Here is a 57041-nt window from a genome sequence, read left to right as displayed (position 1 = left end):
TGTCCCTGATCACGTCCGAACCGGGCGGCGCGATCGGCCGCATGGCGGCCCGCCGCTCCCTGCGCGTACAGGTGAGGGGTGCGGGCCGGATCGGCTGCGTGCTGGCCGCCCTGCTGTCCGGCGCGGGCGTCGGTGAGGTGGAGGTGCGCGACGTCGGCCGGGTCGAGCCGTGGGACGTCGCGCCGGGCGGGCTGCCCCCGGAGTCGGTCGGCGAGCGCAGGAACGAGGCGGCGCGCCAGGCGGTCCGCCAGGCGGCACCCGACCGCCCACCCCGCCGAAGCCGCCCCACACCGCCCGCCGCCGACGACCCCGGCTTCTCCTTGGTGATCCTCGCCCCCAGGGACGACGTTTCCGTCCACACACCCGACCCGTCCTCCGCCGAGGCGCTCATGACCACCGGAACCCCCCATCTCTACGCGGGGGTCGTGGAGGGCACCGGCATCGTCGGGCCCTTCGTCCTGCCGGGCGGGACCGGCTGCGCCGGCTGCCTGCAACAGGACCGCACGGACCGGGATCCGGCCTGGCCCCGGCTGGTCGCGCAGTGGCGTTCCGGCAGGGCACGCCGGGTGGGCGCGTGCGATCTGACGCTGGCGACGACCGTCGCCGGACTCGCCGCCGCCCACGCGCTCGCCTTCCTGGACGGGGAGTCGCCGTCGAGCGCGGGCGCCCGATGGGAGGTCTCCCTGCCGGCTCTCCACTGGCATGCGCGACCGGTCTGGCCGCACCCGGCATGCCCGTGCGGAGCCGCCGATAGAGGTATGGGGGAACACACCTCAACGAATGGGGAAGGGCACGAGACAATGGCGGGACAACGGCCGTCGGCGGAGCGACCGCACAAGGCAGACGCCGTGCGGCCGGCTGGGACTTGGAGGGCGCATGTCTGATCTTCCCCGGAAGGCGGTCACCCGGACCGCCAAGCTCGCCGCGCTCCCGCTCGGCTTCGCCGGCCGGGCGACCTGGGGCCTGGGCAAGCGGATCGTGGGCGAGTCCGCGGAGATCGTCGGCCGCGAGTTGCAACAACGCACGGCGGAGCAGCTGTTCAAGGTCCTCGGGGAGCTGAAGGGCGGTGCGATGAAGTTCGGGCAGGCCATGTCCGTCTTCGAGTCGGCGCTGCCCGAGGAGATCGCCGGCCCCTACCGCGCCGCGCTGACGAAGCTCCAGGACGCGGCGCCGCCGATGCCCACCCGCACCGTGCACTCCGTGCTCGCGGAACGGCTGGGGGCGGACTGGCGGGATCTGTTCCTGGAGTTCGAGGACAAACCGTCCGCAGCGGCATCGATCGGACAGGTACACCGGGGTGTGTGGCACGACGGCCGCGAGGTGGCGGTCAAGGTGCAGTACCCCGGAGCGGGCGAGGCCCTTCTCTCCGACCTGACCCAACTGAGCCGGTTCGCCCGCCTGTTGGGCCCGCTCATCCCCGGCATGGACATCAAGCCGCTGATCGCCGAGCTCCGGGACCGCGTCTCGGAGGAGCTCGACTACGGCCTGGAGGCCCAGGCCCAGCAGGTGCACGCGGAGGAGTTCCAGGACGACCCCGACGTGCTGGTCCCCGCGGTGGTCCACCAGTGCGACCAGATCCTGGTCACCGAGTGGATCGACGGGATCCCCCTCTCGGAGGTGATCGCGGACGGCACGACGGAACAACGCGACCGCGCCGGCCAGCTCCTGGCCCGCTTCCTCTTCTCGGGCCCGGCCCGCACCGGTCTGCTGCACGCCGATCCGCACCCGGGCAACTTCCGCCTGCTCCCCGGCGGCCCGGACGGCGAGGACGACTGGCGTCTGGGCGTCCTCGACTTCGGCACCGTCGACCGCCTCCCCGGAGGCCTGCCGACACCGATCGGCGACTCCCTGCGCATGACCCTGGACGGCGAGGCCGAGGCGGTCTACGAGCTGCTGTGCGGCGAGGGGTTCGTCAAGTCGTCCATAGAGCTGGACCCGGACGCGGTCCTCGACTACCTCCTGCCGATCATCGAGCCGGCCCTGGTGGACGAGTTCACCTTCACCCGCACCTGGATGCGCAGCCAGGCGGCCCGCATCGCCGACCCCCGCTCCCCCGCCTACCAACTGGGCAAACAGCTCAACCTGCCCCCCTCGTACCTCCTGATACACCGGGTGACCCTGAGTACCATCGGCGTGCTGTGCCAGCTGGGTGCGACGGTCCAGCTGCGCCAGGAACTGGAGGAGTGGCTGCCGGGGTTCGTGCCGGGTGAGGTGGACGACTCGGCGGCGGGGGCCTGAGAGCCGTCACCACCAGGCCGAGTCCAGCCGGCCCTCGATCGCCCTGAGGTTGTCGCGGGCGCAGGCGTCGCAGAAGTAGTGACGCACGCCGTTCTCCACGGAGCAGATCCAGGTGGGCTGCGGTTCCTCGGCCCGGGTGCCGCAGTGGGCACACACCAGGAAGTGGGGCTCCGCGGGGGAGCCGCCGTGGTCACTGTCTCCGGGACGACTCGTCACCCGGTGACGATAACTCCGGGACCGGACATTGTGCGCGTAAACGCACCGCGGGGGCCGGTCCGTTCGGACGGACCGGCCCCCGCGGGGAGCTATCGCCTCCCGTTGCCGGGAGGCCACCGCTTCAGGTGTGGGTGGGTTACTGCATGACGGCCATGGCGAGCGCACGGCGGGCGCGCATCGAGGCGCGCTCGGCCCGGCGCTGCATCCGGCGGGCAGTCGCCAGGCGCAGCGCCCGGCGTTCCCTCTCGGCCTCATGCAGCCGGTCGTGCATATGCGCACGAGCCAGGGCTTCTGGGATGAGTTGCATCTCTCGGGTCCTGTTCTGACGCGAGTCGGTCGCGCCATTGGTGGTGAAGTCTGGGGTTGCGGAGCCTGCGGGCTCGCTGGTGGACGGCTTCATCGGGGCCTGCTTCTTGGGGTCGTGCGTGAGGGGGCGGTCGATCGTTCCTGCGGTGTTCATGCCGTGACCGGGTTCTTGCGCGGGCGACCACGCGGCCGCTTCCGGGCGACGACGACACCCTGGACGAACAGCTCGCCACCCCAGACGCCCCAGGGCTCACGCCGCTCCTTGGCGCCGGCGAGGCAGGCCTCGATCAGCGGGCAGGTACGGCAGAGGGACTTGGCGTACTCGACGTCGGCCGGCGACTCGGCGAAGAAGACCTCCGGGTCGTAGGACCGGCAGGGAACGGGTACGCCGAGGTTCTCGATGGCGTCGTCGAGCGCGGTGAGCGCAGTGAGCGGGATCAAGGTGGAGTCCTCCGTGAGGCCGGGCGGGGGGATCGTTTCGGAAGGCGGTACGGACGGGGCGTGCGCTTCGAGTTGCACGGTTCGTCTTCCTCGTCTGGTCGTTCCGGTCCGGTTGGACCGGGTGGCGGCTGGTACCGGGTTCTTTTCTTGTCCCGAGGCTCCTTCGCTCCGTCGTCCCCGTTCGGGGCAAACAGAAGGGCCGCGGATCCCGGATGGGGTTCCGCGGCCCTGAAGGCGCCGGCCTGATTCGATCAGGCTGGATCACTCCAGGGTTCTGGCCCACGGAAGGCCCACATCAGGTGGTGCTGCTTCGTCTGCTTCCGGAATCCGGCACCAGCCGCCGTAAAGGCATAGGCATGGGCCTGTGCCACTACTGCTTCCAGTGCCTTGGTCGGTCGCTCGCTGCGCTCACGGACAGGAAGTTCCGCGAGAGAAACGGAGGCGGACGCCGGACGCACGGCACGAATGCCGGACAGACCGGTGCCCGGGTTCGAGGCGCCGAGCATGCACAGGGAGACGGCCGGGCGATCGGTCATTTTGACCGTGCTGACAGAGCTGGTGTTGATGCTGATCACTGGACTCGCCTCCTCTCGGCGTCTCTGGGACTGGGGTGAGCCAGTCCGTTCGGATATGCAAGTACAACACGGAATCAGGGCCTCCGAGAAGGCCGCGGCTTCCGTGCCTAGAACCTATGGGGATTGCTGGGGCATGCGCAAACTATTTTTTCGACGAGTTCGTATCAGTCGCGCTCGTCGTCGCCCATGACTTCCCGGCCTGCGCAGATGGCCAGAACTTCGGCTCCGTAGCGGTTGAGTTTGCGGACTCCGACGCCAGGGATGCGGGCCAGTTCGCCGTCGTCGTCGGGGACGGCCTCGGCGATGGCCATCAGCGTCTTGTCGGTGAAGACGCAGAAGGCGGGCTGCCCGCTGCGTCGGGCCTGGTCCGCGCGCCACTCGCGCAGTCGCTCGTAGATCCCCTCGTCCATGTCGGAGGGGCAGTCCTCGCAGCGCATCAGTTTCATCTCGCCCGCGTCCGTGAGCGTCCGGCCGCAGACTCGGCAGCGGGCGGGGGTGCGCTGGGTGCGCCGGGGAGCCGCCACGGTGCCGCTCATGGAGCCGCGTTCGACGCCTCCGGCAGTGCCGGCGACCGAGCGGCCCATGGTGACGGCGGAGCCGGGGCGCAGTCCGTCGAGGAAGCGGCTGGGGCGGCGGCTCGGACGGCCGCCGGGTGCGCGCGCCAGAGCCCAGGAGACATGGAGCCGTTCTCTGGCGCGGGTCACGCCGACGTAGAGGAGCCGGCGTTCCTCCTCGATCTGCTCGTCGGTCTTTGCGTAGGTGATCGGCATCATGCCCTCGGCGATACCGACCAGGAAGACGACGTCCCACTCCAGGCCCTTGGCGGAGTGCAATGAGGCCAGGGTGACGCCCTGGACGGTGGGGGCGTGCTGGGCGCCCGCGCGCTCGTCGAGCTCGGCGACGAAGTCGCTCAGGGTGGCGCCGGGCCGGGCGGCCGCGAAGTCGTGGGCGAGGTTGACCAGGGCGGCCAGCGACTCCCAGCGTTCCCGCACGGCCCCGGAGCCGGCCGGCGGCTCGGTGGTCCAGCCCTCGCCCGACAGGACGGCGCGCACCTGGGAGGGCAGGGTCACCACGTCGTCCAGCAGGGAGTCGTTGCCGCCGAAGCGGGCGGCTCCTCGCAGCGCGACGCCGGCCTTGCGTACCTCGGGGCGGTCGAAGAACCGCTCGGCGCCGCGCAGCTGGTAGGGGACTCCGGCGTCGGCGAGGGCCTGCTCGTAGGTCTCGGACTGGGAGTTCGTGCGGAACAGGATGGCGATCTCGGCGGCCGGCACGCCGGCGTCGATGAGCTCGCGGATCCGGCGGGCGGCGCCTTCGGCCTCGGCGGGCTCGTCCGGGTATTCACTGAAGACGGGGTCGGGGCCCGGGGCGCGCTGGGAGACCAGTTCGAGACGGTGGTCGGCGGCCCGACCGTGGGCCTGGGCGAGCAGACCGTTGGCGAGGCGGACGACCTGGGGCGTGGAGCGGTAGTCGCGGACGAGCTTGACGACGGTGGCGCCGGGGTGGCGGGCGCGGAAGTCGATCAGGTGGTCGGGGGTTGCTCCCGTGAACGAGTAGATCGTCTGGCTGGCGTCGCCGACGACGCACAGGCTGTCCCGGTCGCCGAGCCACAGCTCCAGCAGGCGCTGCTGGAGGGGGCTGACGTCCTGGTACTCGTCGACCACGAAGTGCTGGTACTGGGAGCGGACCTGGTCGGCGATGTCGTGCCGGTCCTGCAGGACGGCGACGGTCAGCAGCAGGACGTCCTCGAAGTCGATGACGGCGCGGTCACGCTTGAGGTCCTCGTAGACCGCGTAGAGCTGGGCGATCTCGGCCGGGTCGCGCGGGGCGTCGCGGCCGGCCTTCACGGCGGCGAGCGGATAGTCGGCGGGGACGGTCTGGGTGACCTTGGACCATTCGATCTCGGCGGTGACGTCGCGCAGCTCGCCGCGGTCGAGGCGGATCCGGCAGGCGGCGGCCGCGTCCGCGACGAGCTGGATCTTGCGGTCGACGAGCCGGGGCAGGGATCCACCGATCGCTTTCGGCCAGAAGTACTGCAGCTGGCGCAGCGCGGCGGAGTGGAACGTGCGGGCCTGGACACCCTGCGCGCCGAGCTGGCGCAGGCGGCCGCGCATCTCGCCCGCGGCGCGGGTGGTGAAGGTGACGGCGAGCACGCTGGAGGGCTGGAGAACACCGGCGCGCACGCCATAGGCGATGCGGTGGGTGATCGCCCGCGTCTTGCCCGTGCCGGCGCCCGCCAGCACGCACACCGGACCGTGCAGGGCGGTGGCCACCTCGCGCTGCTCGGGGTCGAGCCCTTCGAGCACCGCGTCGGCCGTGTCCGGTACCGGCGGGAAGAGGGTGGAGTGCGTTGCTGCTGTCACATGGCCATGCTGCCAGGTCGCCGGAGACGGCTGTGCCGGTTGTCCACAGGGAGACCCCTGCAGTCGTACTAATGCGGCAGGCGTCACGTGCGGCGCATACCCCCGGCGGGAATGGCGGCCGGGTCGCGTACGTTCCTGTGCAGGACGACCTTCCCCGAGCTGCCAGAGGAGCGCGAGCGAGATGCAGGGCACTGTGACGATGTACAGCACCACGTGGTGCGGCTACTGCCGCCGGCTGAAGAGCCAGCTGGACCGCGAGGGCATCGCGTACACCGAGATCAACATCGAGCAGGACCCGGAGTCCGCGTCGTTCGTGGAGAAGGCGAATGGCGGAAACCAGACGGTCCCGACGGTGCGCTTCGCGGACGGCTCGACGCTGACGAACCCCTCGCTCGCGCAGGTGAAGCAGAAGATCGGCGTGTGACGGCTGCACGGCCGAGGCTGTTGCAAGTAGGCGGCTCCCGAGATGTCTCGGGAGCCGCCTTTTTCGTGGATCTCGTCAGAAGGAGTTCCGCATCGGCAGCGGCTTGCCGTACCAGAGCTCGATCAGGCGGGCTGCGATCGAGATGCCGAACGGGGGCAGCACCTCGCCCGACTCGAACGCGGCGTGCAGTTCCTCGCGGGAGAACCAGCGGGCCTCGTGGATCTCGTCGCCGTCGACGTTGACTTCGGTCGAGGTGGCGCGGGCCAGGAAGCCGAGCATGAGGCTGGACGGGAACGGCCAGGGCTGGCTGGCGACGTACTCGACCCCGCCGACGGTGATGCCTGCCTCCTCGAAGACCTCCCGGCGCACCGCCTGCTCGATGGACTCGCCGGGTTCGACGAAGCCAGCGAGCGTCGAGAAGCGGCCCTCGGGCCAGTGGACCTGCCGGCCGAGCAGAATGCGGTCGTCCTCGTCGGTGACGGCCATGATCACGGCGGGGTCGGTGCGCGGGTAGTGCTCGGCGCCGCAGGCCGGGCAGCGGCGGATGTGGCCGGCCGCGGCGATGACGGTGCGCTCGCCGCAGCGGGAGCAGAAGCGGTGGGTGCGCTGCCAGTTCTCCAGGCCGACCGCGTGCACCATGAGGCCCGCGTCCCGCGGCGACAGCAGCAGACCGGCCTCGCGCAGACCCGCCGGGCGGGCGGACTGGTCGATGCGGCCGGGCAGGGAGTCCTTCTGGAGCGCGAAGTAGCTGATGCCGTCCTCGTCGGTGCCCAGGAAGTAGCGGTGCGCCTCGGTGAGCGGGGCCTCGAAGGACGGGGTCATCATGAGTTCGGTCCGGCCGTCCACCGTCTCGTCGATGAGGACCTGGCCGCCGGAGACCACGAAGCAGCGGGTCGTGGGGTGGCTCCACGCCGCCGCGAGCCAGGCCTCGTCGAGCCGGTGGTGGGCGGCGCGGTCGATGCCGCTCGGGGCGGTGAGCGAGATGGGTCGGTCGGCGGTGTGGTCGGTCCAGGTGGTCACGGGTGCTTCCAACTCCCCCAGTGGAACGGTTTGGTTCGGCGGGCGGTTCAGCGGGACGAAGGACATGAGGGGACCGGGCCGGTTGCGGGCGGGACGTGCGGGGCGGTTCCTCCAGTGTGCCCCGCGCGCGGTACCGCTCCGTGCGGCGCGGGCCGGTCAGGGCGCATGGCGCCAGTTCTCGGCGAGGTCGCCCCACAGATACGCGGAGGTCTCGACGCCCTTGAGGAGGAGGTCGAGCTCGACCTTCTCGTTCGGGGCGTGCCAGCCGTCGGAGGGGACGGAGATGCCCAGGAACAGGACGGGCGTGCCGAGGACCTCCTGCAGGTCGGCGGCGGGCCCGGAGCCGCCCTCGCGGGTGAAGCGGACCGGCCCCTCGAAGGCGCGGCCCATGGCACGGGCCACCGACCGCAGGGCGGGGTGGTCGAGCGGGGTCAGGCACGGGCGCGTGGCCGAGCCGAAGACGATTTCGAGGCGGATCCCGGCGGGCACCTGATCGGCGGCCCAGTCGCGGACGGCCTTCTCGATGTGGTCGGGGTCCTGCCCAGCGACCAGCCGGAAGGACAGCTTCACCATGGCCGAGGACGGGATGATCGTCTTGCTGCCGGGGCCCTGGTAGCCGCCGCCGATGCCGTTGACCTCGGCGGTGGGGCGGGCCCAGATGCGTTCCAGGGTGGTGTGTCCGGCCTCGCCGTGGGTGGCGTGGGACTTGGCGGTGCGCAGCCACTGCCGCTCGTCGAAGGGCAGCTCGGCGAAGAGCGCGCGCTCGCGGTCGGTGAGCTCGACGATGCCGTCGTAGAAACCGGGGACCGCCACGCGCGCGTGCTCGTCGTGCAGGGCCGCGACGAGGCGGGCGGCCGCGGTCGCGGGGTTGGGCACGGCACCGCCGAAGGAGCCCGAGTGGATGTCCTGCTCGGGGCCGTACAGCCGGAGCTCGCACTCGGCGAGGCCGCGCATGCCGGTGCACACCGTCGGGGTGTCCTCGGACCACATGCCCGTGTCGGAGACGATCACGGCGTCGGCGGCGAGCCGGGCGGCGTGCTCCTCGACGAGGGCCCGGAAGTGCGGGGAGCCGGATTCCTCCTCGCCCTCGATCAGGAGCTTCAGGTTGACGGCCGGGGCGGTACGGCCGGTGGCCGCGAGGTGGGCGCGGACGCCGAGTGTGTGAAAGAACACCTGGCCCTTGTCGTCGGCCGCCCCGCGCGCGTAGAGACGGTTCCCGCGGACCAGGGGATCGAAGGGCTCGCTGTCCCAGCCGTCCTCGCGGGCGGCGGGCTGCACGTCGTGGTGGCCGTAGACGAGGACCGTCGGGGCCCCCGGGTCGCCTGCGGGCCACTCGGCGAAGACGGCCGGGGCGCCCGGCGTCTCCCAGACCTCGGCGACGGGGAAGCCGGTCTCCTTGAGCTTGGCGGCGAGCCAGTCGGCGCTGCGCCGGACTTCGGGAGCGTGGTCGGGCTGGGCCGACACGGAGGGGATGCGCAGCCATGCGGCGAGGTCGTCGAGGAAGGCGGCGCGGTGCTGCTCGATGTACGTACGGACGGCGCTGTCCGGGGTCTGGCTCATGTCCACGAGCCTATCGGCCCGTGCGGACATACTGATCGGGCTGTTCGTCACACTTGGGGTTGGCCCGAGTGCCACTCCGGCTCCCCCAGGAGCAGCCGCTCCAGGGCGGCCCGGTCCGGCAGGTCGGGCGGCCGTACGGCCTCTCCGCTGCGGACGTACACAAAGGTGGCCGTGACCGATTCCAGTGGTACGCCCTGCTGCTCGGCCCATGCGAGCCGGTAGACGGCGAGCTGCAGCGGGTCCGCGGCGCGGCCGCGGCTGGTCTTCCAGTCGACGATCTCGTACGTCACTCCGTCCCCGTCGCCGTTCTTGTAGACGGCGTCGATACGGCCCCGTACGACGCGGCCCGCGAGGGCGAGCTGGAAGGGGGTCTCGACGCGGTGGGGCGTGCGGTGGGCGTACTCGCTGCGTTCGAAGGCGTCCTTGAGCGCTTCGAGGTCCCGTTCGTCGGCGATCTCGGCCTCGCTGCCCGGCAGGTCTTCGGGCTCCAGCATGGGCAGCGTCAATTCTTCGAACCGGGCCTCCACCCAGGCGTGGAATCGGGTGCCTCGACGCGCGGCGGGTTGCGGGGGGCGCGGCATGGGGCGCGCGAGTTCCTGCGCGAGACCGTCCGGGTCCTCGGCCAGGCGCAGCAGCTGGGTCGCGGTCAGTGTGGTCGGCAGGACGACGTCCGTGACGCTGCGGCGGGCGCGCAGGAGCTCTCCGGTGAGCGCGTCGAGGTCGCGGTCCCATGAGGCGATGGCTCGGGCCTCCTCAGGAGTGAAGGACGTGCGCTCCGGGGCACGCTCCCGCCGCGGCTCCGGCTCCGGCTCCGGCTCCGGCTCCGGCTCCGGCTCCGGGAGGCGAACGGCCGGCCGCTCGCTCGGTCCGGCCTGGTGCGGGACGGCGGGGCGGTCCGTGGTCCAGGACTCCCAGTCGTCGGCGTCCTCCTCGAAGAACGGGTCCTCGTAGGGCACCTCTTCGTCCGGTGGCGGGGGCCAGTCCGGGTCGTCGTAGGTGTCGGGGTCGTGGGTGGCCGCCGGGTGGGCGTCCTGGTGGGTGGCGAGGTCTTCCAGGTGGGCGAGTACGGTCTCGGCGGCCGCGCGGCGGCGGGCCAGTGCGGCGGCGTCCAGGGGCAGCGGCCAGGCCTGGTCGGCCATCGCCCGGTGCAGGGCCGGGTTCTCCTCGTCCTCCGTGGGCTCGTCCGCCCAGGCCTCGATCTCGCCGTAGCCGGCGGCGCAGTGGTCGTGCAGGGCGAGCAGGAAGTCGGAGGGTCCGCGGGGCTTCTTCTGGGCGGGGCCCCACCAGTGGCCGGAGCCGAGGAGCAGAGAACGGGGGCGGGTGAAGGTGACGTAGCCGAGGCGGAGCTCCTCGGTGTGCTGGTGTTCCTTCATCGCCTCGTGGAAGGCCTTCATCCCCCGGGAGTTCCAGGCCTCGATATCGGGCAGCGTGTCGGCGTCTCCGCGCAGCCGGTGCGGCAGCACCTTGGCCTGGGAGGTCCACTTCTCGCGGCCCTGTGTGCTGGGGAACGTGCCGGTGACGAGGCCGGGCACGGCGACGACGTCCCACTCCAGGCCCTTGGACTTGTGCGCGGTGAGCACCTTGACGGTGTTCTCCCCGCCGGGGAGGGCGTTGTCGAGGCCCTTCTCGTACTGGGCGGCGGTGCGCAGGAAGCCGAGGAAGGCCAGGAGGGTGGCCTCGCCGTCGTTCGCGGCGAAGGACGCGGCGATGTCCAGGAAGTTCGACAGGGTCTCTCGGCGGCGGGCGGCGAGCGCGTGCGGTGACGCCGACAGCTCCACCTCAAGGCCGGTGACGGCGAGGACGCGGTGCAGGACGTCCATCAGCGGGTCGGCCAGCGAGCGGCGCAGTTCGCGCAGCTCGGTGGCCAGGCGGGCGAAGCGCACGCGCGCGTCCGGGGAGAACGGCAGCCCGTCGTCGTCCCCCTCGGCGTCGGCACCGTTCAGGGGTGTCTCCAGGAATGTCTCGAGGGCGTCCGCGAGCGATATCACCTCGGACGGGTCGACCCCCTCGACGGCCTCGGCGAGCCGGCGGTCCGGGTCGTCTTCGGCGCCCACGCGCGCGTGGGCCACGAGAAGTCGGGCGCGCCGCCCGAGGAGAGCGAGGTCGCGGGGGCCGATGCGCCAGCGCGGGCCGGTCAGCAGACGGACCAGGGAGGCATTGGCGCCGGGGTCCTGGAGCACCTCGCAGACGGCGACCAGGTCGGCGACCTCGGGCAGGTGCAGCAGCCCGGAGAGGCCGACGACCTCGACGGGGATGTCGCGGGCGACGAGCGCGCCCTGGATCTCGGCGAAGTCGGTTGCCGTACGGCACAGGACGGCGATCTCGCCGGGCGCCTTGCCGGTCTGCACGAGATGGGCGATGGAGTCGGCGATCCAGCCAATCTCCTCGGCATGGGTGGGCAGCAGGGCGCAGCGGACCGTGCCGTCGCGCTCGGCGCCGGGGGCCGGGCGGAGCGCTTCCACGCCCGCGTGCATGGCGCGCAGCGGCTCGGCGAGGCCGTTGGCGAGGTCGAGGAGGCGGCCGCCGCTACGGCGGTTCTCGCTGAGTGCCTGGCGGGTGGCGGGCCGGCCCTCGGCGTCGGCGAAGTGCTCGGGAAAGTCGTCGAGGTTGGCCACGGAGGCGCCGCGCCAGCCGTAGATGGCCTGGCAGGGGTCGCCGACGGCGGTCACCGGATGGCCCGTGCCCTCGCCGAAGAGGCCCGCCAGCAGGACACGCTGGGCCACCGAAGTGTCCTGGTACTCGTCAAGGAGCACCACGCGGAACTCGTCGCGCAGCACGCGGCCCACCTCGGGGATCCGGGCGAGGGCTGCGGAGAGGGCGATCTGGTCGCCGAAGTCGAGCAGGTCGCGCTCGCGCTTGGCGGCCCGGTAGCGCACGACGAGTTCGGCGAGTTCGCGGCGGGCGGCGGCCGTCTCCGGGACCTTGCGCAGGTCGGCGTTGGTGAGCCTGGCGTCTTCCAGGCTCACCAGCAGGTCGGCGTCCCACGCACGCAGGTTCTCGGGGCGTACGAGGTGTTCGGCGAGTTCGGAGTCGAGGGTGAGCAGGTCGCTGACCAGGTCGGCGAAGGAGCGGGTCAGCGCCGGGTAGGGGCCGGGAGCCTCGCGCAGTACGCGCGCGGCGAGCTGGTAGCGGGTGGCGTCGGCGAGCAGCCGTGATGTCGGCTCCAGTCCGATGCGCAGGCCGTGGTCGGTCAGGAGGCGGCCGGCGAAGGCGTGGTACGTGGAGATCACCGGCTCGCCGGGCGGGTTGTCCGGGTCGATGACGTCGGGGTCGGTGACGCCGGCCTTGACCAGTGCCTTGCGGACACGTTCGGCGAGTTCACCGGCGGCCTTGTTGGTGAAGGTCAGGCCGAGGACCTGCTCGGGGGCGACCTGTCCGGTGCCGACCAGCCACACCACCCGTGCCGCCATCACCGTGGTCTTGCCCGATCCGGCTCCGGCCACGATCACCTGCGGGGCGGGCGGCGCGGTGATGCAGGCCGTCTGCTCCGGGGTGAACGGGATGCCGAGGAGCTCCTTGAGCTGCTCGGGGTCGGTGATACGGGCGGCCATGTCCCAGAGGCTAGCGGCGGGCACTGACAACGGTTGCCGGCCCCCCGTCCGCCCGCTACTCGACCACGTGCCGTCCCTCCGGCCGCGCGCTGCACGACGCCCGGAACGCACAGTGCGTGCAGTGCTGGCCGGTGCTCGGCGTGAACCGCTCGTCGAGGACCTTTCCGGCGGCGGTGGCCAGCAGGTCACCGACCCACTCCCCCTCCAGCGGCTCCTGGGCCTGCACCTTGGGCAGGGTCTCGCCGCCGTCGCGCTTGGCCGCGCCCTGGCGCAGCTGCACGAGTTCGGCGCCGCCCGGTTCGGGGCGTACGCCGTCGAAGGCGTCGTCCACGGCTCCCGCGCCGACGGCCAGCTGGTAGACGGCGAGCTGCGGATGGCGGGCCACCTCGGCCGCGCTGACCGGCTGCTTGCCGGTCTTGAAGTCCACGACGTACGCGCGTCCCTCGCCGTCCGTCTCGACGCGGTCCATCTGGCCGCGGATGCGCACCTCGTAGTCGCCCGCTTCGAGGGTGACGTCGAAGTCGTGCTCGCTCGCCACGGGTGTGCGCCCGGTGCGGTCCAGCACATGCCACTTCAGGAAGCGTTCGAGCGCCACACGCGCGTGCTCCATCTCCTGCGCCGACTTCCAAGGCGCGTCGAAGGCGAGCGCGTTCCACACCGACTCCAGGCGCTCCATGAGGACGGCGAGGTCTGCGGGGGTGCGTCCGGACGCGACCTCGTCGGCGAGGACGTGCACCACGTTGCCGAAGCCCTGGGCAGTGGTGGCGGGCGCGTCGGCCTTCACCTCGCGGCCCAGGAACCACTGGAGGGCGCACGTGTTGGCGAGCTGGTCGAGGGCGCTGCCGGACAGGACCACGGGCTGGTCGCGGTTGCGCAGCGGCATCTTGCTCTCGGTCGGCTCGAACATGCCCCACCAGCGGTAGGGGTGGGCCGAGGGGACCAGTGGGCGGCCGTCCTCGTCGGCGAGCGCCGCGAGCCGGGCGAGCCGGCGGGCGGCGGCCTCGCGGAGGGTGGCAGAAGCGCGCGGGTCGACGGTCGTGGCGCGCAGCTCGGCGACGAGCGCGGCCACGGACAGCGGGCGGCGGGGGCGGCCGGTGACGTCCCGCGGTTCGACGCCGAGCTCCGTGAGGAAACGGGAGGGCTGGTCACCGTCGTCCGCGGGCGCCTGCACCGCGGTGACGACGAGGCGTTCACGCGCGCGTGTGGCGGCGACGTAGAAGAGGCGGCGCTCCTCGGCGAGCAGAGCGCCGGGGGTGAGCGGTTCGGCGAGCCCGTCGCGGCCGATGCGGTCGGCCTCCAGGAGGGAGCCGCGGCGGCGCAGGTCCGGCCAGAGGCCCTCCTGGACGCCGGCGACCACGACCAGGCGCCACTCCAGGCCCTTGGAGCGGTGCGCGGTCATCAGACGGACGGCGTCCGGCCGTACGGCACGCCGGGTGAGCGTGTCGGCGGCGATGTCCTCGGCCTCGATCTCCGCCAGGAAGTTCAGGGCGCCTCGGCCGCCGGTGCGCTCCTCCGCGCGCGCGGCGGTCGCGAACAGGGCGCACACGGCGTCCAGGTCACGGTCGGCGTTGCGGCCGGCCGCGCCGCCGCGCCGGGCGGCCCGTTCCAGACGGGTGGGCCATGGGGTGCCCTGCCACAGCTCCCACAGCGCCTCCTCGGCCGTGCCGCCGCCCGCGAGGCACTCCCGTGCCTTCCTGAGCAGCGCGCCGAGCCGCTGGGCCCCGCGGGCGTACACCGGGTCGTGCGCGACCAGGCGTTCGGGTTCGGCGAGTGCCTGAGCGAGCAGTTCGTCCGAGGGCGGCGGCAGCGGGTTGCCCGCCACGCGCTCCTCCTCGCGCAGGGCCCGGCCGAGACGGCGCAGGTCGGCCGCGTCCATGCCGGCGAGGGGGGAGGTGAGCAGGGTCAGGGCGGTCTCGGTGGTGAGCCAGGAGGTGTCCGGAGCCGGGTCCTCGGCGGATCGACCGGCGGTCTGCTCGGCGGTCTCCGCGAGCTGCTCCCCGGCGTCGCCCCGTGGCGCGGCTGCCTCGCCGTCGCCCCGTACGCCCCGTGCCGCCTCCGCCGTCGCCACCGCCCTGAGCGCCGTCAGCAGCGGTGCCACCGCCGGCTCGTGGCGCAGGGGCAGGTCGTCGCCGTCGATGTCCAGGGGGACGCCGGCGGCCGTGAGGGCGCGGCGGACCGTCGGGATGGTGCGCGATCCGGCGCGCACCAGGACGGCCATCTCGCCCCAGGGAACGCCGTCCTCCAGGTGTGCCCGGCGGAGGATGTCGGCGATGTTGTCCAGCTCCGTACCGGCCGTGGGGTACGTGTACGCCTCGACCCGGCCTCCGTCCCGGGCCGGGACGAGCTCACGATGGGCTCGTACCTTGTCGGCGGGCAGGCGGGTCAGCGGCATGCGCTGGGTCACCAGACGGGTGGCGGCCAGCAGGGCGGCGCCGGAGCGGCGGGAGGTCCGCAGGACCTCGACGGGAGCCGGACGGCCGTCCGCGCGCGGGAAGGCCGCCGGGAAGTCCAGGATGCCGTTCACGTCCGCGCCCCGGAACGCGTAGATCGACTGGTCGGGGTCGCCGAAGGCGACCAGGGTGTGGCCGCCGTCGGCCAGGGCGTGCAGCAGGCGAACCTGGGCCGGGTCGGTGTCCTGGTACTCGTCGACGTACACGGCGTCGTACTGCGCGGCGAGCCGGGCCGCGGCCTCGGGGCGACGGGCCAGCAGCACCGCGCGGTGGACGAGTTCCGCGTAGTCGAGCACGCCCTGCATGTCGAGCACGTCGAGGTACTCGGCGAGGAACGCGGCGGCGGCCCGCCAGTCGGGGCGGCCGATCCGGCGGGCGAAGGCGTCCAGGGCGTCGGGGCCCAAGCCCAGTTCCCGGCTGCGGGCGAGCACCGCGCGGACCTCGTCGGCGAAGCCGCGGGTGGTCAGGCAGGCGCGCAGTTCGTCCGGCCAGCGCACATGGGTGAGGCCGAGGCGTTCCAGGTCGGGCTCGCCCGCGAGCAGTTCGCGGACGGTGACGTCCTGCTCGGGGCCGGAGAGCAGTCGCAGCGGCTCCACGAACAGGTCGCTGTCCTGGTGGGCACGGACCAGGGCGTAGCAGTACGAGTGGAACGTGGTCGCCCGGGGTGCCCGGGCCGCCCCCATGCGCAGGGCCATGCGGTCGCGGAGTTCGACGGCCGCCTTGCGGCTGAACGTCAGCACGAGGATCCGCGCGGGGTCCCCGCCGCGGGCGATCCGCGCGGCCACGGACTCCACCAGCGTGGTGGTCTTGCCGGTGCCGGGACCTGCGAGAACGAGCAGCGGACCGGACCTGTGGTCAACCACCGCGCGCTGAGCGGCGTCAAGAAGAGGGGGATCCTGTTCGGTCGGCGGGGTACGCACCAGTCGGTAAGCGCCACGGTCCCCCTGCCGCACCTGAGGGTGCGGCAGGCGCCTGGTGGAGGAAGAGGAGCTCACGTGGTTCGCCGGTCCTGGTGGTCGTACTGGTTGTCGGGCCGCCGTGCGTGCAGAGCGGTGGCCGCGGGGTGAGGGGGACGCGTTCCGTCGACGCTACGCCGCCGGACGGGACGGAAGTGAGGCTTCCGCTTCTTCCCTCCCGGCTCTTGCGACACGCGCGTCCCACGCCTCACGAACGTACGGCATGCCACGGACGTCCCTCGTGTCCCCCGTACGGGCCACGGGTTCCCCTCGGAGGGGTCCGATGGCGGAAGCTGTCAGGTGTGACCCCCCGCGCCCTCGTCGCCGTCCCACCGCGCACGTCTCATGTCGAGCCGCGGCAGGTGGCCCTCGGCGGCCCTGCTCGCCTCCTTCAAAGGGGTGCCCTCCGCGCGATAGTGGTCGAGGGCCCGCAGTTCGTGGCCCGGAAGCAGCACCCCGTCGGCGCGCACGACGCGCCACCACGGCACGGCTCCCCCATAGAGGGCCATCACGCGGCCGACCTGGCGCGGACCGCCCTCCTCCAGCCACTCTGCGACGTCCCCGTACGTCATGACACGACCGGGCGGAATCCGCTCGGCCACGTCGAGAACCCGCTCGGCGTACTCCGGCAGCGCCTCCGTGCCTCCCGCCCGGGCGCCCTCAGGAAGGTTCTCCTCGCTCATTCGCCCCATCCTGCCCCACCCCACCGACAACGTGACGCACTCGTCACCGGACGCATCCCTCGCCCTGGAGCGGCGCTTCCGGCAGACTGTGCGCCCCCGCATTTGCACCCTGATGCCCCCGTGTGCCGGTGGGGCATGCCACCATCGTGCGGGCGGTGACCGGTGATACGAGACCAAGAAGAGACGATGAAGCAGCAGGGCGTGCACGCCGAAGGCGCGGAGGGCGGCTCTGCCGTCCCTTCGCGTCCGGACACCGCCGACGTGCACGAGAAGAGCCCTGAAGAGACCGCACGCACGACGTCTCCGCCGAACCGGGCCGACGGCCCGGACGACGCTCACGTCGACGAGGTCGAGGGCGACGAACCCCTGCTCCCCGCGCGCGTGCACCGTCCGTCCGACCTGATGCGGCTCCTGGTGGGCGTGCTCGCCATCGTCGTCCTGCTCGCGATCGCCGCGTTCGCACACGGAACGACCTCGGGGCTCGAACAGGACATCAACAAGGGCACCGGCCAGGCACCCGATCTGCTGATCAAGATCGCCGGACTGGCGTCGAGCATCGCGATCCTCCTGGTGCCGGTCGCGTTCGCCATCGAACGGCTGATCAAGCGGGACGGGCTGCGCATCGCCGACGGCGTGCTCGCGGCGGTCCTCGCACACGGAGTGACCCTCGCCACCGACCTGTGGGTCGCCAGAGCCGCCCCCGCCTCGATCCAGGAGGCGCTCACCCAGCCCTCCCCCGGTGACATCCACGCCCTGACCGACCCGGTGCACGGCTATCTGGCACCCGTCATCGCGTACATGACGGCCGTCGGCATGTCCCGGCGGCCCCGCTGGCGTGCCGTGCTGTGGATCGTGCTGATGCTCGACGCGTTCTCGATGCTGGTCACCGGCTACACGACGCCGTTCTCGATCATCCTGACGGTACTGATCGGCTGGACCGTGGCCTACGGGACGCTGTACGCGGTCGGCTCCCCCAATGTCCGTCCCACGGGACAGACGCTGATGGCCGGCCTGCGGCACGTGGGGTTCCACCCCGTCTCGGCGGCCCGCGAGGAGGCCGCGGACACGGAGAACGGCGACCGCGGCCGACGCTACTTCGTCACCCTGGAGGACGGCCCGCCGCTCGACGTCACGGTGGTCGACCGGGAGCAGCAGGCGCAGGGCTTCTTCTACCGCGCGTGGCGCAATCTGACCCTGCGCGGCTTCGCCACCCGCAGCAGCCTGCAGTCGCTGCGCCAGGCGCTGGAGCAGGAGGCGCTGCTCGCCTACGCGGCCATCGCGGCCGGCGCCAACGCGCCCAAGCTGATCGCGACCTCCGAGCTGGGCCCCGACGCCGTCATGCTCATCTACGAGCACACCGGCGGGCGCACCCTGGACGCGCTGGCGGACGACGAGATCACCGACGAACTGCTGCGCAACACCTGGCACCAGGTGCAGGCACTGCAGTCGCGGCGCATCGCGCACCGCAGGCTGGCGGGTGACGCGATTGTGGTGGATCGTTCCGGCACGGTGATCCTCACCGATCTGCGCGGTGGCGAGATCGCGGCCGGCGATCTGCTGCTGCGCATGGACGTCGCCCAGCTGGTCACCACGCTCGGCCTGCGGGTGGGCGCCGAGCGGGCCGTGGCCTCCGCCGTTCGCGTGCTCGGTCCGGACGTCGTCGCCGACTGCCTGCCGATGCTCCAGCCGATCGCGCTGACCCGCTCCACGCGCGCGACGCTGCGAAAACTGGCCCGCGAGCGGGCGCAGCGGGAGCGCGAGGCGGTCCTTGAGACATCACGGCAGGACAAGCAGGCCCGCCTGGAGGAGGGCTCGGACGACAGCGAACCCGTACTCGAGAAGCCCGACAAGAAGACGGTGCGCGCGGAACAGCGGGCCGAGAAGCGGGCCATCGACGAGGCTGTGGAGGAGGCTCGTGAAGAGGATCTGCTGACACAGATCCGGCACGAGGTGCTGCGGATCAGGCCGCAGGCGCCCGTGGAGCCGGCCCGCCTGGAGCGGGTGCGGCCGCGCACGCTGATCAGCTTCATCGCGGGTGCCATCGGCGCGTACTACCTGCTGACCCAGCTCACGCACATCGAGTTCGGCACCCTCTTCGCCCAGGCCCAGTGGGGCTGGGTGATCGCGGCGGTGCTGTTCTCGGCGCTCAGCTATGTCGCCGCCGCCATGGCACTGCTGGGGTTCGTGCCCGAGCGGGTGCCGTTCCCGCGGACCGTGGCGGCGCAGGTCGCCGGGTCCTTCGTGAAGATCGTGGCACCGGCCGCGGTCGGCGGTGTCGCACTCAACACGCGTTTCCTGCAGCGCGCGGGAGTACGGCCCGGGCTCGCGGTGGCGAGCGTCGGCGCGTCGCAGCTGTTCGGGCTCGGCTGCCACATCCTGATGCTGCTGTCCTTCGGCTATCTGACCGGCACCGAGAAGACCCCGTCGCTGTCGCCGTCCCGGACGGTCATCGCCGGCCTGCTCACCGTGGCGGTGCTCGTGCTCGTGGTGACCTCGGTGCCGTTCCTGCGGAAATTCGTCGTCACGCGCGTGAGGTCGCTGTTCGCGGGTGTGGTCCCTCGCATGCTGGACGTGCTGCAGCGGCCGCAGAAGCTGGTCACCGGCATCGGCGGCATGCTCCTGCTCACCGCCTGCTTCGTGATGTGCCTGGACGCGTCGATCCGGGCGTTCGGCGACAACTCCACCTCGCTCAGCATCGCCAGCGTCGCCGTCGTCTTCCTCGCCGGAAACGCGCTCGGGTCCGCGGCGCCGACCCCGGGCGGTGTGGGCGCGGTGGAGGCGACCCTGACGGTCGGCCTCATCGCCGTCGGCCTCCCCAAGGAGGTCGCCGCACCGGCCGTCCTGCTGTTCCGGCTCCTGACCCTGTGGCTGCCGGTGCTGCCGGGCTGGCTGGCCTTCAACCACCTGACGCGCAAGGGCGCCCTGTAGCCGCACGCCGGCGGAAGTACCTCGTACGGCCCGCGCCCCGAGCGCCGCACCGTGCGCCGCCCCAGGATGGAAGCATGCCGAAGCCCTTCCGGATCCGCGCCGCCGTGACCGTCGCCGTACTGCTGTCCTCCCTGGTGGCGGGCTGTAGCAGCGGCTCCGGCGACGGGGACCTGACCACGCAGAAACTGGACTGGAAGGACTGCCCGGCGCCGTCCCCGGCGGAGGGCGGCGGCGGCCCCCCGTCGCCGCTGCCGAACGGCGGCACCTGGCAGTGCGCCACCATGAAGGCGCCCCTCAATTGGGACAACCCCAAGGGCGCCACCATCGGCCTCGCGCTGATCCGGGCGAAGGCGAGCGGTGACCCGAGCAAGCGGATCGGCTCGCTGATCTTCAACTTCGGCGGCCCCGGCGGTTCCGGCGTCACTACGCTGCCCGCCTTCGGCGAGGACTACGCCAAGCTGCGCACCCGCTACGACCTGGTGAGCTTCGACCCGCGCGGGGTCGGTCGCAGTGACCCGGTCGAGTGCGAGAGCGACGCGCAGCTGGACGAGTTCTTCCAGCAGGACGCGACGCCCGACGACGCGGCCGAGCGCGCCCAGCTCCTGAACCGCACCAAGCAGTTCAACGGGGCCTGCGAGAAGAACTCCAAGAGGGTCCTCCCCCATGTGCGCACCGCGGACGCCGCCCGCGACATGGACCTCATGCGCCAGGTCCTCGGCGATGAAAAGCTGCACTACTTCGGCATCTCCTACGGCACCGAACTCGGGGGCGTCTATGCCCACTTGTTCCCCAAGAACGTGGGCCGGGCCGTGTTCGACGGGGTCGTCGACCCCACGCAGAACCCGGAACAGAGCGCGCTCGGGCAGGCCCGGGGCTTCCAGCTCGCGCTCGACAACTTCGCCGAGGACTGCACGTCGAAGACCACCGAGTGCCCGATCGGCGACACCCCGCAGGACGTCAAGGACCGCATCGCCAAGCTGCTCAGTGACCTGGACAAGAAGCCGATCCCGGGCATCTTCCCGCGCCAGCTGACCCAGACCGCCGCGACCAACGGCATCGCTCAGTCCCTGTACTCCAAGGACTTCTGGGAGTACCTCACGGAGGGGCTTGAGCAGGCCTACGCCGGCGACGGCAAGATCCTCATGCTGCTGTCCGACTCGATGAACGGCCGCAGCGAGAACGGCGAGTACAGCAACATCACCGCGGCGAACACCGCCATCAACTGCGCCGACGACAAACCGCGGTACACGGCCGACTTCGTCGAGCAGAGGCTGCCGCAGTTCCGCTCCGCCTCCCCGCTGTTCGGGGACTTCCTGGCCTGGGGCATGCTCAGCTGCACCAACTGGGCGGTACCGGGTGCCGCCGATCATCCCGACGTGAGTGCGCCCGGGGCGGCGCCGATCCTCGTCGTGGGCAACACCGGCGACCCCGCGACCCCGTACGAGGGCGCGCGGAAGATGGTGGACGCGCTCGGCAAGGGCGTCGGCGTCCAGCTGACGTACAAGGGGCAGGGGCACGGCGCGTACGACAGCAAGAACAAGTGCGTGCAGGACACGGTGAACGGCTATCTGCTGGACGGGAAGGTGCCGCCGGCCGGGACCGTCTGCTCCTGAACTCACTCGGGTTACTGAGAGAAGTCGCAGGTCAGAGAGTTATCCACAGGCCGGCACAGGCTCGGCTTGATCCGCCTACTATGGCCTGACTGCTCCCCGCGGCTCAGGGCGGAGGGCTCGTGAGGGGGGTGCGCATGTCGCGTTTCGCACGATGGACGGCCACGGTCGCAGCAGTTGTGCTGGTGGCCGGATGCAGCGGCGGATCGTCCGGCGGAAGCGGGGACGAGGGCAAGGGCCGGTCAGATACGCCGTCGGGATCGCCGACCGCCACGTCCGCCGCCCTGCCCGCCTCGCTCACGGCGCAGAAGCTCGCCTGGGGCGGCTGCAAGGCCACGAAAGACGCCCCGGCGCCGAGCGCCGACTGGCAGTGCGCCACGCTCAAGGTGCCTCTGGACTGGGCGAAACCGGACGGCGAGACGATCGGCCTGGCACTGATCCGCGCCAAGGCCACCGGAGGCGACCACATCGGCTCGCTGCTGTTCAACTTCGGCGGTCCGGGCGGCTCGGGCGTGTCCATGATGCCGTACTACGCGGCCACGGTCTCCAAGCTGCGCCAGCGGTACGACCTGGTGAGCTGGGACCCGCGCGGGGTCGGGGCGAGCGAGGGCATCCGCTGCCGCGGCGACCGGGAGATCCAGTCCGCCGAGACGGTGGACGCCACCCCGGACACACCGGCCGAGGAACAGGCCTACTTCCAGGACGCCGCCGACTTCGGCAAGGGCTGTGAGAAGGCCGCCGGGAAGCTGATGGCGCATGTGTCGACGACCGACACGGCACGCGACATGGATCTGATGCGCCAGGTCCTCGGCGACACGAAGATGCACTACTTCGGCATCTCCTACGGCACCGAACTGGGCGGTGTGTACGCCCACTTGTTCCCCAGGAACGTGGGGCGGCTGATCCTGGACGCGGTGGTCGACCCGAGCGCCGACTCGGTGGGCCACGCCGAGAACCAGGCCCGGGGCTTCCAGCGGGCCCTGGACGACTATCTGAAGTCCACGGGGCAGGACCCGAAGCAGGGCTCGCAGAAGATCGCGAACCTGCTGGACGGGATCGACGCCAAGCCGCTCCCGACGTCGTCCGGGCGCAAGCTGACACAGACGCTCGCGGTCACCGGAATCGTCCTGCCGCTGTACAGCGAGGCCAGCTGGCCGACGCTCACCAGTGCCCTGAAGGCCGCCGAGCAGGGTGACGGCTCGAAGTTGTTGTCGCTCGCCGACAACTACAACGAGCGCGACTCCGCGGGGCACTACGGCACGACCACGCATGCACAACGGGTCATATCGTGCCTGGACGACAAGCAGCGGCCCACGCTGACGGAGACGAAGAAGCTGCTGCCGGAGTTCGAGAAGATCTCACCGGTGTTCGGGGACTTCCTGGGCTGGGACACGGCCGGCTGGTGCCACGACTGGCCGGTGCCCGGGCAGTACGACACCCCGGAGGTCAGTGCGCCGGGTGCGGCACCGATCCTGCTGGTCGGCAACACCGGGGACCCGGCGACGCCGTACGAGGGCGCCCGCAGGATGGCGGACGAACTGGGCAAGGGTGTCGGTGTGGAGCTCACCTGGAAGGGCGAGGGACACGGGGCGTACGGCAACGGGAGCGACTGCGTCGACTCGACGGTGAACGCGTATCTGCTCGACGGGACGGTACCCGAGGACGGCAAGGTCTGCTCGTAGCGCCGCCGTCGGGCCAAGGGCCCCGGGCAGCGGAAAGGGGCCCGGCACTCGTGGTGCCGAGCCCCTCCGGGACCGGGGCAGGCGTGGGCCTAGTAGACGGGCTTGTCCGGCTCGATCTGGTGGACCCAGCCGATCACACCGCCGCCGACGTGCACGGCGTCCGCGAAGCCCGCGGACTTCAGCACGGCGAGGACTTCCGCACTGCGGACACCCGTCTTGCAGTGCAGGACGATCTTCTTGTCCTGCGGGAGGGCCTCCAGGGCGGTGCCCATCAGGAACTCGTTCTTCGGGATCAGCCGGGCGCCCGGGATGGAGACGATCTCGTACTCGTTCGGCTCGCGGACATCGATGATGTCGATGTTCTCGCCGTCGTCGATCCACTCCTTGAGCTGCTTGGGAGTGATCGTCGAACCGGCGGCCGCCTCCTGGGCCTCCTCGGACACGACGCCACAGAAGGCCTCGTAGTCGATGAGCTCGGTGACGGTCGGGTTCTCGCCGCAGACCGCGCAGTTCGGGTCCTTGCGGACCTTCACCTGGCGGTACTGCATCTCCAGGGCGTCGTAGATCATCAGCCGGCCGACCAGCGGCTCACCGATGCCGGCGAGCAGCTTGATGGCCTCGTTGACCTGGATGGAGCCGATGGACGCGCACAGCACACCGAGGACACCGCCCTCGGCGCAGGAGGGAACCATGCCGGGGGGCGGGGGCTCCGGGTACAGGCAGCGGTAGCAGGGGCCGTGCTCCGACCAGAAGACGGACGCCTGGCCGTCGAAGCGGTAGATCGAGCCCCACACGTACGGCTTGTTCAGCAGCACGCAGGCGTCGTTGACCAGGTAGCGGGTCGCGAAGTTGTCCGTGCCGTCGACGATCAGGTCGTACTGGCTGAAGATGTCCATCACGTTGTCGGCCTCGAGCCGCTCCTCGTGAAGGATCACGTTCACGTACGGGTTGATGCCCTTGACGGTGTCCCGAGCGGACTCGGCCTTGGAGCGGCCGATGTCGGACTGGCTGTGGATGATCTGACGCTGCAGGTTCGACTCGTCGACCTCGTCGAACTCCACGATGCCGAGCGTGCCCACGCCGGCCGCGGCCATGTACATCAGCGCCGGCGAACCCAGGCCGCCGGCACCCACACAGAGCACCTTGGCGTTCTTCAGCCGCTTCTGCCCGTCCATCCCGACATCGGGGATGATCAGGTGGCGGGAGTACCTGCGGACCTCGTCTACGGTGAGCTCAGAGGCTGGCTCGACCAGGGGTGGCAACGACACGGGGACTCCGTTGGTCGGTCAATCACTACAGTTGTTCTCCCTGTAACACTGCCATGGCCTTCTTCATTCCGAGACACCCGTTCCGATCCGCGAGACGATTTCGTCCCAGTAGCCGGGCATGGTCTCCCAGGGGTCGGCCCGGCCGCCGCGATCGGTGCGGTCGGTGAAGTAGATCGTCGCCGCGCCCTGCCAGCGGGCGACGCGCAGCGCCTCGTCGAGATGGCCGCGGGGCACGCCGTGCACGAAGTGGCAGAAGCGGTCGGGCGGGTAGTCGGCGGTCCACTCGGCCACCTGCGACCAGCGGTAGTCGGCCCAGGAGCCGGAGAAGGTCACCAACTGGTCGGCGGTCGCGGCGTAGCCCGGGTGCGGGTGGGTGCCGTGGCCGAGGACGACATGGGCGTCGGCGCGGATCGCGCGCAGCGCGTCGACGGTGCGGCGGACCTCGGGGAGCGCGGTGCGCTCGCCGGGGCAGCGGTCGAGGAGGAAGCCGCCGACCCGGTACCAGTCGAGGTAGCGGTGGGCGTCGGAGAGCAGGTCCGCGTAGGTGCGGGCGCCGTAGATGGTGTCGAGGTGACCAAGGACACGGACACCCGCGTTGCGCAGCCGGCCGGCCGCCTCCAGGCAGTGCGGGTCGGGGCGCGTGCCGGGGCCGCCGCCCGACACGTTGAGGACGACCCAGTGCAGGGGCGTGCCCGGGCGGGTGAGTTCGCCCCACTCCATCGGGGCGACCAGGGGATGCGCAAAGCCGGGGATGCCGAAACCGGTGCGGGCGACGGTGCCCGCGGTGCCACGTTTGGTGCTGGTCAGATGCGGCATGCCGCCTCCATCCAGATGTCGGCGAGGGACTCTTCGAGGTTGATGCGGGGCCGCCAGCCGAGCCGGTCGCGTGCGGTGCGCACGTCGGCCTGCTGCCAGCTGCCGCAGCCGTCGGGGTACGGAAACGCGACCGGGGCGTGGTCGGAGTCGGGGCGCGGGTGGCCGATGGATGCCCTCAGGGGTCCGGGCGGCCCGTCGAGTTCATGCAGCGCGCCGCCGTATCCGGCGACGCGGGCGAGAACGGCGGCGGCGTCGCGCAGGCGGACGGCGCGGCCCGAGCCGATGTTGATGACGCCCTGCGCGGCGGAGAGCGAGGCGGCGTGCACGGCGCGGGCCACGTCGCGGACGTCGACGAAGTCGCGCTGGACGCCCAGGCCGCCGAGCTTGAGCTCGCCGTCGCCGGACTGCATGGCACGGCGCATCGCCTCGGCGAGGCGGCCGAGCGGGGAGCCGGCCGGTGTGCCGGGTCCGGCGGGCGAGAACACGCGGAGGACCACGGCGTCCAGACCCGAGCCCAGGACGAGTTCGGTGGCGGCGAGTTTGCTGACGCCGTACGGGCCGCCGGGGCGGGGGACGGCGTCCTCGGCCGTGGAGGAGCCGGGCTGGCTGGGGCCGTACTCGGCGCTGCAGCCGATCTGCACGAGGCGGGCGCCGCAGCCGCTGCGGCGCAGGGCCTCGCAGACGGTGGCGACGGCGACGGTGTTGTGCCGGGTGAGTTCGCGGGCGCCGCCGCGGGTGGCTCCGGCGCAGTTGACGACGACGCCGGGGTGCACCGCGTCGAGGAAGCGGGTGAGTGCGCCGGGGCTGCCGGACGCGAGGTCGAAGCGGACGTCGGCGTCGTCGCCGCGGCCGAGCGCGGTGAGCTGGACGGCCGGGTCGGCGAGCAGGCGGTCGGCGACGAAGCGGCCGAGATAGCCGTTGGCTCCGATCAGCAGGACCCTCATCGTGCGGCTCCCGGGGTCTGCGTTCCGGCTGCTCCGGTGGCTCCGGGCGCTCCGGGTCGGGAGGTGGTCATCTGGTGTTCTCCTTCGAAGGGACGATGCGGTTGCCTCCGGCGGCTGAGCAGGGCGCCTGCGGCTGGAAAAGGTCTGGGTTCCGGTGGGCGGCTCCGGCGCGAAGGGAGCGGTGGTGTGCCGGTCATCGCTGCTCTCCCGCCGGCGTGTGCGCCGAGGCGCGGGTGAGGGTGCGGGCCGCGTGGAGCAGCAGGGCAAGGGCGGCCGTTCCGCAGGCGAGTGCGGGGACGCTGCCCTCGCCCCAGGTGTCCACGAGGGTGTCGACGGGGGTCGCCAGGAAGGCGCACCCGGGGAGCCGCCCGCCGAGGGCCAGGGCCAGGGCCGTCGCCTCGACCGAGGCCGCGGCGGTGAGGGCGCGGGCCGGGGCGTGCGCATGGTGGTGCACGGTGAGGAGGCGGGCGAGCAGGAGGAGGGCGCCGAGGGTGAGGACCTGTGGGAGGGCGGCGGGCTCGTGCAGGGCCGTGCCGGACAGGGCGGCCAGGCCCGTGAGGGCGCTCAGGAAGAGGGCGACCGTGCCGAGCAGCAGCGGTCGTGCGGCGGCGGTGAACTCCTCCAGGCCGCGGCTGCCCGTGAGCCTGCGGTGGACGCGTGCGGCGAAGAGATGGGCGGTCCAGGCCGCCGGGGCGCAGCCCAGGGTGAGGGCCAGGACGGGTGCGGTGGCCAGGGGCCAGGGGCCGCCCGCGGCGCCGGTGGGCAGGCCGCCGGGGCCGCCGTGCAGGACGGCGTGGAGCAGGCCGTCGCCGAGGAGGGCGTAGGCGAGGAGCCAGTGGGCGGACGCGCGCGTGCCGAGCGGCGTGTGCCACATGTGGCCGTCGGGTGGGTTGGCGAGCGGGCCGCGGCGCAGTGCCGCGCGCACGGCGAGGGTCACGGCGAGGACGCCCACGGCGGCCGCCACAAGGCGCGTTCGGCCGTGGGTGAGGTGCAGGGCGGTCACGACCGCCGCGCTCAGGGCTCCGGGGAGGAGGGTGAGCAGGGCCCAGTCGGCGCGGGCGTGGGGCGCGGCCGTGGGGTCGGGGGGCGGGAGCGGGTCGTCGTCGCGGGGCACGCGCGCGTACATCTCCTCGGCGAGCGAGAAGACGTCGCGGTGACGGAAGCGGGCGGCGGTCCGGTCGGTGACGCCGTGCGCCTCCAGACCCGCCGCGATCTCCAGCGGGTCCACGGCGCGTTCGCACAGCTCGCGGTGGCGGTGCATCAGCGCCTTCACGGGGTCGGCGGCGCCCCGGCGGACGGCGCGTCCACGGCTGCGGGCCGTGCTCGCGCCGGCTCTGCCGCCCGCGGTCGTCGGCGGTTCGGCCCCGCGCGAGGAGTCCTGTGCCCGCCCGTCTACGGGAGCAGGCGCCGGCTCCTCCCCCGCGAGCCACCCCTCCGAGCGCGTGTCCCACGCGCCGGGGCTGCCCGGGGTTCCGGGGCGGTCCAGTTCGCCCAGGTCGCTCATCGGACTCCCTCCGTGACCGTCAAGGGGGTGGCGCGCACCGGTGGGCCGGAGGCCCAGGCAGGGCCTCCGCGTGCCAGCACGCGGGACGCGGAACCGGTCCAGCGCCCGGGGAGATGGGCCTCGGCCGGGACGGCGAACGGGAGGGGTTCGCCGGTCTCGCCGAGGACGACCCGGCGGACCGGGCAGTGCGAGAGGATCTCCAGGTAAATGCCGTGAAATGCCGCGATGTTCTGCTCGACGGTGAACAGTTCGAGCGCCCGGGCGCGGGCAGCGGCGCCCAGGCGCTCACGGCGCTCGGGATCGCGCAGCAGCGCCACGCACGCCTCCGCGAGCGCCCGCGGATTGCGCGGCGGTACGACGAGCCCCGTGCCGCCGATCACCTCGACCACGGCGCCGACGTCCGTGGACACCGTCGCGCGGCCGCAAAACATGGCCTCGACCAGGCTGATCGGGAAGCCCTCGACGACGCTGGAGAGGACGGTCACGGCGCCGGAGGCGTACACGTCGGCGAGGGACGGGGCGTCGGGCTCTCCGATCTCCTCGAAGGAGACCGGGTTGTCGCCGACCGCGTGCACGCCCTCGGCCTCGTCCGGGAAGAGCTGCGCGGCGAGCGCCCGGCAGTGGCCCAGATACGCCTCGCCCTCGGCGCCCGTCGCCGCGCCGACGACGCGCAGACGTGCCTTGGGCTCCTCCTTGCGGACCTCGGCGAAGGCGTGCAGCAGGGACACCAGGTCCTTGGCGGGTTCGACCCGGCCGACCCACACCAGCGTGCCCGGTTCGGCGTGGTCGGCGGACTCGCCCACCTCCGCGAAGCGGGACGCCTCCATGCCCGGGTAGACCGTGCGGATCCTTGAGCGGTCCGCGCCGCAGTGCTCCTGCCAGCGGCGGGCGTGCGCGTTGCCCGGTGTGAGGATCGCGGCCCGGGTGTAGACCTCGGCGGCGAGCCTGCCGTGGAAGGAGGCGAGCAGCGCGCGCACGGCGGGAGCGGCCTCGGCGGAGGCGAGGTAGTGCGAGCGCAGGCGCACGCCGTACTCGGTCACCAGCAGCGGTACGCCGGAGAAGTGACGGGCGAGCAGTCCGGGCAGTGCCGCCGCGCCGCCGGCGGTCGCATGGCACAGGTCGACCGAGCCGAGGCCGTCGTCCTCGTACCAGTCGAGGGACAGGGGGCGCAGGCTGCGTTCGAGGTGCGCGGCGACGGCGAGCAGATCCGGCACGCGGGCCTCGCGCGCCGTGCGCGGTGCGCCGGGTGCGCGGCAGGCGTGTTCCAGCGCGCGCAGGGCCGTTTCGGAGCGGAGCGCGCCGACCAGTCCGCCCTCGTCGCGCGCGAGTTCCGCGAGCCCGTACAGCGCACTGGCGAAACGGTCCGCCTGGTCATCGGATCCGATGCAGACCGCCGTGACGAGTTCTCCGTAGCAGTCGGCAAAACGCCGGCGCGTGCGCCGTCCGTGCACCACCTCGTCGTCCTCGGCGGTCCACAGCGGGGCCGTGCGGACCCGGCTGACCTGTGGTGGAAGCGGGATCCAGCCCTCGTCCTCCTGTTGCCGGCTACGGCTGAGCGCGTAGATGTCGAACTCGTGCTGCCCGAGCCCGCGCACGAGCCGGTCGCACCAGAGCCTGGCATCACCGTTCAGATACGGATAGCCACCCTCCGTAAGCAGTCCGATGCGCACGAGCGCACCCCCGATCTCCCGTGTGAGGAGCCGCCGTCACAGTGGCGGCTCGCAGCGGGACGAACGTATGCGGACATGACGGTGGCGCGACGGACGGTTGTCCATCACGCCACCAAAAGGGGTGAACGGGAGTAACTTTCCCGTGCGGCTGACGTTCGCTGGCGCTAAGAGATGGTTCGAACACGGAACGTCACTCCCGCGCGCGCCACCGACCGGTGCACGACGCGCGAGGCGCTTGTCAACTCTTGGGGTAGGGCCAGGGGTTGGGCAGGCAGTGGATTCCGTCGTGGTCGAGGAACTTGGTCTGCTGCTGCATGACCGGGGCCAACTCGCCGTTCCTGTCGCAGCTCACATGGCCGTAGCCCAGCCGGTGGCCGACCTCGTGATTGATGAGCATCTGCCGGTAGGCGTGGATTTCGTTCCCGTACGTCTTGCTGCCCTGCGCCCACCGGTATGCGTTGATCATCACGCGCTCGGTGGAGGCGGAGTCGCACGACACGTTGTCCTCCGTCGTGTCGAGACCGGACTTGGCGCACCACTGCGCGGTGGTGCCGGGGCTGGCCAGTGTGATCACGAAGTCGGGCTTGCCGGAGTAGATGCGCTCGAAGGTCCGGGCGCCGCCGTGGGCCCAGCTGCGGTTGTCGTTGAGCGTCTTCTGCACGGCCTGGGCGAAGAGTTCGGCGTCCAGGCCGAGCCCCTGCTCCACGTCCACGCGGTAGGTGTACTTCCGGCCCTTGCCGGGCGCCCTGTCGACGCCGGGTACGGCCTCGAACTTCCCCGAGCCCTTGAGCGTGACACCGAGCGGGTACTTCGTGGCCATCTTCTGCTCGTACGTCAGCGTCGCCACGCTCGGCGCGGCGGACGGGGTGGTCCGGCCCTGGCCGCGCGAGGTGGAGTCCTGGTCGGCGCGGGCCTGGTCGGTGGCCGACTGCGACCGCACATCGGCGTCGTCGCGGCCGTCGGCGACCTGACCGGCCACGATCACCGCGAGCACGGTGGTGACGGCGGCGGCCGCGATGCCGGTGAACGCTCGGCCCTTGGTGCTCTTCGTCTCCCCGGACGGCGCCGCCGGGGGCGTGCCGTCGTCCGCGTCGGGCCCGGGGACCATCGGTGCGGTGCCGGGGGTGGGCGACTCGGTGCGCTGGGCGCCGATGCCGGCTCCGGACCGGGGTGTGAAGACGTCGTCGTCCTCGTCGAAGGCGTCGAGGTAGTCCTGCCGCGGTAGGCCCGGCATCGCCTGCCGCTGCCGCGGTATGGCCACACCGGGCCCCGCCACGCCGAGCCCAGCCGCACCCGCTCCGGGCGCACCGGCTCCGGGCGCACCACCGCGCCCCCTCAACTCACCCCAGCCACCCCCGGCTTCACGCTGCTCGGGATGCCCACCGCGGGATCGGGGGGTGCCGTCGGGGAAACGGGGGGTGCCATGGGCGGGCGTGCCGTCGGGGAAACGCGGAACGCCGCGCGCGGGAGTCCCGTCGGGCAGACGCGGCACCCCATGAGCGGGAGTCCCGTCGGGCAGACGCGGCACCCCATGAGCCGGCGTGCCATCAGGAAGACGCGGTACCCCGCGCGCGGGAGTCCCGTCGGTGAATCCCGTCCCCCCGCCCGTCGGTGCCTGCCGTTGTCCGGGGAGCGGTACGTGCCCCGCCCACGGACCGGGCACATCCGGCGGCCCCTCGATCCCGGCGGAGTCTCGTGGCCCCCGCCTTCCCCCTATGTCCGCGGCATCGCCCTTGGCGGAGGATCCGCGGCGGCTGTGGCGTCCCACGTCGGCCCTCAGCTCCCCGCACCCGCGTCGACCGCGCCGGAACCGCCGTCGGGGGCCATCGGCGCCGACTCCCCCAGGTCCGCGAGGAGTTCACGGAACGCCGCGGCCACCGTCTCCGGGTACTCCATCATCGCGACGTGCCCGGCGTCGGGCAGGGAGAGCAGACGGGAGTCGCGGAAGGCGCGCGCCGCCCGCTGGGCCATGCGGTAGCCGACGAGCTGGTCGCGGCCGCCGTAGATCAGCAGGGTCGGGGCCAGGACGCGCTCGGCCTGGCGCCACAGCCCGTGCTGTCCGCCCAGCGTGTAGGCGTTGACGAGCCCGCGCGCGGAGCGCGCCATCGCGTCCCAGAAGTACGGCAGTTGCAGCCGCCGCTCCAGTTCGTCCACGGCGTGTCCGAATGCCTCGGGCGTCACCCGCCCCGGGTCGCCGTAGCACAGGCCCAGGACTCCGCGGACCCGCTGCTCGGCCGTCCACTCCTTGGTGAGCCGGGTGAACAGCGCGGCCACGCCGGGCACCCCCAGCAGCCCCGTCGGCACCGCGGTCCGCTGCACGCGCAGTTCGGGCAGTGCGGGCGAGACGAGCGTGAGCGTCCGTACGAGATCGGGACGCACGGCGGAGAGGCGCGTGGCGACGGCGCCGCCGAGCGAGTTCCCGAAGAGGTGGACCGGGCCGCGTCCGGTCGCGTCGAGATAGCGGATCACCGCGCGCGCGTGTCCCGTAATGGAGTAGTCGCCGTCGTCGGGCGGCGGGGAGTCGCCGAAGCCCGGCAGGTCGACCGCCTCACCGGCGACGACACCGTCCAGCCTCTCCATGAGTGCCGACCAGTTCTGCGAGGAACCGCCGAGCCCGTGGACGTACAGCGCGGGCGGCAGTCCCTCGCGCGCGGGTGGTCTCGACCGGATGGACAGCGTGACACCGGGAAGCGTCACCGAACCGAGTCGCTCGCCCTCCGCGACCCTGACGCGCGCCACCTTCGGGAGCACGCTGGTGGCAGGCACGAACGGCAGCTCGGTCGAAGACATGCGCCAATGTTACGAGACGATCACGCAGTGGATCGTGTGTTCGCGGTCACAGAACAGGCCTGAATCGCATAGCGTCCGAATCAGGTGTCTCCTACGCTCTTACAGAGGGCACCCGCTTGTCGCCCCTGTTTCTCCCAGGGACAACATTCCACGGAAGGGAGCCCGTCATGGCCCTTGACCCCACCGATCCGGATGTCTTCGAGGAACTCGCCGACGACGAGGCCGCGGAGATCGACGTCGAGGCGCCCGAGAACGACGCCGCGCAGCAGCACGCGGACGTCACACCGGACCGCGACGAACCCCTGGAGAACGTCGACCCGGCCGTCGCGAACGAGGCGGATCTCCTCGAACAGAGGCGGGTCGTGTCCCTCGACGAGGACGATTACCGCTGACGCCGACGACGACACGGGGAGTGACCTGCCCCGTTTGTTGCCCTTCGACGGGCTTTCGCCGCCGTCCGGTACGTGAAATTCTGCGCTCGCACCGCGCACACCACGGTTACCGAAAAGTACGATGGCCGCGCGGCGCACACCGCATGTGGACGACTTTGGGAGGCGGCGTGACAGCCATCGAGCAGACAGAGGCGGCACGCCCGCGGGGCACTCGCCTTCCGCGCCGTGCCCGACGGAACCAGCTGCTGGGCGCCGCCCAGGAAGTTTTCGTGGCGCAGGGCTACCACGCTGCCGCGATGGACGACATCGCCGAGCGCGCCGGGGTCAGCAAGCCGGTGCTCTACCAGCACTTCCCGGGCAAGCTCGACCTCTACCTGGCCCTGCTGGACCAGCACTGCGAGTCCCTGATCCAGGCCGTGCGGGGCGCGCTGGAGTCGACGTCCGACAACAAGCAGCGCGTCCGGGCGACCATGGACGCCTACTTCGCGTACGTCGAGGACGACGGCGGCGCGTTCCGCCTGGTCTTCGAGTCCGACCTGACGAACGAGCCCGCGGTGCGCGAGCGCGTCGACAAGGTGACCAACGACTGTGCCGAGGCGATCTGCGACGTCATCGCGGAGGACACGGGACTGTCGCGCGCCGAGTCGATGCTGCTGGCCTCCGGTCTCGGCGGGCTCGCCCAGGTGGTCGCGCGCTCCTGGCTGCACAGCGACCGCACCGTCCCGCGCGACCAGGCGGTCCAACTGCTGACCTCGCTGGCCTGGCGGGGCATCGCCGGCTTCCCGCTGCACGGCATCGAACAGAACCACTGATGAGCAGAGCCGTCGAGGGTCGTGGGCACGTCGGCCGGGTTTGTTCCCGGCCGCTGTTCGCTCCTGGCGTTCTTGCGCGCTGCGTGCAGGTCCCCTCACCGGGCTAATGTGTGCTGGGTACGGCGCGGAAGGTCGCGCACTTCACTGACCGTCGGAGGGACATAGCCGTGGAGGTCAAGATCGGCGTGCAGCACGCGCCCCGCGAGATCGTTCTGGAGAGCGGTCAGAGCGCGGAGGAAGTCGAGCGCGTGGTGTCCGAGGCCCTGGCCGGAAAGACGCAGCTGCTCAGCCTTGAGGACGAGCGCGGCCGCAAGGTGCTGGTGCCGGCGGACCGCCTGGCGTACGTCGAGCTCGGCGAGCCGACGGTCCGCAAGGTGGGCTTCAGCGCGCTGTAGTCACAGCTGACGGAAAGGGGCCCGATGGCGTACAGCCGTCGGGCCCCTTTCCGTGTGAACTCCGGTGCGGGAAGCCTGTGAACTCCGGTATGGGAAACCTGTGGCCTCCCGCGGGGAAACCTGTGCGCCCCCGCGCGGAACAGCCCCACATGCGGAGCACAAGTCACCCACAGGGGAGGATTGCATTCCGCAGGTCACGGGTATGACGGGCTACGACCGTGAAGCGCAGGCCGGCCGTGTGGGAGGGACCTGTAATGATCCTGGAAGCTGTCGGCTCCGCCCTGCTCGGCGCGGTCCTCGCATGGGCGGCGGTCCGCCGTCTGTCCCACCGGCTGCCCGCACGTCCGCTGGTGTTCTGCACGGGCGTGGCCGGAGCCCTCTTCGGTGACTTCGTCACCCACAGCGCGCTGGGCCCCGGCACGGTCCTGCTGAGCCTCCTCGGCGCGGCGATCGTCTCCGCGGCCTCGCTGTCGCTGCTGCTGCGCCCGGCCAGGAGACTCCGGCGACGATCAGCCCCGGCGTAGGACCTGACCGACGCCGTCCGCAACGACATCCCGCGCCGGGGCGAAGCAACTACGCCGCCAGCCCCAGCGCCGCCATCCGCTTGGTGTGCGCCTCGGTGATGCGGGAGAACATCCTGCCGACCTCGGCGAGGTCGAAGCCGTCCGCGACGCCGCCGACGAGCATCGTGGACAGCGCGTCCCGGTCGGCGACGACCCGCTGGGACTGCGAGAGCGCCTCACCCATGAGACGCCGCGCCCACAGGGCGAGACGGCCGCCGACGCGCGGGTCGGCGTCGATCGCGGCGCGCACCTTCTCGACGGCGAAGCCGGCGTGTCCCGTGTCGTCCAGGACGGCCAGGACTAGCTCGCGCGTGTCGGAGTCGAGGCGGGCCGCGACCTCCCGGTAGAAGTCGCTGGCGATCGAGTCGCCCACATACGCCTTGACCAGGCCCTCCAGCCAGTCCGAGGGCGCCGTCTGCCGGTGGAAGCCGTCGAGGGCGGCGACGAAGGGCTCCATGGCCTGGGTGGGCTCCTCGCCGATCTCGGTGAGCCGGTCCCGCAACTGCTCGAAGTGGTGGAACTCGGCCGAGGCCATCTTGGCCAGCTCCGCCTTGTCCGCCAGCGTGGGCGCCAGCTTGGCGTCCTCCGCGAGCCGCTCGAACGCCGCGAGCTCTCCGTAGGCGAGTGCGCCGAGCAGGTCCACGACCGCGGCGCGGTACTGCGGGTCGCCCGAGGCCTTCGCCCAGTCCTGGGCGGCGACTCCGGTGGCTTCGGGCGAGGCTTCCACGGGGGCGTTGTCAGGCTTGTCAGAGCTCGTCATGAAGCGCACAATAGCCCGCCCGACGCCCGTCGGAAGCCCCTGGTCAACCACTGTGACGACGACTACGTGACCAATTCGGCCATCGCGTGTGCGCGATTCCGGGGTATGGTGGTAATGCGCCTGCTGGTACGTCGTCGTACCTCGACAGGCCGCACGTATGAGGATGCCCGGTCGGTGGCCCGATCGGCTCCGACCCGACAGCCCTCCTGGCCGTACGGCACTGTGCGTACGACAACCGGAGGGACACCCTCAGCGGTACGAGCGCTAGAGCGTCGACAGTGGTCCCGTGCCATACGGCTTGCCCGAGTGGTTTGCCCGTAAGGCAGCCGACGTCCCCGGCACGGTCCGTCAAAGACCCCCCGCGCTCGCCTCGCGCCGCGACTCACAGAAGAGGCAGCACCCTGACTACGACGTTCCGAGAACTCGGGATCCTTCCCGAGACCGCCGAGGCCCTGGAAGCCGTCGGCATCATCACCCCCTTCCCCATCCAGGAGATGACGCTCCCCGTCGCCCTCTCGGGCACGGATGTCATCGGCCAGGCCAAGACCGGCACCGGCAAGACGCTGGGCTTCGGCCTCCCGCTCCTTGAGCGCGTGACCGTCCCCGCCGACGTGGAGGCCGGACGCGCCGCCCCCGAATCCCTCACCGACACCCCGCAGGCGCTCGTCGTCGTCCCCACGCGCGAGCTGTGCACGCAGGTCACCAACGACCTGCTGACCGCGGGCAAGGTGCGCAACGTGCGCGTCACCGCGATCTACGGCGGCCGGGCCTACGAGCCCCAGGTCGAGGCCCTGAAGAAGGGCGTCGACGTGGTCGTCGGCACCCCGGGCCGGCTCCTGGACCTCGCGGGCCAGAAGAAGCTCAATCTGAGCCACGTCAAGTGCCTGGTCCTCGACGAGGCCGACGAGATGCTCGACCTGGGCTTCCTGCCCGACGTCGAGAAGATCATCAACATGCTTCCGGCCAAGCGCCAGACCATGCTGTTCTCGGCGACCATGCCGGGCGCGGTCATCGGCCTCGCGCGCCGGTACATGTCGCAGCCCACCCACATCCGCGCCACCGCGCCGGACGACGAGGGCGCGACCGTCGCCAACATCAAGCAGTTCGTCTACCGCGCGCACTCCATGGACAAGCCGGAGATGATCGCCCGCATACTGCAGGCCGACGGCCGCGGACTGGCGATGATCTTCTGCCGCACCAAGCGCACGGCCGCCGACATCGCCGAGCAGCTCCAGCGCCGCGGCTTCGCCTCCGGCGCGGTCCACGGCGACCTCGGCCAGGGCGCCCGCGAGCAGGCGCTGCGCGCCTTCCGCAACGGCAAGGTGGACGTCCTCGTCTGCACCGACGTCGCCGCGCGCGGCATCGACGTCGAGGGCGTGACGCACGTCATCAACTACCAGTCCCCCGAGGACGAGAAGACCTACCTGCACCGCGTCGGCCGTACGGGCCGCGCGGGCGCGAAGGGTACGGCGATCACGTTCGTCGACTGGGACGACATCCCGCGCTGGCAGCTCATCAACAAGGCGCTGGAGCTGGGCTTCAACGACCCGGTGGAGACGTACTCCACCTCCCCGCACTTCTTCGAGGACCTCGGCATCCCCGCGGGCACCAAGGGTGTTCTGCCGCGATCGGAGCGCACGCGCGCCGGTCTGGACGCGGAGGAGCTGGAGGACCTGGGCGAGACCGGTGGCCGCGGTGCGCGCGGTCGCGGTGGCCGGGGTGGCCAGGGCGGTCGTGGCGAGGACCGTTCCGCCGAGCGTGAGCGTCCGGCGCGTACACCGCGTCGTCGCCGCCGTACGCGCGGCGGAGCGGAAACGGACTCCACGGCCGGTACGACTCCGGTCGACTCCGCGTCGCCGGCCGCCGAGGCCGTCGCGGCACAGGAGCCGACGTCCACCCGGACCCCGCGCCGCCGTCGCCGCACCCGCGGTGGGGCGTCGTCCGCGGAGCAGCCGGTGGCCGTGGCCGCCCAGCCGACCGTGACCGAGGCCGCCGAGGCCGCGGTGACGACGGCGGAGGGTCCTGCCGCGATCGAGACCCCGGAGAAGCCGCGCCGCCGCCGTACGCGCAAGTCGGCGGAGCAGGCGGTGACGCCGGCCGAGAGCACGGCCGAGGTCGCCGCCGAGCCCGAGGCAGCGGTGGCCACGGCCCCCGCCGAGGCGCCGGAGGCGAAGCCGCGCCGTCGCACCCGCAAGGCCGCGGAGCTGGCGGCTGCCGCCGAGACCGCGGTCGACACGGCCGAGGCCGTCGAGGCCAAGCCGCGCCGCACCCGCAAGGCCACCAACGCCACCACGGCCGCCGTGGAGGCGCCGGAGACCGCCACCGAGGCCGTCGCCGTCGAAGCCGCGCCGCGCCGTCGTACGCGCAAGGCGGCCGAGGCCGTGGTCGAGACGGCCGAGGCCACCGAGGCGAAGCCCCGCCGCACGCGGAAGACCGCCGCCGCCCCCGAGGCGACCGTGGAGACCGCCGAGGCGACGCAGCCCAAGCCCCGGCGCACCCGCAAGGCCGCCACCACCGCCGAAGCCGCCGTGGACACGGCCGAGGGCACGGAGGCCAAGCCCCGCCGCACGCGGAAGACCGCCGCCGCCCCCGAGGCGACCGTGGAGACCGCGGAAGCGACGGAGCCCAAGCCGCGCCGCACCCGCAAGGCCGCCGTGGCCGTCGTGGAAGCCCCGGAGGCCGCCGAGGCCGAGGCCAAGCCCCGCCGCACCCGGAAGGCGACGGCTGCCGTCGACGCAGTCGACGGTGTGGAGGCCAAGCCCGCCGTGCGCCGGACCCGCAAGGCCGCCGCCGCGGTGAGCGCCGGTATTCCGGCGCAGGCCACCGAGGAGCCCGCGGCCAAGCCGCGCCGCACCCGCAAGGCCGCCGCCTCCGTCGAAGCCACCGCCGAAGCCACCGGCGACCCGGCCGAGGCGAAGCCCAGGGCGCGCCGGACCCGTAAGGCAGCCGCGGCCGTGGAGGCCCCGGAGGCCTGATCCGGCGAGCAGGCAGCGACCCGAGAAACAGCCTGACGGCCCGGCCCACCTCGTGTGGGACCGGGCCGTCGGCGTCCCTGCCCCACCGCGGCGGGCGGGCGCCCGATAGCCTCTGCTCATGAGCAGGCCTCCCACGTTCGCCCCGCCCCCCGGCGCCCGCGCGTACTCCCTGCGTACCGCGCGAGGCGAGTTCGCCGTCGTAGACGCTCCCGTGGCCGCCGGTACGGAGCCCAGGGGCATGGCGCTGCTGCTGCCCGGCTTCACCGGAAGCAAGGAGGACTTCAACCCGCTGCATGTGCCGCTGGCCGAGCGCGGGTACCGTACCGTCGCCGTGGACGGGCGCGGTCAGTACGAGTCCGACGGCCCGGAGCACGACGAATCGGCCTACGCGCAGGAGGAGTTGGCGCGCGACGTGCTGGCCCAGGCGGAGGCGCTCGGGACGCCCGTGCATCTGCTGGGGCACTCGCTCGGCGGGCAGATCTCGCGTGCCGCCGTGCTCATCGACCACACCCCCTTTCTGTCGCTCACCCTGATGGCCTCCGGCCCGGCCCAGATCTCCGTCTCCCAGCAGCAGCGCGTGAAGCTGCTGCGCGACGCGCTCGCCGTGATGTCGATGGACGAAGTGTGGGACGCGATACGGGCGATGGAGGCGCCGGAGGAGACCGAGACCGGCGAGCTCGACGAGGGCCTCGACGACCGGGAGGACCTGCGGCGCCGCTGGCTGGGCAACAAGCCTGCCCAACTCCTCGCCACGGGGCGCCAGTTGTGCACCGAGCCGGACCGCGTCGCCGAACTCGCCGCCGTACCCCTGCCGTTCCACGTCCTGTCGGGGGCGCTGGACGACACCTGGCCGGTGACGCTCCTCGACGAGATGGCCGTACGGCTCAGGGCCCGGCGGACGGTCGTCGAGGGCGCCGAGCACTCGCCCAACACCGACCAGCCGCTCACCACCGCCCGTGCGATCGCCGATTTCTGGGACCGGGTCGCACAGCAGGGCTAGTACTGCGTCTGCAGATGCTCCCAGAAGCCGTCCCGAAGGGCGCGGCGCAGGTCCGCCTGGCCGCGCAGGGAGTACTGGAGCAGGCCCTCGGCCTCGACGAGGAGGTCCTGGTCGACGGAGCCGGGCAGATAGGGGTGGCCCGGGAGCAGTTCGACGAGGGCCTCGCGGCCGCGGGCGGACAGCCATTTGGCGGCGATCTGGGCGCCGACGAAGCGGACGTCCTCGCGGGTCGGCCGATTGGCCGTGGCCTCGTACGCGGGCGCGGTGCGCCGGGAGACGTACGGCTTGAAGAATTCGAGGTCGAAGGTGCGCTGGCTGTCGACCTCCCAGAGCAGGGGCTCCGCCTGGTTGCGGCCCTCGGGGGCCTCGATGCCCCACAGGTGGACGCGGGCGCCGTACCCCTGCGCGGCCTCCACCGCCGAGACCAGGTCCTCGTCGCCGCCGATGAGCGCCGCGTCGCTGATGGCGCGGTGGCGGGCGAGTGACTCCAGGTCGGTGCGGATCAGCGAGTCGACGCCCTTCTGCTGGTTGTTGGCGTTCAGGTTGCCGAGGCGGACCTTGACGTCCGGGAGTTCGGCGATGCACTGCTGCTCGGCCGTGTGGATGCGGCGCCGGGCGCCGTCGTACCAGTAGACCCGCAGCAGCCTGCTGTCCGCGAAGATCGTGCGGGCGCGGTCGATGAGCGCCTCGATCAGGCCCTCGGCGTCGAGGTCGAAGGCGCGTCGGTCCTCCGTCCCGGCCACCAGCCGGCCCGTGGCCGCGTACAGATACCCCGCGTCGACGAAGATCGCATGGGTCGAGGGCGTCTTCGCCACTTCGGCGAGCATGCGCTGCAGCAGCTCGTTCGTGCGCTCGATGCGGGCCTGCAGGGCCGCGAGGTCGTCGTTCATCGCCTCCATTGTCCTGGCGGTCACGCTGCGAACACAACCGGTCCCGGTCAGTCTCGTGGCAACCTCTTACCAGTCGGTAATTAGGCGTTCGAAAAATTTCTTTAGCGTAGGGAATGTTTGTAACACGCAGCCCGTTGACTATGACGGAACAGCAAGACGAAGGGAGAGGCCATGCGCTTCGAAATCATGCGACTCGACGAGGTCGACGGGACGACCGTGGACAGCACCGTCGTGGATGCCGCCTCCGTCAACCGGATAGTCCAGCAGGCCGCCGCGATCGGCCAGCGCCTGTGGATCCGACCGGCCGAGACCACGGTCTCGTAACAGACGCGGATCACCGTAAACAGACGCGGATCACCGCTGAAGCTTCAGAGCCCCCGTACGGCACCGACGCCGTACGGGGGCTCTGCGCATGCGTGGGCTCCGGAAACCCGGGCCTCACACGCCGGACCCGGGCCTCACACGCCCTTGATCACCTGCGTGACCCCGTTGATGATCTGCTGCACGGCGATGGCGGAGAGCATCATGCCCGCCAGCCGCGTCACCAGGACCACGCCGCCGTCCTTGATCAGCCGGATGATCAGCAGCGAGTAGCGCATCACCAGCCACAGCACGACATGTATCGCGAGGATCGCCGACCACACCGACACCTGCATGGCCACGCTGTCGGCCTTCTGCACGGCCAGGATGACGGAGACGATCGCGCCCGGCCCGGCCAGCAGCGGCATGCCCAGCGGTACGAGGGCGACGTTGACGTCCTTGGTCTGCTTGGGCTCGTCGGTCTTGCCGGTGAGCAGGTCGAGCGCGATGAGCAGAAGCAGCAGCCCGCCCGCGATCATCAGCGCCGGGACGGAAACGTGCAGGTAGTTCAGGATCTGGTGGCCGAGCAGTCCGAAGACGGTGATCACACCGCAGGCGACACAGACGGCCTGGAAGGCCATGCGCTTCTGTACCTTGCCGGGGCGTCCGGCGGTCAGCGCGAGGAAGATCGGGGTGATCCCGGGGGGATCCATGATGACGAAAAGGGTGAGGAAGAGGGAGCCGAACACGGCGACGTCGAACATGGGTGAGCAAGCCTTGCGAGTGAAGAGGGAGAAGTGCGAGTGAAGAGGGCGGGGGGGTGAAGGTGAGCGTGAGGGGGTGCGCCTCAGGCTCCGCCGGTCCCCGGCACCGGGAACGCCCCGGTGGCCCGCCGCGTGATCTCCCCGTACACCTCGGGGTCCGTCGTGTACTCGCCCAGCGCCACGGTCTTGCGGCTGCCGTGATAGTCCGAGGACCCCGTGACCAGCAGCCCCAGCTCGGCGGCGAGCCCGCGCAGACGCGTCCGGGCGTCGGCGTCGTGGTCCATGTGGTCGACCTCGATGCCGTCCAGACCGGCCGCGGCCAGCTCCGCGATCCTGGGCTCGGGCACCGTGCGACCGCGCTTGGCGGCGGCCGGGTGCGCGAAGACGGCTACGCCGCCCGCGCCCTTGACGAGCCGGATCGCCTCGAAGGGGTCGGTCTCGTGCTTCTCCACGAACGCCCGGCCGCCGTCGGCCAGCCACTCGGGCGTGAACGCGTCGCTCACCGTCGGTACGACACCGAGCTCGACGAGCGCGGAGGCGACGTGCGGACGCCCGACGGAGCCGTTGCCCGCGATCCGCGAGACCTGCTCCCAGGTGACCGGCACGCCCAGCTCGTTCAGCTTGGCGATCATGGCCTTGGCCCGCGGCACCCTGTCGTCCCGGACCAGCTCGCGCTCGGCGAGCAGGGCGGGCTCCTCGGGGTCGAAGAGGTAGGCCAGCATGTGCATGGAGACGCCGTCGAGACGGCAGGAGAGTTCGGCGCCGGTGACGAGGGTGAGCCCCGCCGGCAGCGCGGCGAGGGCCTCGGCGTATCCGCGGGTGGTGTCGTGGTCGGTCAGCGCGACGACGTCCAGACCGGCCGCGGCGGCGTTGCGCACCAGCTCGGCCGGGGTGTCCGTGCCGTCGGAGGCCGTGGAGTGGCAGTGCAGATCGATGCGCACGACGCGGACACTCCAAGCGGTGACGGGACGGAAGGGGACACCCAAGGATAGCCGGGTCCCAGGGGTGCCCTGTCACACCCGCACCCCCTACCCGCCCCCTACACCCCTCCCCCTGCACCCCCTACAGGCAACGCTCAGGGTTGCAACAGTCTCGGCGACAGCGCGCCGCACGGCACCAGGTCCAACTCTGCGCCCGCGTCCCGCAGATCGGTCAGCACCAGTTCGTCGTACATCAGCAGCCCGGTCTGCTCGGGCCAGACCACCGCCCACAGCCACAGCCCGCGCGCCTCGCCGGCGAACACGGCGCGGTCGTCCGGGGAGCCGGTGACATGCCAGAGCGGGGTCGGGCGTCCGGCGGCCAGCACCTTGGCCTGGGGCGGCTTCTCGACGTTCATGTACGGCCCCGGGTCCGGGCCGTCGATGCCCGCGTAGCGCGCACCCAGACCGACACCCAGTTCCTCGGCGACCAGGATCATCTCGCCCATGCCGCCGAGCGGACCGGGCCCCGAGCAGGCCACCGCGGTCGCCCGGCCGCCGCTGCGGTCGTCGCCCGCGCAGGCCACACCCGTGAACAGCCATCCCACCGGCAGCGGCCATGGCATCCAGACCGGCACCTGGGTGCGATGCACCACCACGCCGAGGGCCTCGACGCTGGGCGGGATCACGGGCTGCACCGGATGCACGGTCCCGTGCACATCGCACTGCCACGAATCGGCGAAGAGTCCGGGAGCCCTGACCCGGCCACCACACTTCGGGCAACTGGGTTCGCCCCTCATAGGGCCCCACGGTCCTACCCCCGCTCCCCCACGTCAAGGACGATCACCCGTCCGGACGGAACCGGTCACGGCGCAAAACAAGATGCATCTTGCATTAGTTAGTCGAGCTAACTTAGTATGTGTAGATAGCAACCATCTCCTCGTCGGGAACCTCGGGATTGGAGCGGACATGGACGCGTTCGACGCGGGTGCGGGCGGCATCCTGCGACAGCCCAAGGCGGTCTGGGCGACGGCTGGAGCCTCCGTCGTCGCCTTCATGGGCATCGGTCTGGTCGATCCGATCCTGCCGTCCATCGCCCACGGCCTGAACGCCACCCCCGGACAGGTCTCCCTCCTGTTCACCTCCTACTTCCTGATCACCGCCGTGGCGATGCTGCTGACCGGTTTCGTCTCCAGCCGGATCGGCGGCCGCAAGACCCTGCTGCTCGGGCTCGCGTTCGTCGTGGTCTTCGCCGGTCTCGCGGGCACGTCGGACTCGGTCGGCCAACTGGTCGGCTTCCGGGCGGGCTGGGGCCTGGGCAACGCCCTGTTCGTGTCGACCGCGCTCGCGGTCATCGTCGGCGCGGCGGCCGGCGGGAGCGCGGCCGCGATCCTGCTCTACGAGTCCGCCCTCGGCCTGGGCATGGCCTGCGGCCCGCTACTGGGCGCGCTGCTCGGCAACATCAGCTGGCGCTACCCGTTCTTCGGCACGGCCACCCTGATGGCGATCGGCTTCCTGTGCATCGCGGCATTCCTGAAGGAACAGCCGAGGCCCGCGCGCAAGACCTCGGTCCTGGACCCCATCAAGGCACTGGGCCACGGCGGACTCGCCTCCGCGGCCGTCTCGGCGTTCTTCTACAACTACACGTTCTTCACCGTGCTGGCCTTCACCCCGTTCGTGCTGAACATGACCCCCTACCGGTCGGGGGCCGTGTTCTTCGCCTGGGGCCTGCTGCTCGCCGTCTTCTCGGTGATCGTGGCGCCGCGGATGCAGGAGCGGTTCGGCTCGCTGAAGGTGCTCGGCGGCTCGCTGGTGCTGCTCGCCGCCGATGTGCTCGTCCTCGGCTACGGCAACCACACCACGGCCGTCGTCTGCACGATCCTGTCCGGCGCCTTCATCGGCGTGAACAACACGGTCTACACCGAACTGGCCCTGGGCGTGTCGGACGCGCCGCGCCCCGTGGCGAGCGCGGGCTACAACTTCGTACGGTGGTTCGCGGCCGCCGCGGCGCCCTACTTCGCGCCGAAGATCGAGGAGTGGACCGACGCGCGCATCCCGTTCGTGGTCGCGGCGGTCACCGCGGTGCTGGGCGCGCTCGTGGTGCTCGTACGGCGCGAGGCCCTCACGAACGAGGCCGAGGAGCTGGAGACCGCGCACGCCACCGAGGACGGCGTCACGGTCTTTGCCAACTGACCGATTCCGGACTTGCGTTGGTGAGATCAGTCACTCCCGCAAGAGTCGCCGTCAGTCGAGCGGGACGGATCCGCGGGCGGGATCGCGCAGATCCGTCCCGCTCGCGAGCCAGCGCTCCTGGAGGGCCTGGGCGCCGTGCACCCGCTTCCAGGCGGCCTCGTTCGGGGTCATCGGGAGCAGCGGCAGGAACCGTACGGGATCCATCGGCTCGTCGAGCGCCAGATCCTCGATCAGCCCGCCCGGCTCACCGACCAGGACCGAGGTGAACGGGGCGCCGGGCCACAGGGGTTCGCCCACGTCGAGGGAGGCGCCCGGAGCCACGACGACACCCTCCACCTGCGGGGACGCACCGAGGACGGCGAGCGGGCGGAGCACCTTGTCGGTGTCGGCGCGACCGGCGCGGAGGGACAGGACCAGCTCCGCCCGCGGTCCCTCGACCGGGTCGGCGAGCATCGCGTTGGGGTCCGTCATGGGGTGCGCGGACATGCCGAGCGTGGCGTAGCGGACGAGGTCGCCCTCCTGGAAACGGAGCACCTCGATGCGGTCCGTACCGAGGAAGGTGACCGCGGCGCGCGCGTCCGGTTCTCCGAGCGTGGTGCTCAACCGTGCCTCGACAAGAGGAAGAACATCAACCATGCGGTGAGCATAGAACTCGTCAGTACCGGGCAAAGCCGCGCCTTGACACTATGGGCGGCTGATACTCTGAGCCGGTGGTTCGGGACAGCACGCAGAAGCGTCGCGATCGGGTCCCGACGCCGATGAGACTCCCTTACGAGGGACCGGCCGGAGGAGGTGGGGCTGCGATGGACCGAAGTCGACCGTGCAGTACCACCCGCTCTTCCTGCCGTTGAACTAGCTGCTTCGGCTCGTCTGCCTGGCTGCCGCCTCCCGCGTGCGTGCGCGCTCCAGTCGTCGTACGGAAGAGCACTTCGTTTCGTTTTGCCTGATCTGTCTGATCTGTCTGGCCTGTCTGATCTGCATCAGTAGCCGAATCAGCAGCGAAGCCACCACCGCGACGGAGCGGTGCTCCCCGCTTTGTGGACGTGCCAAACATCCCGTAGCACGGACGTCCTCATTCCGGGCAGTTCCACCCGTCGCAGCGGCCCTTGCGCGCCTCGCTGCTCGTTGCGAAGGAGCCTGCCATGTCGATGATCCGCGACCTGCGTGCCGTGGTCCGTCCCTCCCGTCCCTCGCTGCGCAAGAGCAGCCTGCGGATGGACACGGGCGCGTACGACACCACCCGCGACCCTTCGACGCCCTCGGCCGTCGTCGACTGCGCGGTCTACCGCGACGGCGCCCGGGTCGAGAGCGCCAAGCCGATGACCCCGCAGGAGGCGATGCGGCTGGTGCGCCGTGACGGGGGGTTCGTGTGGATCGGTCTGCACGAGCCGACCGAGGCCGAATTCGCCGGTATCGCGAGCGAGTTCGGGCTGCACCCGCTGGCCGTCGAGGACGCGGTGCAGGCGCACCAGCGGCCGAAGCTGGAGCGCTACGACGACTCCCTCTTCACCGTCTTCAAGACCATCCACTACGTCGAGCACGACCAGCTGACCGCCAACAGCGAGGTCGTGGAGACCGGTGAGGTGATGTGCTTCACCGGCCGGGACTTCTTCATCACCGTCCGGCACGGCGGGCAGGGCTCGCTGCGGGCGCTGCGCCACCGGCTCCAGGACGACCCCGAGTTGCTCGCCAGGGGTCCCTCGGCCGTGCTGCACGCCATCTCCGACCACGTCGTCGACGGCTACATCGCGGTCGCGGACGCGGTGCAGGACGACATCGACGAGGTGGAGACCGAGGTCTTCTCGCCCGGTCGCAAGGGCGGAGTGTCACGTGGTGTGGACTCGGCGCGGATCTACCAGCTCAAGCGTGAGGTGCTGGAGTTCAAGCGCGCGGTCTCGCCGCTTCTTCGGCCGATGCAGCTGCTGAGCGAGCGTCCGATGCGGTTGGTCGACCCGGACATCCAGAAGTACTTCCGGGACGTCGCCGACCACCTGGCCCGCGTCCAGGAGCAGGTGCTCGGCTTCGACGAGCTTCTCAACTCCATCCTCCAGGCCAACCTCGCGCAGGCCTCGGTCGCGCAGAACGAGGACATGCGCAAGATCACCGCCTGGGCGGCGATCATCGCGGTGCCGACGATGGTGTGCGGTGTGTACGGCATGAACTTCAAGTACATGCCCGAGCTGCACTGGAAGTACGGCTACCCGGTGATCATGGGCATCACGGTGGCCCTGTGTCTGGGCATCCACCGCACGCTGAAGCGCAACGGCTGGCTGTGAGGGCGGCCGTGGCGGCGGGGCGCGCGGATAGGCTGAACGCATGACAAGCGAGCTGCTCGACCAGGCCCTCGTCGAGGAGGCCACGAAGAAGTCCGGTCTCATCTGGGTCAAGGGCACCGGTGCCCCGGCCGCCCGTGCGCTGTGGCACGTGTGGCACGAAGGTGCGGTGTGCCTGGTCGGTGACGGACCCGGGGAGCAGCCGCTGCCCGGGCTGGCCGACGGGGGCTTCGCCGAGGTGACCGTGCGCAGCAAGGACAAGGGCGGCCGGCTCGTCTCCTGGACGGCGTCCGTGTCCGAGCTGCCGTCCGGCTCCGCCGAGTGGGAGGCCGCGGTGGCCGAGCTCAAGGGCAAGCGCCTCAACGCCCCGGACGGCGAGGCGATGACCGCCCGCTGGGCCCGCGAGTGCCGGGTGCTCCGTCTGACCCCGACGGGCTCCACGACCCCGCTCCCCTCCACCAACCTGGCCGAGGCCCCCCAGCCGACCCCGGCCACGACCCGCCATCCGATCCCGGCGGCCCTCCCCCGACTCCTCACGGGCCGCCGCAAGCGCCGGTAAGTCCGAAGAACCGCGGCGACGCGCGACCAACCCCTGGGACCCGCACCGCCCGGCGGACCTCCGGCACCCCGGGCCGTTACGGCTCCGTCCTCGACGGCAACCGCCCCGAGCCCAGCCGCCGGTGCTTTCGTCCTACGACGTCGGGAGTTGCTTCCCGTAGTCGACGGTCTCGTTCTTCGGGGGTTGGGTCACGGTGAAGTTCTTGCCCCAGTCGGAGAAGCTGAGCGTTCCCGCGCCGCCGCCGCGGACCAGGCGGAGCGGGTACGGCTTGCCCTGCAGGGAGACGTCCAGCGTGCCGCCGGAGCCCTTGTCGCCGGTGATGCGGATGGTGCGGGTGCCCGACTGCTCGTGGTGCCCGTCCGTGGCCAGCGTGCCGTGCAGGGTCAGCAGGCCGTCGAGGAGCACGGCCTTGTCCGTGAAGCCGCTGAACTTCTTGTACACGGGATCGCCCTGCGGCACCTTCACGTACTTGCCGTCGAGCTTGTCCGCCGCCGCCGTGTCCCCGCCCTTGCCGTCGGCGCCCTCCGCGTGGCTCCAGAAGGCCGCGTCGGCCTTCAGATACAGCCGCTCACCGATCCGCAGCACATGGAAGGTCGTCCCCTCCGAGGTGACCGACCCGATGCCGCCCTCCGGCTTCAGACGCATGTCGAGCCGGTACGTGTGCCCGCGGGTGACGACCGTCCCGGACAGCCGCACCGCGTCCACGGAGCCGGCGGCCGCCCTGGTCCTGCTCTGGATCTTCTCCGCGGACAGCTTGCCCACGCCGTTGGTGCCCGCGTCCGGATCCTCGTTGCACGCCGCGAGCGCCGCCGTTCCCGTCATCACCAGTGCACACGTCGCGCTCACGAGCACGGCGCGGCGGATACGGCCCTGGGAAATCGCAGTCACAGGTGGGGCTGCCTTTCTGACGGGTCCTGAGCGGCGTACCGCAGCGTACCGGGGCCGCACCCGCCAGGCGGAGCCAGTCCGTCCGGACCGCTCACCAGGGCGTGCCCGATCAGGACGGGCTAGCCTGAAGCCCACCGAGCGGGCAATTCGGGAAAGGAACGCGATCCACAGCACTCCTGTACATAAAGGGAGCACAGTCATGGCAGCCGGCGCCCCCCGGATCTTCGTCTCGCATCTCGCCGGTGTCCCCGTCTTCGATCCGAACGGCGACCTGGTGGGCCGCGTACGCGACCTGGTGGTCATCCTCCGGGTCGGACGACGCCCCCCGCGGCTGCTCGGGCTGGTCGTGGAACTGTCCACCCGGCGCCGCATCTTCCTGCCCATGACCCGGGTGACCAGTATCGAGTCCGGGCAGGTCATCGCCACCGGCGTGCTCAACGTCCGCCGCTTCGAGCGCCGGCCCACCGAACGCCTCGTCTTCGGCGAACTGCTCGACCTGCGCGTCAAACTCGTCGAGACCGACGAGGAGGTCACCGTCCTGGACGTGTCCGTCCAGCAGCTGCCGGCCCGCCGGGACTGGGAGGTCGACCGGGTCTTCGTCCGCAAGGGGAAGAAGGGCAGCGCCTTCCGGCGCGCCAAGGGGGAGACGCTCACCGTCGAGTGGTCCGCCGTCACCGGGTTCTCCCTTGAGGAGCACGGGCAGGGCGCCGAGAGCCTGCTCGCCACCTTCGAGCAGCTGCGCCCCGCCGACCTCGCCAACGTCCTGCACCACCTCTCCCCCAAGCGGCGTGCCGAGGTCGCCGCCGCCCTCGACGACGACCGTCTCGCCGACGTCCTGGAGGAGCTGCCCGAGGACGACCAGATCGAGATCCTCGGCAAGCTGAAGGAGGAGCGCGCCGCGGACGTCCTGGAGGCCATGGACCCGGACGACGCGGCCGACCTGCTCGCCGAGCTCCCGGAGGCCGACAAGGAACGGCTGCTGAGCCTGATGCAGCCCGCCGACGCGGCCGACATGCGGCGCCTGATGTCGTACGAGGAACACACCGCCGGCGGCCTCATGACCACCGAGCCCATCGTGCTGCGCCCGGACGCGACCGTCGCCGACGCCCTCGCCCGCGTCCGCAACCCGGACCTGTCCCCCGCCCTCGCCGCCCAGGTCTACGTCTGCCGACCGCCGGACGAGACACCGACCGGCAAGTACCTGGGCACGGTCCACTTCCAGCGCCTGCTGCGCGATCCGCCGTACACCCTGGTCAGCTCGCTCGTCGACGACGACCTGCAGGCACTCGACCCGGAGGCCACCCTGCCGATCATCGCCGGGTTCTTCGCCACGTACGACATGGTGGCGGCGCCCGTGGTCGACGAGGCGGGCTCGCTGCTCGGCGCGGTCACCGTGGACGACGTACTGGACCACATGCTCCCCGACGACTGGCGGGAGACGGAGTTCCACCTGGACGAGGAGACCGACCGGGCAACGGGAGCGGGTGCGGGCGGAGGAGCGGGCCCGGACGAGGGGGCGGGTGCGCATGGTTCCTGAGCGCGAGAGCGCCACCCGCGAGCGCACCCTGGCCGGCGCCACCGCCGCCACCCGGCCGCGCACGCCCCGGCTCGACCAGCCGCGGCCGCGGCGGCGGCGGATCATGCCCGAGTGGGACCCGGAGGCCTTCGGACGGCTCTCGGAGAAGATCGCGCGCTTCCTGGGCACGGGACGCTTCATCGTCTGGATGACGGTCGTCATCATCCTGTGGGTGCTGTGGAACGTCGCCGCGCCGGCCGCCCTGCGCTTCGACAACTACCCCTTCATCTTCCTGACCCTGATGCTGTCCCTCCAGGCCTCCTACGCGGCCCCGCTGATCCTGCTCGCGCAGAACCGGCAGGACGACCGCGACCGCGTCAACCTCGAACAGGACCGCAAGCAGAACGAACGGTCCATCGCGGACACCGAGTACCTCACCCGGGAGATCGCCGCCCTGCGCACGGGTCTGGGCGAGGTGGCGACCCGGGACTGGATCCGCTCCGAGCTGCAGGACGCCATCAAGGACCTGGAGCAGCTGCGGCGCCAGGACGGACACCCCGCATTCCCGGCAGAGCGGACGGATCGCTCGGGCGGACGTGACGCAGAAGACCACTGAGGGGCTACCCGGACGCCGCACGGATCGCCGTACCATCGTCCTTATGGCTACGGAAGACGCGGTGCGCGAAGCACTGGCGACGGTGAACGACCCCGAGATCAACCGCCCCATCACCGAACTGGGGATGGTCAAATCCGTGGAGATCGGAGCGGACGGCGCGGTCGCGGTCACCGTGTACCTGACGGTCTCCGGCTGCCCGATGCGCGAGACGATCACGCAGCGCGTGACCGACGCGGTCTCCCGGATCGAGGGCGTCACCCGAGTCGACGTCACGCTCGACGTCATGAGCGACGAGCAGCGCAAGGAGCTGGCGAACGCCCTGCGCGGCGGCCAGGCCGAGCGCGAGGTCCCCTTCGCCAAGCCCGGCAATCTGACCCGGGTGTACGCGGTGGCCTCCGGCAAGGGCGGCGTCGGCAAGTCCTCGGTGACGGTGAACCTGGCGGCGGCGATGGCCGCGGACGGCCTGAAGGTGGGCGTGGTCGACGCCGACATCTACGGCCACAGCGTGCCGCGCATGCTGGGCGCGGACGGCCGTCCGACCCAGGTCGAGAACATGATCATGCCGCCGTCCGCGCACGGCGTGAAGGTCATCTCGATCGGCATGTTCACCCCGGGCAACGCGCCGGTCGTCTGGCGCGGTCCGATGCTCCACCGCGCGCTCCAGCAGTTCCTGGCCGACGTGTACTGGGGCGACCTGGACGTGCTGCTGCTCGACCTGCCGCCCGGCACGGGCGACATCGCCATCTCGGTCGCCCAGCTGATCCCGAACGCGGAGATCCTGGTCGTGACGACCCCGCAGCAGGCGGCCGCGGAGGTCGCCGAGCGCGCCGGCTCCATCGCCGTCCAGACCCACCAGAAGATCGTCGGTGTGGTCGAGAACATGTCCGGCCTGCCCTGCCCGCACTGCGGCGAGATGGTCGACGTATTCGGCACGGGCGGCGGCCAGCTGGTGGCCGACGGCCTGAGCCGCACCACGGGCACGACCGTCCCCGTCCTCGGCAACATCCCGATCGACGTCCGCCTGCGCGAGGGCGGCGACGAGGGCAAGCCGGTCGTCCTGACCGACCCCGACTCCGCGGCGGGCGCGGCACTGCGGTCGATCGCGGGGAAGCTCGGCGGACGCCAGCGCGGCCTTTCCGGGCTGTCGCTGGGGATCACCCCGAAGAACAAGTTCTAGGGGTCCCAGGAGCTTCCACGACCCTGTGCGAAGGGGCGCCGCTGTGCAGCGGCGCCCCTTCGCGCACGTCCCTGTCGGCTAGGCGTACGCCGCGATGTCCTTGATCATGGCGAAGCCGAGGCCGTACGCGCTCATGCCCCTTCCGTACGCCCCCACGTGCACCCCCTCCTGCGTCGACCCGGCGAGCACCCAGCCGAATTCGGACTCCCGGTAGTGGAAGGGAGTCGGCACGCCGTCGACGGGCAGGGACAGGGTCGACCAGTCCGGGCCGGTGAGGTCGTCCGCGAGGACCCACGCCGTCTCCGTCTGCTGCTCCAGCCAGTCGTCACGGAGGCTGTGGTCCATCTGGCCGGGCCAGGTGAAGGACAGCAGCCCCACACCGGCCAGCCAGGCCGCCGAGGAGACCGTGGTGGCCTCCAGGAAGCCCGTGCCGTCCGCGCTGCGCCGGGAGGGGTTCGCCGCGACGGTCACCACGACGGCGAACTTCTCCCGGGGCTCCGTCGCGGAGCCGACCGCGTACTCGTTCTTCACGGAGGGTTCGTCCCCGTGCCCGATCGAACCGTGCTCGACGGCGCCGTCGGCCGCCGTACCGACCTGCATCAGCCAGCGCGGCCCCGTGAAGGCCTCGTCGAGGCCGTACCACGGGAAGGGCGCCAGCAGGTAGCCGTCGACCGCACGCCGGGCGTAGGGGACCTGCCGGCCACCCTCCGCATCCGGCGCCTGCGCGACCGCCCCACTTGTCGTCTCCATGTGCCCGGACGCCTCCTCGCTCTCGTCGGACCGGGGTGGCCCGCCCCCCTTCGGGCGTACTCGTCCGGTCCGCACAACAACTCGGCAGCATATCCACCTCGCTGCGAGCAGCAGGGAAACCGCCCGCCGCGTGGGTCGTACGCGCGGCCTGTTCACGTCGCACGGGGCGCATGCGCGGTATGAAACGCGTCACGTCCCGGCGCGGGGGCGCACCGGGACGCGCAGTTCACGGGCGTACGACGGTCAGGTGGCGTCCGCGTCGAAGGGCGGACGCTCGTCCTTGGCGGGGTCTTCGGGCTTCTTCGTCATGTCGATGCGGCCACCGGACGAGGACGAGGCGGGCGAGGAAGAGGACGGCGAGGAGTCCGTGTCGCGGCTGTGGACCGCGTCCGTGACCTCGGCCATCTCCTTCTTCAGGTCGAAGCCGTTGCGGATCTCCTTCAGCCCCAGTTCGTCGTTGTCCAGCTGCTTGCGGATGAACGCCTTGGGGTTGAGGTCCTCGAACTCGAAGTCCTTGAACTCCGGGCCCAGCTCGGCGCGGATGTCCTGCTTGGCGCTCTCCGAGAACTCGCGGATCTTCCGGACCGTACGCATGACGTCCTGGATGACCTTCGGGAGCTTGTCCGGACCGAAGACGAGCACGGCGAGCACGATGATCGTGAGCAGCTCGAGCGGTCCTATGTCATTGAACACCTGAAGCTCCTTGCGATGTCCTCGGTCCTCGGCCCTCGGCGGTCTGCGTCACTGGTGTTCCGTGGTCCGGGCCGTGTCCACGGTACCCGGCGGACCTGTCCGATCGGTACCGTCCCGAGGTGTCCGTGTGCGTGTAGAGCACCGGTTTTTGGGGTTGTTTGCCTTGTGGGGCCATGCGCCGGGCTTCACCTGTGAGGTTTCTGTCAGTTGTCGTCGGAGGATCCGAGCACCAGCGAGACCGACCTGGGCCCGCCGTCGCGCTCGACGGTCAGCCGCAACCGGTCACCGGGACGGTGGGCCCGGGTCTTCACGATCAGTTCCTCCCCGGAGTGGACGGGCCGGCCATCCACCTCGGTGATGACATCGCCCGACCGGAGTCCGGCCCGGTCGCCGGGCCCGCCCGTGGTGACCGCGGGCGAGCCCTTGGCGCCCTTGGTGCCGATACGGGCGCCGTCGCCCGTGTAGCCCATGTCGAGGGTGATCCCGATGACCGGATGGGCCGCCTTGCCCTTGTTGATCAGCTCCTCGGCGACCCGTCTGGCCTGGTTGACCGGGATGGCGAAGCCGAGGCCGATGGAGCCGGCCTGGCCGTCTCCCGAGCCCGAGGCGCTGTCGGCGGACCGTATGGCGGAGTTGATGCCGATGACATGGGCCTGCGAGTCGAGGAGGGGTCCGCCCGAGTTGCCCGGGTTGATGGGCGCGTCGGTCTGCAGGGCGTCGACGTACGACACGTCGCTCCCGTCCTCGCTCTCCCCGCCGGCCGTGATGGGCCGCTCCTTGGCGCTGATGATGCCGGAGGTGACGGTGTTGGCGAGGTCGAAGGGGGCACCGATGGCGACGACGGGGTCGCCGACCTGGACGTTGTCGGAGTTGCCGAGCGGCAGGGGCTTGAGCCCGTGCACCCCGGTCACCTGCACGACGGCGAGGTCGTAGCCGGTGTCCCTGCCGACGATCCTGGCCTTGGCGGTGTCCCCGCTGCTGAAGGTCACCGATATCTCGCCGCCCGACGCGGCGAACTCGACGACATGGTTGTTGGTGAGGATGTGGCCGCGTGTGTCGAGCACGAAGCCCGTGCCGGTGCCCTGCTCGTTGCTGCCGGTCACATGCAGGGTGACCACGCTCGGCAGCGCACGGGCGGCGATCCCGGCCACGCTGTCCGGGGCCCGCCCGGCCGGTACCTTGCCCGACTGCGGCAGCTGGATGCCCCCCACACCGCCGTTGCGCTCCAGATAGGCCCCGACGGCCCCGCCGACGCCCCCGGAGACGAGGGCGAGCACCAGGGCCCCGCCGACCAGGGCCCGCCCGGCCCGCTTGCGGCGCTGCTGCTGGGTGGGGACCGCGGCGCCGTTCTGCTGGAGGGGGGCGTGGGCGGCGGACCAGGGGTCGTAGCGGTGCCAGGGGTCGGGATGCGGGGTGACGGCCTGGGCCTCGGGGGGCGGGAGCGGGGTGTCGTGGGGCACGGGGGTCGCGGGGGCGGGGACCGGTGAGGCGTGCGGCGGCACAGTGGCAGGGACCGGCGGGGCCTGCGGCGGCACCGGCGCGGGTGCGGGGGTGGGGAGCGTCGTGCCGTGCGCGGGTGTGGTCGCCGGGTGCTGGACCGGCGGAGCGGGTGCCCAGGGGCCCGGTTCGCCGTACGGCGGCGTGCTGTACGGGTCGGGGTCGTGCAGGGGCCGGGGGCGGTCGGTGGCGGTCGGTACGGCGGGAGTGCCGACCTCGGGCACGGTGGTGCCCGGCGCCGCCGGGAGCCGGGCGTCGGTCACGGTCGTCGACGTGTCGACCCGCGCCTCGACGCCCTGCCCGGGAAAGCCCGCGTCCCGCACGGCCGGCTCGGCGCCCTGCCCCTCGCGCTCCGCGTCCGGACGGGAGGGCGCCTCCAGCTCGAAGTCGCCGTCGGCGGGCGGCGCCGGGCGGGCCAGCTCGAAGTCACCCTCGCTGTCGTCCGGCACCGGAACCGCGGCCGCGGCATCCCCGGCCTCCGGAACCTGCGGCCGAGGCCGACTCCACCACTTTGCCTTGGCGGGCTTCGTCGGCTTCCCCTCGTTCATGCTCTCCCCACAGCCGGCCGCCCAACGTCGACTCCGCGCCGGAAACTCCGCCGCGGGCACGGCCCCTCACCGGATTCAACCAGGTTCGGGGGACAGCGCGCAGAGACCCGTCAGCGGGCCGTGCGGGGCGAGGAGGAGGAGGAGGTGGGAGCGGAGGCGGGGTCGGGGACGGGCGCGGCGAGCAGGCCGGGGCCGGTGACCTCGGGGGCCGAGGACCATGAGGTCAGGGCGACCGGCGGGGTCGTGTCGAGCGGTCGTATCAACGGGGACATGGCGGCCGCGCCGGCCACGACGGGCGCGGTCAGCCTGTGCACGGCGTCCTGGCCCTGCCCGTCGGCGGGGGACGGCACCCCGGGCACCAGCGGCGCGGACACCGAGGTCGGCACCACGGGAGTCTGACCGAGCAGCGTGCCCTGGGCGAGCAGCGGTCCGACGGCGCGACGGCGCTGGGTTTCGGGCGCCGAAGCGGGTCCTCCGCCCTGGGTGCGGGCCGGTGTGACATTGCTGCCGCTGCCGGAGCCGCCGCGGGCGTCCGCCGCCGTGTCACCCGGGATGCCCGTGGTCACGCCGCCCAGCGCGACCGCGGCCAGGGACACCGCCCCGGCCGCGACGAACGCGAACCGCAGCCCGCGCGAGGCGGACCGGTCGGCGTCGGGGCGGCCGACGGGGTGGATGCGGAAGCCACGGTCGGCGGCGGAGGGTGAGGCGTGGGTGGCGGGGACATAGCCGAACTCGAACCGGTCGGGGCGTCGGACCCCGAAGACCCCGGTGTCGGAGGCACGTCCGGACAGGCCCGTGCCGCCCAGCGGCGAGCCCGTGTCGTCATCGTCACCGCCACCGGGGAGTCCCTGGAGACGGGCCAGGAAGCTCTCGGACGGCGGGGGCGGGGCCGCCTCCGCGAAGACGTTCTTCAGCCGTCGCTGGGCGTCCGCCTCCGCCTTGCACCTGGCGCAGGTGGCCAGGTGGGCCAGGACGCGGTCGCGCGACTCATGACCGAGTTCCCCGTCCACGAGGGCGGAGAGCCGGTCTCCCAGGTGCTGCTCTGCGAGGCGTGCCTCGGCAGGTTTGGGTCGTGTTCCACTCACGCGGGCGCGCCCCCTCCTCCCAGCGCGGGCACGCGTGCCACGAACGAGCGCCGCTCGGCGGCCCGGGCCTCGGGGGAACGGTGGGCGAGGGCCTTGCGCAGCTGTGAGCGGCCGCGGTGGATCCGGGAGCGGACCGTGCCCAGCTTCACGCCGAGGGTCGCGGCGATCTCCTCGTACGACAGTCCTTCGATGTCGCACAGGACGACCGCGGCGCGGAACTCGGGCGCGAGGGTGTCGAGGGCCTGCTGGACGTCCGCGTCGAAGTGGGCGTCGTTGAACACCTGCTGCGGGGTCGGCTCCTTGCTGGGCAGACGCTCTGCCGCGTCCTCGCCCAGGGCGTCGAAGCGGATGCGCTGCTTGCGCCGGACCATGTCCAGGAACAGGTTCGTGGTGATGCGGTGCAGCCAGCCCTCGAAGGTGCCCGGCGTGTAGGTCGACAGGGAGCGGAAGACACGGACGAAGACCTCCTGGGTGAGGTCCTCGGCGTCGTGCTGGTTGCCCGTGAGGCGGTAGGCCAGGCGGTAGACCCGGCCGCTGTGCGTGCTGACGATCTCCTCCCATGTGGGCGGAGTCCATGCCTGAGCGTCCGCGTCGGTGGAGAACGTCGCGGTCTGGGCGGGGCCGGCGGCGTGGCCGGCGTCAGCAGCGGTGTCGTTCACGGATTTCGGCCTGCCCGCCGATCCGAGAAAGCGCCGAAGCACTCCTCCCCGATCCACAGGCGCAGCCGCACCTCCCCTGTCGGCTCTGGTGGTGTCCAGTGGAGCCCCTACCATAGCCACCTCGCCCGTTAGCTCCGGATAAGCGGTTTTACGAGAATTTGATCTGGGCTGATACGGCTCATACGGCTGCGTCAGCACTTGCTCGGCGTCCTGGTCCATCTCTTACCCCCGTCGGGTCCCCCCACCACTCGCTCATCCCTTTAAACGCCCGGTCCCATCTGCGGGTTCCCGGGGCCAACGGATACAGTCACGCCGAGGCAACCACGGGGACAGGAGAGGGTCATTACCGGCAACCGGCAGACGAGCTGGGCGTTCGCCGACGCCTTTGTCGCCGAGGACGACGCGCTTCGCTGGGCCCGTGACCGGGCCCGGGAGGCGGGCCTGCGCTCGGTGTCGCCCGGCGCGGGCGCCGCGCTGCGGTTGCTCGCCGCCACCGTGGACGCCAAGGCGGTCGCGGAGATCGGCACCGGCTGCGGGGTGTCGGGGATCCATCTGCTGCACGGCATGCGGCCGGACGGCGTGCTGACCACCGTGGATCCCGAGCCGGAGCACCAGCAGTTCGCCCGGCAGGCCATCCGCGCCTGCGGCTTCGCCAGCAACCGGGCCCGCTTCATCCCCGGCCGCGCCCTGGACGTCCTGCCCCGGCTCGCGGACGCCGGCTACGACCTCGTCTTCTGCGACGGCGACCGCCTGGAGTACCTGGACTATCTCGCTGAATCGTTGCGTCTGCTCCGGCCGGGTGGCGTGGTGGTCTTCGAGGGCGTCTT

General features: G+C 71.8%; 49 protein-coding genes (2 of these 49 only partly in view). 20 read left to right on the top strand and 29 right to left on the bottom strand.

Going from position 1 to position 57041, the window contains the following annotated elements; genetic code table 11:
• Positions 1-884: the 3' portion of a TOMM precursor leader peptide-binding protein gene (locus tag AB0I54_RS03035; protein ID WP_363294095.1), read on the top strand. 331 nt of this gene lie to the left of the window's left edge; only the last 884 of its 1215 coding nucleotides appear in the window; the start codon falls outside the window, past its left edge; it ends in the stop codon at positions 882-884.
• Positions 877-2238 (top strand): AarF/ABC1/UbiB kinase family protein, encoded by a 1362-nt coding sequence (locus AB0I54_RS03030; RefSeq protein ID WP_363294094.1) that lies wholly within the window; start codon positions 877-879, stop codon positions 2236-2238. Before AB0I54_RS03035 ends, AB0I54_RS03030 begins: the two co-directional genes overlap by 8 nt.
• Before the next feature lie 6 nt (positions 2239-2244).
• Here AB0I54_RS03030 and AB0I54_RS03025 read toward each other — a convergent pair whose 3' ends face one another.
• The 5 genes from AB0I54_RS03025 to AB0I54_RS03005 form a co-directional block, all read right to left on the bottom strand.
• Positions 2245-2454, bottom strand: coding sequence for a hypothetical protein (locus AB0I54_RS03025; RefSeq protein ID WP_363294093.1), 210 nt, complete (start codon positions 2452-2454; stop codon positions 2245-2247).
• A 136-nt stretch (positions 2455-2590) separates the two neighbouring features.
• Positions 2591-2914: a hypothetical protein gene (locus AB0I54_RS03020; RefSeq protein ID WP_363294092.1), complete on the bottom strand. Its 324-nt coding sequence runs from the start codon at positions 2912-2914 to the stop codon at positions 2591-2593.
• The gene (locus AB0I54_RS03015) at positions 2911-3279 is read right to left on the bottom strand and encodes a WhiB family transcriptional regulator (protein ID WP_010984500.1); all 369 of its coding nucleotides are present in this window, start codon (positions 3277-3279) and stop codon (positions 2911-2913) included. The genes AB0I54_RS03020 and AB0I54_RS03015 overlap by 4 nt, the downstream gene beginning before the upstream one ends.
• Positions 3280-3452: 173 nt before the next feature.
• A complete protein-coding gene (locus AB0I54_RS03010) occupies positions 3453-3776 on the bottom strand; it encodes a hypothetical protein (protein WP_363294091.1) in 324 nt (107 codons plus the stop codon).
• 164 nt (positions 3777-3940) lie between these two features.
• On the bottom strand, positions 3941-6136 hold the full coding sequence (locus AB0I54_RS03005) for an ATP-dependent DNA helicase UvrD2 (protein WP_363294090.1): 2196 nt from the start codon (positions 6134-6136) through the stop codon (positions 3941-3943).
• A gap of 181 nt (positions 6137-6317) precedes the next feature.
• Between AB0I54_RS03005 and AB0I54_RS03000 the strand changes: the two genes are divergently transcribed.
• The gene (locus AB0I54_RS03000) at positions 6318-6560 is read left to right on the top strand and encodes a mycoredoxin (RefSeq protein WP_363294089.1); all 243 of its coding nucleotides are present in this window, start codon (positions 6318-6320) and stop codon (positions 6558-6560) included.
• Positions 6561-6635: 75 nt separating this feature from the next.
• Here the strand turns inward: AB0I54_RS03000 and nudC are convergent, their stop codons facing one another.
• The 5 genes from nudC to AB0I54_RS02975 all read right to left on the bottom strand — a co-directional run bounded on the left by nudC (position 6636) and on the right by AB0I54_RS02975 (position 16780).
• Positions 6636-7580: an NAD(+) diphosphatase gene (nudC, locus tag AB0I54_RS02995; RefSeq protein ID WP_363294088.1), complete on the bottom strand. Its 945-nt coding sequence runs from the start codon at positions 7578-7580 to the stop codon at positions 6636-6638.
• Between the two features lie 156 nt (positions 7581-7736).
• Positions 7737-9140, bottom strand: coding sequence for a dipeptidase (locus tag AB0I54_RS02990; protein ID WP_363294087.1), 1404 nt, complete (start codon positions 9138-9140; stop codon positions 7737-7739).
• A 47-nt stretch (positions 9141-9187) separates the two neighbouring features.
• A complete protein-coding gene (locus AB0I54_RS02985) occupies positions 9188-12691 on the bottom strand; it encodes an ATP-dependent DNA helicase (protein ID WP_363294086.1) in 3504 nt (1167 codons plus the stop codon).
• Between the two features lie 55 nt (positions 12692-12746).
• Entirely contained in the window at positions 12747-16136 is a 3390-nt protein-coding gene (locus AB0I54_RS02980) for an ATP-dependent DNA helicase (protein ID WP_363294085.1), read from the bottom strand.
• A 257-nt stretch (positions 16137-16393) separates the two neighbouring features.
• Positions 16394-16780: an MGMT family protein gene (locus AB0I54_RS02975; RefSeq protein WP_363294084.1), complete on the bottom strand. Its 387-nt coding sequence runs from the start codon at positions 16778-16780 to the stop codon at positions 16394-16396.
• 186 nt (positions 16781-16966) lie between these two features.
• Between AB0I54_RS02975 and AB0I54_RS02970 the strand changes: the two genes are divergently transcribed.
• The 3 genes from AB0I54_RS02970 to AB0I54_RS02960 all read left to right on the top strand — a co-directional run bounded on the left by AB0I54_RS02970 (position 16967) and on the right by AB0I54_RS02960 (position 23000).
• Entirely contained in the window at positions 16967-19708 is a 2742-nt protein-coding gene (locus AB0I54_RS02970) for a lysylphosphatidylglycerol synthase domain-containing protein (protein ID WP_363294083.1), read from the top strand.
• Between the two features lie 74 nt (positions 19709-19782).
• The gene (locus tag AB0I54_RS02965; RefSeq protein WP_363294082.1) at positions 19783-21321 is read left to right on the top strand and encodes an alpha/beta hydrolase; all 1539 of its coding nucleotides are present in this window, start codon (positions 19783-19785) and stop codon (positions 21319-21321) included.
• 134 nt (positions 21322-21455) lie between these two features.
• The gene (locus tag AB0I54_RS02960) at positions 21456-23000 is read left to right on the top strand and encodes an alpha/beta hydrolase (protein WP_363294081.1); all 1545 of its coding nucleotides are present in this window, start codon (positions 21456-21458) and stop codon (positions 22998-23000) included.
• An 89-nt stretch (positions 23001-23089) separates the two neighbouring features.
• Here AB0I54_RS02960 and moeZ read toward each other — a convergent pair whose 3' ends face one another.
• The 7 genes from moeZ to AB0I54_RS02925 all read right to left on the bottom strand — a co-directional run bounded on the left by moeZ (position 23090) and on the right by AB0I54_RS02925 (position 31992).
• A complete protein-coding gene (moeZ, locus tag AB0I54_RS02955) occupies positions 23090-24268 on the bottom strand; it encodes an adenylyltransferase/sulfurtransferase MoeZ (protein ID WP_363294080.1) in 1179 nt (392 codons plus the stop codon).
• A 63-nt stretch (positions 24269-24331) separates the two neighbouring features.
• Positions 24332-25084, bottom strand: a complete 753-nt coding sequence (locus tag AB0I54_RS02950; protein ID WP_363294079.1) for a spherulation-specific family 4 protein — start codon at positions 25082-25084, stop codon at positions 24332-24334.
• Positions 25072-26028: an NAD-dependent epimerase/dehydratase family protein gene (locus AB0I54_RS02945; protein ID WP_363294078.1), complete on the bottom strand. Its 957-nt coding sequence runs from the start codon at positions 26026-26028 to the stop codon at positions 25072-25074. Before AB0I54_RS02945 ends, AB0I54_RS02950 begins: the two co-directional genes overlap by 13 nt.
• Before the next feature lie 193 nt (positions 26029-26221).
• A complete protein-coding gene (locus tag AB0I54_RS02940) occupies positions 26222-27532 on the bottom strand; it encodes a hypothetical protein (RefSeq protein ID WP_363294077.1) in 1311 nt (436 codons plus the stop codon).
• Positions 27529-29202 carry a DUF3492 domain-containing protein gene (locus AB0I54_RS02935; protein WP_363294076.1) on the bottom strand — a complete coding sequence of 558 codons (1674 nt, stop codon included), beginning with the start codon at positions 29200-29202 and terminating at the stop codon, positions 27529-27531. The genes AB0I54_RS02940 and AB0I54_RS02935 overlap by 4 nt, the downstream gene beginning before the upstream one ends.
• Before the next feature lie 238 nt (positions 29203-29440).
• Positions 29441-30970 carry a DUF3152 domain-containing protein gene (locus AB0I54_RS02930; protein ID WP_363294075.1) on the bottom strand — a complete coding sequence of 510 codons (1530 nt, stop codon included), beginning with the start codon at positions 30968-30970 and terminating at the stop codon, positions 29441-29443.
• An 8-nt stretch (positions 30971-30978) separates the two neighbouring features.
• Positions 30979-31992, bottom strand: coding sequence for an alpha/beta hydrolase (locus AB0I54_RS02925; RefSeq protein ID WP_363294074.1), 1014 nt, complete (start codon positions 31990-31992; stop codon positions 30979-30981).
• A gap of 167 nt (positions 31993-32159) precedes the next feature.
• Here AB0I54_RS02925 and AB0I54_RS02920 point away from each other — a divergent pair, with 167 nt between their 5' ends.
• From AB0I54_RS02920 to AB0I54_RS02905, 4 genes are all read left to right on the top strand, one after another.
• Positions 32160-32384 carry a hypothetical protein gene (locus tag AB0I54_RS02920; protein WP_363294073.1) on the top strand — a complete coding sequence of 75 codons (225 nt, stop codon included), beginning with the start codon at positions 32160-32162 and terminating at the stop codon, positions 32382-32384.
• Positions 32385-32551: 167 nt separating this feature from the next.
• The gene (locus tag AB0I54_RS02915; RefSeq protein WP_363294072.1) at positions 32552-33196 is read left to right on the top strand and encodes a TetR/AcrR family transcriptional regulator; all 645 of its coding nucleotides are present in this window, start codon (positions 32552-32554) and stop codon (positions 33194-33196) included.
• A gap of 167 nt (positions 33197-33363) precedes the next feature.
• Positions 33364-33591 carry a DUF3107 domain-containing protein gene (locus tag AB0I54_RS02910; RefSeq protein WP_363294071.1) on the top strand — a complete coding sequence of 76 codons (228 nt, stop codon included), beginning with the start codon at positions 33364-33366 and terminating at the stop codon, positions 33589-33591.
• A 254-nt stretch (positions 33592-33845) separates the two neighbouring features.
• Entirely contained in the window at positions 33846-34115 is a 270-nt protein-coding gene (locus tag AB0I54_RS02905; RefSeq protein ID WP_363294070.1) for a hypothetical protein, read from the top strand.
• Between the two features lie 49 nt (positions 34116-34164).
• Here AB0I54_RS02905 and AB0I54_RS02900 read toward each other — a convergent pair whose 3' ends face one another.
• Positions 34165-34923 carry a ferritin-like domain-containing protein gene (locus tag AB0I54_RS02900; RefSeq protein ID WP_363294069.1) on the bottom strand — a complete coding sequence of 253 codons (759 nt, stop codon included), beginning with the start codon at positions 34921-34923 and terminating at the stop codon, positions 34165-34167.
• A 485-nt stretch (positions 34924-35408) separates the two neighbouring features.
• Between AB0I54_RS02900 and AB0I54_RS02895 the strand changes: the two genes are divergently transcribed.
• Both AB0I54_RS02895 and AB0I54_RS02890 read left to right on the top strand, forming a co-directional pair.
• Complete coding sequence (locus AB0I54_RS02895; protein ID WP_363294067.1) at positions 35409-37889, top strand: DEAD/DEAH box helicase; 2481 nt, start codon at positions 35409-35411, stop codon at positions 37887-37889.
• Positions 37890-38007: 118 nt separating this feature from the next.
• Positions 38008-38889 carry an alpha/beta hydrolase gene (locus tag AB0I54_RS02890; RefSeq protein WP_363294065.1) on the top strand — a complete coding sequence of 294 codons (882 nt, stop codon included), beginning with the start codon at positions 38008-38010 and terminating at the stop codon, positions 38887-38889.
• On the opposite strand, the gene AB0I54_RS02885 is transcribed toward AB0I54_RS02890, so the two are convergent.
• Positions 38886-39779, bottom strand: coding sequence for an NYN domain-containing protein (locus tag AB0I54_RS02885; protein WP_363294362.1), 894 nt, complete (start codon positions 39777-39779; stop codon positions 38886-38888). The genes AB0I54_RS02890 and AB0I54_RS02885 overlap by 4 nt on opposite strands.
• Positions 39780-39950: 171 nt before the next feature.
• On the opposite strand from AB0I54_RS02885, the gene AB0I54_RS02880 reads away from it, so the two are divergent.
• Positions 39951-40103, top strand: a complete 153-nt coding sequence (locus AB0I54_RS02880; RefSeq protein ID WP_363294064.1) for a hypothetical protein — start codon at positions 39951-39953, stop codon at positions 40101-40103.
• Positions 40104-40237: 134 nt separating this feature from the next.
• Here AB0I54_RS02880 and AB0I54_RS02875 read toward each other — a convergent pair whose 3' ends face one another.
• From AB0I54_RS02875 to AB0I54_RS02865, 3 genes are all read right to left on the bottom strand, one after another.
• Positions 40238-40843, bottom strand: a complete 606-nt coding sequence (locus AB0I54_RS02875; RefSeq protein ID WP_363294063.1) for a MarC family protein — start codon at positions 40841-40843, stop codon at positions 40238-40240.
• Between the two features lie 83 nt (positions 40844-40926).
• Positions 40927-41784 (bottom strand): PHP domain-containing protein, encoded by an 858-nt coding sequence (locus AB0I54_RS02870; protein WP_363294062.1) that lies wholly within the window; start codon positions 41782-41784, stop codon positions 40927-40929.
• A gap of 134 nt (positions 41785-41918) precedes the next feature.
• On the bottom strand, positions 41919-42560 hold the full coding sequence (locus AB0I54_RS02865) for a DUF6758 family protein (protein ID WP_316748169.1): 642 nt from the start codon (positions 42558-42560) through the stop codon (positions 41919-41921).
• Positions 42561-42729: 169 nt separating this feature from the next.
• On the opposite strand from AB0I54_RS02865, the gene AB0I54_RS02860 reads away from it, so the two are divergent.
• Positions 42730-43953 carry an MFS transporter gene (locus tag AB0I54_RS02860; RefSeq protein ID WP_363294061.1) on the top strand — a complete coding sequence of 408 codons (1224 nt, stop codon included), beginning with the start codon at positions 42730-42732 and terminating at the stop codon, positions 43951-43953.
• Positions 43954-44004: 51 nt separating this feature from the next.
• On the opposite strand, the gene AB0I54_RS02855 is transcribed toward AB0I54_RS02860, so the two are convergent.
• Positions 44005-44589, bottom strand: coding sequence for a suppressor of fused domain protein (locus tag AB0I54_RS02855; RefSeq protein WP_363294060.1), 585 nt, complete (start codon positions 44587-44589; stop codon positions 44005-44007).
• A gap of 506 nt (positions 44590-45095) precedes the next feature.
• Between AB0I54_RS02855 and AB0I54_RS02850 the strand changes: the two genes are divergently transcribed.
• A complete protein-coding gene (locus tag AB0I54_RS02850; protein ID WP_363294059.1) occupies positions 45096-46229 on the top strand; it encodes a magnesium and cobalt transport protein CorA in 1134 nt (377 codons plus the stop codon).
• A 40-nt stretch (positions 46230-46269) separates the two neighbouring features.
• The gene (locus AB0I54_RS02845; protein ID WP_363294058.1) at positions 46270-46785 is read left to right on the top strand and encodes a hypothetical protein; all 516 of its coding nucleotides are present in this window, start codon (positions 46270-46272) and stop codon (positions 46783-46785) included.
• Between the two features lie 132 nt (positions 46786-46917).
• Here AB0I54_RS02845 and AB0I54_RS02840 read toward each other — a convergent pair whose 3' ends face one another.
• A complete protein-coding gene (locus AB0I54_RS02840) occupies positions 46918-47673 on the bottom strand; it encodes a hypothetical protein (RefSeq protein ID WP_363294057.1) in 756 nt (251 codons plus the stop codon).
• A 199-nt stretch (positions 47674-47872) separates the two neighbouring features.
• Between AB0I54_RS02840 and AB0I54_RS02835 the strand changes: the two genes are divergently transcribed.
• Genes AB0I54_RS02835 through AB0I54_RS02825 form a run of 3 tightly spaced genes read left to right on the top strand, consistent with a single transcriptional unit; the run spans position 47873 to position 50982 of the window.
• Positions 47873-49210: a CBS domain-containing protein gene (locus AB0I54_RS02835; protein WP_363294056.1), complete on the top strand. Its 1338-nt coding sequence runs from the start codon at positions 47873-47875 to the stop codon at positions 49208-49210.
• Positions 49200-49805: a DUF1003 domain-containing protein gene (locus AB0I54_RS02830; protein ID WP_363294055.1), complete on the top strand. Its 606-nt coding sequence runs from the start codon at positions 49200-49202 to the stop codon at positions 49803-49805. Before AB0I54_RS02835 ends, AB0I54_RS02830 begins: the two co-directional genes overlap by 11 nt.
• A gap of 43 nt (positions 49806-49848) precedes the next feature.
• On the top strand, positions 49849-50982 hold the full coding sequence (locus AB0I54_RS02825; RefSeq protein WP_363294054.1) for an Mrp/NBP35 family ATP-binding protein: 1134 nt from the start codon (positions 49849-49851) through the stop codon (positions 50980-50982).
• Positions 50983-51060: 78 nt separating this feature from the next.
• Here AB0I54_RS02825 and AB0I54_RS02820 read toward each other — a convergent pair whose 3' ends face one another.
• The 5 genes from AB0I54_RS02820 to sigE form a co-directional block, all read right to left on the bottom strand.
• The gene (locus AB0I54_RS02820; RefSeq protein ID WP_363294053.1) at positions 51061-51732 is read right to left on the bottom strand and encodes a hypothetical protein; all 672 of its coding nucleotides are present in this window, start codon (positions 51730-51732) and stop codon (positions 51061-51063) included.
• Positions 51733-51975: 243 nt separating this feature from the next.
• Positions 51976-52425, bottom strand: a complete 450-nt coding sequence (locus AB0I54_RS02815; protein WP_363294052.1) for a sec-independent translocase — start codon at positions 52423-52425, stop codon at positions 51976-51978.
• A 203-nt stretch (positions 52426-52628) separates the two neighbouring features.
• Complete coding sequence (locus AB0I54_RS02810) at positions 52629-54470, bottom strand: trypsin-like peptidase domain-containing protein (RefSeq protein WP_363294051.1); 1842 nt, start codon at positions 54468-54470, stop codon at positions 52629-52631.
• 110 nt (positions 54471-54580) lie between these two features.
• Positions 54581-55555: an anti-sigma factor gene (locus AB0I54_RS02805; RefSeq protein ID WP_363294050.1), complete on the bottom strand. Its 975-nt coding sequence runs from the start codon at positions 55553-55555 to the stop codon at positions 54581-54583.
• On the bottom strand, positions 55552-56256 hold the full coding sequence (gene sigE, locus AB0I54_RS02800) for an RNA polymerase sigma factor SigE (RefSeq protein ID WP_363294049.1): 705 nt from the start codon (positions 56254-56256) through the stop codon (positions 55552-55554). The genes AB0I54_RS02805 and sigE overlap by 4 nt, the downstream gene beginning before the upstream one ends.
• 234 nt (positions 56257-56490) lie before the next feature.
• Between sigE and AB0I54_RS02795 the strand changes: the two genes are divergently transcribed.
• Positions 56491-57041, top strand: partial view of an O-methyltransferase gene (locus AB0I54_RS02795; protein WP_363294361.1) — the 5' portion only. It continues 148 nt past the right edge of the window; only the first 551 of its 699 coding nucleotides appear in the window; the start codon lies at positions 56491-56493; the stop codon falls past the right edge of the window.

Origin of the sequence: Streptomyces sp. NPDC050625, from assembly GCF_040654755.1 — a bacterium.
Classification (GTDB): domain Bacteria; phylum Actinomycetota; class Actinomycetes; order Streptomycetales; family Streptomycetaceae; genus Streptomyces.
The sequence above is the reverse complement of the archived record's forward strand: the minus strand, read 5'-3'. Positions and strand labels throughout refer to the sequence as shown.

Bases quoted from the DNA above. Each gene is read 5' to 3' on its own strand.
- AB0I54_RS03030 (WP_363294094.1), top strand. From the start codon at position 877: ATGTCTGATCTTCCCCGGAAGGCGGTCACCCGGACCGCCAAGCTCGCC.
- AB0I54_RS03020 (WP_363294092.1), bottom strand. From the start codon at position 2,914: ATGAACACCGCAGGAACGATCGACCGCCCCCTCACGCACGACCCCAAG.
- AB0I54_RS03000 (WP_363294089.1), top strand. From the start codon at position 6,318: ATGCAGGGCACTGTGACGATGTACAGCACCACGTGGTGCGGCTACTGC.
- AB0I54_RS02990 (WP_363294087.1), bottom strand. From the start codon at position 9,140: ATGAGCCAGACCCCGGACAGCGCCGTCCGTACGTACATCGAGCAGCAC.
- AB0I54_RS02985 (WP_363294086.1), bottom strand. From the start codon at position 12,691: ATGGCCGCCCGTATCACCGACCCCGAGCAGCTCAAGGAGCTCCTCGGC.
- AB0I54_RS02975 (WP_363294084.1), bottom strand. From the start codon at position 16,780: ATGAGCGAGGAGAACCTTCCTGAGGGCGCCCGGGCGGGAGGCACGGAG.
- AB0I54_RS02970 (WP_363294083.1), top strand. From the start codon at position 16,967: ATGAAGCAGCAGGGCGTGCACGCCGAAGGCGCGGAGGGCGGCTCTGCC.
- AB0I54_RS02965 (WP_363294082.1), top strand. From the start codon at position 19,783: ATGCCGAAGCCCTTCCGGATCCGCGCCGCCGTGACCGTCGCCGTACTG.
- AB0I54_RS02960 (WP_363294081.1), top strand. From the start codon at position 21,456: ATGTCGCGTTTCGCACGATGGACGGCCACGGTCGCAGCAGTTGTGCTG.
- AB0I54_RS02950 (WP_363294079.1), bottom strand. From the start codon at position 25,084: ATGCCGCATCTGACCAGCACCAAACGTGGCACCGCGGGCACCGTCGCC.
- AB0I54_RS02945 (WP_363294078.1), bottom strand. From the start codon at position 26,028: ATGAGGGTCCTGCTGATCGGAGCCAACGGCTATCTCGGCCGCTTCGTC.
- AB0I54_RS02940 (WP_363294077.1), bottom strand. From the start codon at position 27,532: ATGAGCGACCTGGGCGAACTGGACCGCCCCGGAACCCCGGGCAGCCCC.
- AB0I54_RS02925 (WP_363294074.1), bottom strand. From the start codon at position 31,992: ATGTCTTCGACCGAGCTGCCGTTCGTGCCTGCCACCAGCGTGCTCCCG.
- AB0I54_RS02920 (WP_363294073.1), top strand. From the start codon at position 32,160: ATGGCCCTTGACCCCACCGATCCGGATGTCTTCGAGGAACTCGCCGAC.
- AB0I54_RS02905 (WP_363294070.1), top strand. From the start codon at position 33,846: ATGATCCTGGAAGCTGTCGGCTCCGCCCTGCTCGGCGCGGTCCTCGCA.
- AB0I54_RS02895 (WP_363294067.1), top strand. From the start codon at position 35,409: ATGACGCTCCCCGTCGCCCTCTCGGGCACGGATGTCATCGGCCAGGCC.
- AB0I54_RS02890 (WP_363294065.1), top strand. From the start codon at position 38,008: ATGAGCAGGCCTCCCACGTTCGCCCCGCCCCCCGGCGCCCGCGCGTAC.
- AB0I54_RS02885 (WP_363294362.1), bottom strand. From the start codon at position 39,779: ATGAACGACGACCTCGCGGCCCTGCAGGCCCGCATCGAGCGCACGAAC.
- AB0I54_RS02880 (WP_363294064.1), top strand. From the start codon at position 39,951: ATGCGCTTCGAAATCATGCGACTCGACGAGGTCGACGGGACGACCGTG.
- AB0I54_RS02875 (WP_363294063.1), bottom strand. From the start codon at position 40,843: ATGTTCGACGTCGCCGTGTTCGGCTCCCTCTTCCTCACCCTTTTCGTC.
- AB0I54_RS02865 (WP_316748169.1), bottom strand. From the start codon at position 42,560: ATGAGGGGCGAACCCAGTTGCCCGAAGTGTGGTGGCCGGGTCAGGGCT.
- AB0I54_RS02860 (WP_363294061.1), top strand. From the start codon at position 42,730: ATGGACGCGTTCGACGCGGGTGCGGGCGGCATCCTGCGACAGCCCAAG.
- AB0I54_RS02855 (WP_363294060.1), bottom strand. From the start codon at position 44,589: ATGGTTGATGTTCTTCCTCTTGTCGAGGCACGGTTGAGCACCACGCTC.
- AB0I54_RS02850 (WP_363294059.1), top strand. From the start codon at position 45,096: ATGTCGATGATCCGCGACCTGCGTGCCGTGGTCCGTCCCTCCCGTCCC.
- AB0I54_RS02845 (WP_363294058.1), top strand. From the start codon at position 46,270: ATGACAAGCGAGCTGCTCGACCAGGCCCTCGTCGAGGAGGCCACGAAG.
- AB0I54_RS02835 (WP_363294056.1), top strand. From the start codon at position 47,873: ATGGCAGCCGGCGCCCCCCGGATCTTCGTCTCGCATCTCGCCGGTGTC.
- AB0I54_RS02830 (WP_363294055.1), top strand. From the start codon at position 49,200: ATGGTTCCTGAGCGCGAGAGCGCCACCCGCGAGCGCACCCTGGCCGGC.
- AB0I54_RS02825 (WP_363294054.1), top strand. From the start codon at position 49,849: ATGGCTACGGAAGACGCGGTGCGCGAAGCACTGGCGACGGTGAACGAC.
- AB0I54_RS02820 (WP_363294053.1), bottom strand. From the start codon at position 51,732: ATGGAGACGACAAGTGGGGCGGTCGCGCAGGCGCCGGATGCGGAGGGT.
- AB0I54_RS02810 (WP_363294051.1), bottom strand. From the start codon at position 54,470: ATGAACGAGGGGAAGCCGACGAAGCCCGCCAAGGCAAAGTGGTGGAGT.